Raw genomic sequence first — 55,851 nt, 5'->3', positions numbered from 1 at the left:
TTCCACGCGTACCCATCCCGAACACGACCGTTAAGCCTTCCAGCGCCGATGGTACTTGGACCGAAGGGTCCTGGGAGAGTAGGACGCCGCCAAGCACACAAAGCCATTGTTGAGCAATCGACAATGGCTTTTTTGTTGCCTGATGGTATTACGGGGATAAAAGAGTTTAAAGCAGCGGGGAATGGACTGTTATTCTAAATTATGTGGATAGCCAGTGGAGAACCCTGCGGAAAAAGAAAACTTATACACATGTGGATAGCTGATTTTGAGATGGGCAATGTTTAAGAATTCTCCCCAGTTTATGTGGATATAGTGTTAACTTTTGTGGATACGGAAGTATATAATGTGCATGAAATTACAAAGGAGCGCAAAAACATGAACCAGATAGACAAGTTATTGTGGATAGAGGATTTTTTAGTACAGGCAAGTGATACGGATTTCCGTTTAAAAGCTAAATTGTCCTTTATACTTGATGTCATGCAGCGGGCTGCTGACTCGGCTGTGCATAATTTGGGGTTAAGTATGGATAAAATGCTGGAAGCGGGAATGGGCTGGATGGTCATTACGATGGATCTGGACATCAATCGTTTGCCTTTGCCGAATGAGGTGCTTACTGTACATACCTGGAGTAAAGGGAATAAAGGGGCGCTTTGGCAGCGGGACTATAGAATTTTTGACCAGAACAAGCTGGAGATCGCATCAGCACGCTCGATGTGGGCTCTAGTGGATATTGATAAAAGAAAAATCCTCCGTCCGTCGGCGTTGCCGGTCGCTGTAGAGCCTTATCTTGAGGATTCAGTAGGGCCTATACCGCAAAAGGTAGCTATACCGGCAGATGTTATTTTGCAGGAAGCTTACCGGTATCAGGTCAGATACAGCGGTCTGGATAACAATGGGCATCTGAATAACGCACGGTATGTGGATATCTGCTGTGATGCCCTGACACTTGAGGAGTGGAACGAACTGAAGCTTACCGGCCTGCAGATCACTTATGCACAGGAAGCCAAGTATGGTACAGATATAAGCATTTTACGTTCAGAATGGATAGAAGACGGAATTTACATACGCGGCCAGGATGCAGATCGGGTACTTTTTGAAGCTCATTTAAAGCTTGAGAAGTCAGCTTTATAACAACTACAATTTAATTACAGTGTTCTATCAAGGCAATTCTCGGTTATCCAGAGAGGTGCCTTTTTTATATCTTGATTATTCTTGATATGTCACAAATCCCCAACCGGCGTTCGTTATATAGCTGTAAAAGGAAAACGGAGGTGAATTTTTTGGAACATGGCAATCCCGGGTGTCAATTAGATCCAAATATGATTGAAGAAGCGATTAGTAAAGTACTTGCGGGTGAACGGCAGTTTTTTGCAACGCTGATAACAGCGTATGAACGGCAAATTTACAGATATTGTTATCAAGTGTCAAGGCGGCTCAGCATCCGATTCTGGACATCTCCTACAATGCTTTCCCTGAGGTGCCCAAGATGATTACGGTCAGACCCTATACGTGTACTTTAGATAATGAGCTGAATCTGTTGAAGGATGTTAACGGGGAGCGTGTAAAAACCTATTACAAAGAGCTTGAGACTACAATTGTGATTCCGTGAAGGATGATCATACTTTGGAATGAATAAATCCAGGTCCGTGTCTGCTGGGCAGACGCGGGCTTGTTTGTATTTATAGATTATTCCGTTCATGAATTTCCTGACGATTATTGCGGTCTTTTGAATAATGGTATAATGAGTTGTTGAAAGGGAAAGGAGAGAAATATGAAGACACTGGTGCTTGCAGAAAAGCCCTCCGTAGCGCGTGAGATTGCACGCGTAATGGGCTGCGGAAATAAACAAAAAAGCTATATTGAAGGTCCTAAATATGTCGTGACCTGGGCGCTCGGGCATTTAGTCGGCCTGGCGGAGCCGGAGGATTATAATAGTAAGTTTGCAAATTGGGCCTTGGAGGATCTGCCCATCCTGCCCGAGAAGGCGAAGCTGAAGGTGCTGCGTGAGACCAGCCAGCAGTATAAGGCGGTACAGCAGCTGATGAAGCGGCAGGATATTGAGGAGCTGATCGTGGCTACCGATGCTGCGCGTGAGGGGGAGCTTTTGGCGCGGTGGATTATGAATATGGCCGGCTGGAAAAAGCCGTTTAAGCGGCTCTGGATCTCCTCGCAGACGGATAAAGCGATCAAGGAAGGCTTCGCCTCCCTGCGTCCCGGGCGGGATTTCGACCGGCTCTATGAGTCGGCGCGCTGCCGTGCCGAGGCAGACTGGATGATCGGGCTGAATGTGACCCGGGCGCTGACCTGCAAGTTCGGTGCGCCGCTGTCGGCAGGCCGTGTACAGACGCCTTCGCTCGGTATGATCATGGACCGGGAAAATGAGATTACAAGCTTCCGTTCCCAGGAGTATGAGCTGCTTACCGCTGATTTTGGAAGCTTTCAGGCGGGGTGGCGTGCCCAGGGCGGAGACGGGCGGATTTTTGATAAGGAGAAGACGGCTGCACTTAAAGATAAGCTGACCGGACGATCGGGCCGGATATCCAAGGTTCAGAAAAGTGAAAAAAGCGAGCCGCATCCGCTGGCCTATGATCTTACAGAGCTGCAGCGGGATGCCAACCGCAAGTTTGGATTCTCAGCCAAGCAGACCTCAAGTGTGCTTCAAAAGCTATACGAGCAGCATAAGCTGGTCACTTATCCTCGTACAGACAGCCGTTATTTGACTTCTGATATGACGGGCACTTTAAAGGAACGTCTGGATAGTGTTGCTGTAGGGCCATATACTGCTCTGGCTCGTCCTTTGCTGCGCAAGCCGCTGCCGATCACCAAACGGATTGTGGATGACAGCAAGGTGAGCGATCACCATGCCATTATTCCAACGGAGCAGACGGTGCTGCTGAACCAGCTTAGTGCGGAGGAGCGGAAGCTCTATGATCTGATTGTGCGCCGGTTTATCAGTCTTTTCTATCCTCCGGCGCGTTATGATGCTGTAGCGGTGACGGTTAGTGTTGAATGCGAGAGCTTCCATGTCAAAGGCACGACAGTAAAGGATGCCGGATGGCGCGAGGTTTATGGCGGAGATATGAGTAGTGATGACGAAGAAGAGAACGCGACGGATGAACCAGCGGCCGGCAGTGTGAAGCTGCCGGAGCTGCGCGAGGGGGAAACCGTTAAGGTCCAGCGCTGTATTGTGCGACCGGGCCGGACACAGCCGCCCAAGCGTTATAATGAAGCATCGCTGCTGACCCAGATGGAGAAGCACGGGCTTGGTACGCCGGCGACCCGCGCCGACATTATCGAGAAGCTGGTCAGCTCCGATACGATCGAACGCCAAGGCAATCTGCTGCATCCGACAGGCAAAGGCAAGCAGCTGATCGGGCTGGTGTCAGCGGAGCTGCGCACGCCTGAGCTGACAGCACGCTGGGAAGGGGAGCTGGAGCGGATTGCCCGCGGCCAGGGCAAGCCCGAGCCGTTCCTGCAGGGCATCCGCAGCATGGCTCAGGAGCTGGTCTCCGGCGTCAAGAGCAGCGGAGCGGAATACAAGCCGCATAATGTCTCGGCCAGCCATTGTCCGGAATGCGGGACGAGAATGCTGGAGAAGAAGACGAAGCGCGGCAAGTTGCTGGTCTGTCCGGCTGACGATTGCGGTTATACCCGGGCAGGCGAGAAGCGGCTGTCGAACCGCCGCTGCCCGCAATGCCACAAGAAAATGGAGCTTAAAGAGGGCAAAGCCGGCCTGTATGTGCAGTGTCTCGGCTGCGGGATAACGGAGACGATGGATAAAGACCACAAGCATATCAACAAACGTGAGCAGCAGAAGCTTGTACAGCAATACAGCAAGCAGGAAAGTGCCGGCTCGAATCTTGGCGATCTGCTGAAAGCGGCCATGGAGGCCAAGGCGAAGGGTAAGTAACATAATGTGTTAATGATCTCTGTTAGGAGAAGTAATCTGCGGAAGACTATGTAAGTCTGGCAGGTATCGCTGCTCGGAATGGAGCAAGACTGCGGAGCCTCTCCGCAGTCTTGTTTTGATTCGGAGGATCATACCGGCCATAGCTGCGGGATGATCCTGTTATTTTTACTTACGTGATAGCAGAAAAGTTTGCATAATGTTAATGTTACATCTATGTAGAAATATGTTGTACTGTAAGAACGGAGATTAACTTATAAGACTGGTAGCGGGAGAGAAGGCTAAAGCAGGCTTCCTGCACAGGAATGGAGCGGATAACAGAAATGGCACTGGTGGAAGGGCAACAGAAGCAGGTACAAGTGGCACAATCTCCGGGCGGGAGGGGAAGCAGCCGGATTTTCTTTTTGGTAATCGTCTTCATGTTCTGGTTTTCCTCTTATATTTATGTGCCTGTACTCTCACCGTATGTGGAGCACCTGGGGGCATCCTATGTTATGGTCGGTGCAGTGCTTGGCGTATACGGGCTGATGCAGATTCTGTTCCGGCTGCCGATCGGCATCGGGTCGGACTATCTGAACCGGCGGCGGCCGTTCATTTATCTGGGGCTGATCGCGAGCGGAGCAAGCTGCCTGATTTTTATGGCCGGTGCAGATCCGGTATGGGCTTTGGTGGCACGCGCGGTTTCGGGGATTGCGGCATCCGCATGGGTCGTATACTCGGTGATGTTCGCAGGATATTTTCCTAAAGAGGAAGCCGGAAAAGCGATGGGCATGCTGCAGTTCACTACGGTCATTGCCCAGCTGTCGAGCATGATGATCAGCGGTTATATGGTGGAGCATTGGGGCTGGAATATGCCCTTCATCATCGGCAGCATTGTAGCGGTGCTCGCTATGCTGCTCGTCCTGCGCTTGCCGGAGCAGCGGCAGGAGAAACGCGAAGGCGGAATCCGGCTGAAGGATCTTGCAGGCGTAATGAAGGAGCCGCTGCTGGTCAAAGTCTCTCTATTATCAGTGCTGGCGCATTGTGTACTGTTTATTACGATGTTCGGCTATACGCCGAATCAGGCGCTGGACATCGGGGCAAGCAAGGAGAGCCTGGGCTGGCTGACACTGGCCTTTATGGTGCCGCATGCTGCAGCTACGCTATACGGATCACGGCTGTTCGGCAGGCTGCTGGGTGACAGGGGGACGTTGATGCTGGGTTTTGCGGGAAGCGCTGTTTTCACGTTAATGATTCCGTCCATGCCGACGCTGGCCGCGCTCTGTGCGACCCAGGTGGGGAACGGGTTTATGCAAGGGCTGATTTTTCCGCTGCTGCTGGGTAAATCCGTCTCGGATGTGGCGCCGTTTAAACGGGCGACTGCAATGGGCTTTTATCAGGCTGTCTATGCGGTAGGGATGTCGGGCGGCCCGTTTGTAGCGGGCTGGATGAGTGCTGCTTACGGGCTGAGAGGCGGCTTTTGGCTGGGCGGCATTGCTGCTGCGCTGGCTGCGGTATTGTCGTGGGTATGGCTCCGGGAGTCCGGTGCTTCTGCCAAAAAGCTTAACAAAGCAGGTTAGCACCTTGGCAGCTTATGTGAGGTTATTGGTTTTTTGCAGCAAGGGGAATATAATAGAAGATAGGGCAGGATGCAAGGAGGAGGGGCCGGAACGATGGTCAAAGGGGTACTGGTGTGGTTTGTGCTGATTAATCTTATCGCCTACGTGGTGATGTCTGAGGACAAGAACAAAGCCCGGGCAAGACGGGACCGTGTGCCGGAGAAGACGCTGTTTCTGCTGGCGTTCATGGGCGGCGCGCTGGGCATCCTCATTGCCATGTACCGCAAACGGCATAAAACCAGGCATACATCCTTCCGGATCGGCATTCCGCTGCTGCTGCTGCTTAATATTTTGCTGTACGGGTATTTTTTAAGATAGCGGTTTGTACTTGGACTGCTGGTTAATCAAAATGAAAAAGAGGTGGCGTACATGTTATTCTCTAAAATTTTGCTCGCCTATGACGGTTCCAAAGCTTCCAATCAAGCGCTTGAGCGGGCGATCGAACTGGCTAAGGTAACTCCCGGATCTTCCATTTACGTCGTACACGCATTCGAATTCCCCCGGTTCTTCATTGGGGAAGCTCTCGCGCCTCTGCCGGCTTCAGTGAACAAGGATTATTATGATTTGGCGGTGCAGACTACCGATGAGGTCAGAGGACGTCTGGAAGCCGAAGGCCTGAATGCGACGGTTGAGCTGCTGCAGGGTTCCCCGGCTGAAGTGATTCTGAATTATGCCAAGGAGCAGGGAATGGACGTTATTGTAATTGGCAGCCGCGGACTCGGCGGAATACGCGAATTTGTCCTGGGCAGTGTCAGCCACAATGTGGTGCAGAGCGCACGGATTCCGGTGCTGGTTGTAAAATAATAGATGAATAAAGGGCGGGGCATTTCGGTGTCCATCCCTTTTTTTGTAGCCAAAAGCGAACAATTTCATGTGTCAATATATTAATGTTCGTGTTTAAGTTGACATGGAGTGTAGGGCATTGTTAAACTGAACCTATGAAGAGCTCGTATAAAACCGGGAATAGGGCCCGGAAGTTTCTACCCGGTAACCGTAAATTGCCGGACTACGAGGAAATAGGATGACTGGGACAGCCCTCAGCAGCACTGCTCCGTACCGGAGCGGCCGGCTTTTGCGGCTGAGCTGTTCGTAATGCCTCCGTGCCGGAGGCGTCTTCCCCTGCTTCCTCCAGTAGTCTGGGTCCACCCGCAGCAGCATGCGTCTGGAATCCGGGCTTTTTTTTTCGGAATTATGGAAAATGGGTCTGAAATAGGACAAACTTAGAGTGCATACGACACAAGAGCTTCTATATCGAGCGGAGGGGAAGGTTGAAAGATGTCAGTGCAGGTTGGAGTGATTATGGGCAGCAAGTCAGACTGGGAGACGATGGAGCATGCCTGTGCCGTGCTTGAGGAGCTTAACGTACCGTATGAGAAAAAGGTAGTCTCTGCGCACCGTACACCGGATCTCATGTTCCGTTATGCGGAAGAGGCGGCAGGCCGCGGACTGAAGGTCATAATTGCCGGAGCAGGCGGAGCAGCGCATCTGCCGGGGATGGTGGCTGCGAAGACGATCCTGCCTGTAATCGGCGTGCCGGTGCAGACCAAAGCGCTGAACGGGCTGGATTCGCTGCTGTCGATCGTGCAGATGCCGGGCGGCATCCCGGTGGCAACGGTAGCGATCGGCCGGGCCGGCGCAACCAATGCGGGACTGCTGGCGGCTCAGATCATCGGTGCGTTTGACCCTGAGGTACAGGGCCGGGTGCAGGCGCGGCGCGAAAGAATCGAGCGCGAAGTGCTGGAAAGCAGCGAGAGCTTATGAGGCAGGAGGAGCTGAAGGCTGCGGAGCAGATGCGCGGAGCACAGGTTCTAGACGGTGAGGACAAGAGCCTGGGGGCGCCCCGCACGCTGCTGCCGGGGCAGACGACGATCGGCGTGCTTGGCGGCGGCCAGCTCGGCCGGATGATGGCCCTCGACGGCATCGCCATGGGCTACCGCTTCGTGGCGCTGGACCCGGCGGCCGATGCGCCGTGCGGGCAGGTCACGCCGCAGATCACCGCGGCGTACAATGACCAGGGCGCGGCGCGGGAGCTGGCGCAGCGCGCGGACGTGATCACGTACGAGTTCGAGAATGTCGATGCCGGCGTAGCCGCCTTGCTGACAGAGGAATCGTACGTGCCGCAGGGCAGCGCGCTGCTGTATACGACGCAGCACCGGCTGCGCGAGAAGGCGGCGATCGAGGCGGCGGGCGTGCCCGTCGCCCCGTACCGCAAGGTCGGCAGCCTGGCGGAGCTTACCGCCGCGGCTGCCGAGCTGGGCCTGCCCTGTGTGCTGAAGACAGCCACAGGGGGATATGACGGCAAAGGACAAGCCGTCATCCGCCAGCAGGTGGAGCTGGAAGCCGCGTTCCGGCAGGTGGCACCTGGTGCTGCTGAAGGAGCTGAAGTACCGGAGCTGGTGCTGGAGAAATTCGTGAAATTCCAGTGTGAAATTTCCGTCATTGCCGCACGCAGCGCCTCCGGGGAAGTGAAGAGCTTTCCCCCGGCGGAGAACATACATGTAAACAATATCCTGCATCTGTCCATTGTGCCCGCCCGTGTCGCTGAGGAGATCCGGCAGCGCGCCTGTGAGCTTGCCGAGCGGCTGGTTACAGGACTGGATGCCGTCGGACTGCTGGCTGTGGAGATGTTCGTTACGGAGGACGGAGATTTATTCGTCAACGAGCTGGCGCCGCGGCCGCATAACTCAGGGCACTATACAATGGATGCCTGCGCGACTTCACAGTTTGAACAGCATATCCGCGCAATCTGTAATCTCCCTCTGGGAGACACCACACTGCTGACACCGGTGGTTATGGTGAATGTGCTGGGAGAGCATCTGGACGGGTTGATCGGACGGACGGGACAGGCTGATGAAGCAGCAGGCAAGCTGGGGGTTGCCCCCAAGCTTCACATATACGGCAAAACCGAGAGCAAAACCGGCCGCAAGATGGGCCATGTCAACCTGCTCTGCAAGGATACCGGCGACGGGCTGTCCTGGGTAGAGCAAACTAACCTTTGGAGGAACTGAAAGCTATGATCGAACGTTACAGCAGACCTGAGATGCGGGCCATTTGGACCGAAGAAAATAAATTCAACGCCTGGCTCGAAGTAGAACTGTGTGCTTGTGAAGCTTGGGCCGAGCTGGGAGTCATTCCGCAGGAAGATGCCGCCAAGCTGCGCAAGGATGCGAAATTCGATATTGACCGGATCAATGAAATTGAGCTCGAAACCCGTCATGACGTTATTGCCTTTACCCGTGCCGTATCCGAGAGCCTGGGCGCAGAACGCAAATGGGTGCACTACGGGCTGACTTCCACAGACGTTGTAGATACAGCGCTCGGTTACCTGCTTCGTCAGGCGAACGAAATTCTGGAAAAGGACATCATCAACTTCATCGAGATTCTTAAAGATAAAGCAATTGCTTATAAAGACACCCCGATGATGGGCCGCACGCACGGCGTACATGCCGAGCCTACAACCTTTGGCCTCAAGATGGCGCTGTGGTACGAGGAAATGAAACGTAACCTGGAGCGCTTCCGTCATGCGGCTAATGGCGTTCAGTTCGGCAAAATCTCCGGCGCAGTCGGCACCTATGCCAACATTGACCCGTTCGTGGAGGAATTCGTCTGCAAAAAGCTGGGTACCAGCCCTGCACCAATCTCGACCCAGACCCTGCAACGTGACCGCCACGCGGAATACATGGCTGCACTGGCACTGGTAGCCACATCGCTGGACAAGTTCGCTACTGAAATCCGTGCACTGCAAAAGAGCGAAATCCGCGAGGTGGAGGAGGCTTTTGCCAAAGGCCAAAAGGGTTCTTCTGCCATGCCGCACAAACGCAACCCGATCGGCTGCGAAAATATCTCCGGCCTGTCCCGCGTGATCCGCGGTCACATGGTTACAGCTTACGAGAACGTGCCGCTCTGGCATGAACGCGATATCTCGCACTCGTCGGTAGAACGGATCATCCTGCCGGATGCGACCATGCTGCTCAACTACATGCTGAACCGCTTCGGCAACATTGTGAAGAACCTGACCGTGTTCCCGGAAAATATGAAACGCAACATGAACCGCACCTTCGGTGTTCCGTTCTCCGGCCGTATCCTGACCAAGCTGATCGACAAGGGCTTCAGCCGCGAGCAGGCTTACGACACCGTGCAGCCGCGCGCAATGCAGGCCTGGGAAGAGCAGACCCAGTTCCGTGATATCGTCGAAGCTACTCCTGAGATCACTGCCGTGCTCAGCCCGGAAGAGATCGAGGATGCCTTCAACCCTTCCTGGCACCTGAAGCATGTGGACACGATTTTCCGTAAGCTGGAGCTGATTTAACAGATTTGGGAAGTTTTGATTTTTAAGAAAGATCATTCGGTTGAGGGAGGAAAGGTCATGACACACCCTGCCGTATCCACGGCTGTGGAGCTCGTAAATGCACCGCTGCTCTATAAAGGAAAGGTCCGCGAATTGTACGATTTGGGGGAACAGGTACTGATCGTTGTTACGGACCGGATCTCCGCGTTTGATTATGTGCTCGATCCGGCTGTGCCGGACAAAGGCAATGTGCTGAACCGGCTAAGCGCCTTCTGGTTCGGGCTGACGAAGAACCTGATCGAAAACCACGTCGTCCACATTGATGTCGATCAGCTTGGCGGCATTGTAAAGGACCGGGAAGCTCTTAAAAACCGCATCATGGTCGTGCGCAAAGCCGAGAGAATCGATATTGAATGTGTCGTTCGCGGCTGCATTACCGGCGGAGGCTGGCGGCAGTATCAGGAGACCGGCAAGGTCAACGGTATCGAGCTTCCGCAGGGCCTGCGCAAAAACGCTGTCCTGGCCCAGCCGATCTTCACGCCGGCAGCGAAGAATGATGTCGGTCACGATGAAGACATTCCGTTCGAGCAGATGCAGGAGACTATCGGCGCCGAGCTGGCGCTGGAGCTGAAGGAGAAAAGCCTGAAGCTGTTCGCTTTTGCCAGAGCGTATTGTGAGGAACGCGGGATCATTCTCGCAGACTGCAAGTTCGAGTTCGGGCTGCTGGACGGCAAGGTGATTCTGATCGATGAGATTTTTACACCGGATGCCTCCCGCTTCTGGGCTAAAGATAAATATGCGCTTGATATCGAGATTGACAGCATGGACAAGGAGCCGGTCCGGACTTATCTTTCCGCATCCTCCTGGGACAAGAACAGCACGCCTGATCCGCTGCCGCAGGAAGTGGTAGAGGAGACCAGCCGCCGCTACCGGGATATCTATCACCGGCTTACCGGCAAGGATTTGTAGGCGGAACCCGGCCCGATGTGTGGCAAGAGCACGTAATTACAGCACATTTAATACTTAAATCTGTCCCTCGGAGTTTTTCTTAATCAAATTAAGTGGAAATTCGCCACCTAATTCCCGATCAAACAGCGATAAAAGAAAACTAGGTGGATAAACGCCGCTTATTATTACTGTTTTCGCCCTTATTGGAGTATATGGCCCCAAATAAGTGGTGATTTTCCACCTAAAGGGTTGAGATGTTGAGGATGGGCGAAATTAGGTGGCGAAAATCCAACTAAATGTGTGAGCCGAGTACTCTAGTTACCGGTGCAAAGAATGTAGTTAAAGCTGCATTCACAGTTAGCGTTATAGTCAACCGCAAGCCCAGGTAAGTCTCTCTCTTTTGTGATCAAAGGATAATCAGCTCATTAAAATTTAGGAGGAACTACAAGCGTATGTTAAAAGCGACAGTCTATGTCACCATCAAGAAAAGCGTGCTCGATCCCCAAGGTGTTGCTGTGCAGGGAGCTCTTCATTCGGTAGGTTTTCAGGAAGTTGAAAGTTTGCGTATCGGCAAATATATGGAGCTGACTCTTGACACGGACAACCGCGCTGAAGCGGAAGGACGCCTCAAGGAAATGTGTGAGAAGCTGCTGGCCAACACGGTGATCGAGGATTACCGCTACGAATTGGAGGACTAAAAGTCATGAAATTTGCTGTACTTGTCTTTCCGGGCTCCAATTGTGACATTGACTGCTATAAGGCTGTAGAAGAAAGTCTCGGTGAACCGGTCGATTATGTGTGGCATACGGCAACCGACCTGTCGGCGTATGACTGCATTCTCGTGCCGGGGGGCTTCTCTTATGGTGACTATCTGCGCTGCGGCGCGATTTCCCGGTTCGCTCCGGTAATGGCTGAAGTAGCCAAAGCGGCGGAGCAGGGCAAATTCGTGCTCGGCATCTGCAACGGATTCCAGATTCTGACCGAAGCGGGCCTTCTGCCGGGGGCGCTGCGCCGCAACATGTCGATGAAGTTCCGCTGTCACGATACGGTGCTTAAGGTGGTTAATAACACAACCCCGTTTACTGTTGATTATGCGAAGGATGAAGAAATCGTCATTCCGATCGCACATGGCGAAGGCAATTATTACTGTGATGAAGAGACGCTTGCATCTTTGCAGGCGAACAATCAGATCGTGTTCACATACAGCGATAACCCGAACGGCTCGGTAGCCGATATTGCGGGGATCAGCAACGTGGCAGGCAATGTGGTAGGCATGATGCCTCACCCGGAACGTGCAGCTAATAGCCTGCTCGGCTCGGAAGACGGCAAACGGATGTTTACATCCATTCTCAAGACATGGAGGGATCGTTATGACGCAGCAAGTATCCGCTAAGGAGCCGACCGCAGAGCAGATTGCAGAGCAGAAAATCTACAGCCAGTTCGGTGTGTCGGACAGTGAATATGAGCTGATCACCTCTTTTATGGGCCGCAAGCCTAACTATACCGAAATCGGTGTATTCAGCGTAATGTGGTCTGAGCATTGCGCCTACAAGAACTCCAAGCCGCTGCTTGGACGTTTCCCGACAAGCGGACCGCGTGTCCTCATGGGACCGGGCGAAGGCGCGGGGATCGTAGACATCGGTGACAACCAGGCCGTTGTATTCAAAATCGAAAGCCACAACCACCCGTCGGCTGTTGAGCCATATCAGGGCGCGGCGACCGGGGTGGGCGGGATTATCCGCGATATTTTCTCCATGGGTGCAAGACCGGTTGCGCTGCTTAACTCCCTGCGTTTCGGGAAGCTTGAGAGCGACCGGGTAAAATACCTGTTCGAGCATGTCGTGTCCGGGATCGCAGGCTACGGTAACTGTATCGGGATTCCGACTGTCGGCGGCGAAATTATGTTCGACAACAGCTATGACGGCAACCCGTTGGTCAACGCGATGTGTGTCGGACTGATTGATCATGATAAAATCCAGCGCGGTGTCGCCAAAGGTGTAGGCAATCCCGTGTTCTATGTAGGCCCTCCTACAGGCCGTGACGGTATTCACGGGGCAACCTTTGCCTCCGTTGAGCTGAGCGAGGAATCCGAAGCCAAGAAAACAGCGGTACAGGTCGGCGATCCATTCATGGAAAAGCTGGTTATGGAATCATGCCTTGAGCTTATCGACAGCGGCATCGTACTCGGTATTCAGGACATGGGCGCAGCAGGCCTTACCTGTTCCAGTGCCGAGATGGCCAGCAAAGCGGGCAACGGCCTGGAGCTGTATCTGGATCAGGTGCCGCAGCGTGAAGAGGGCATGACGCCTTATGAAATGATGCTGTCCGAATCCCAGGAGCGGATGCTGTTCGTGGTTGAGCCTAAGGATGAGGCGCAGGCGCAGGAGATTTTTGACCGCTGGGGCGTGATCTGCCGTAAAGTGGGCAAGGTAACGGATGACGGCCGCCTGAAGCTGTTCCATCACGGTGAGGTTGTCGGCGACATGCCGGTAACAGCGCTTGTGGACGAGTGTCCAATCTATAAGAAGCCTTCGACAGTTCCGGCTTACTATGAAGAGAATGCAAATGTAGATACTTTGCGTTATAAAGAGGTTACCGATCTCGGCGGCGCTCTGCGTACGGTATTAGGTTCGCCAACAGTAGCGAGCAAAGCCTGGGTATATAACCAGTATGATTATATGGTTCGCACCAGCACTGCAGTCCGTCCGGGCTCCGATGCGGCAGTGGTTACCATTCAAGGTACACGCAAAGGTCTGGCCATGACTACAGACTGCAACGGGCGTTATGTCTATCTCGACCCTGAAGTGGGCGGACGCATCGCGGTAAGTGAAGCAGCCCGCAACATTGTCTGCTCCGGCGCGAAGCCGCTGGCCATTACGGACAACCTGAACTTTGGCAGTCCGGAGAAGCCGGAGATTTTCTGGCAGATGGAACGTGCGGTTGACGGTATGGCTGAAGCCTGCCGTGTGCTGGATACGCCGGTTATCGGCGGTAACGTCAGCTTGTACAACGAAAATGCTGCCGGCGCCATCTACCCGACCCCGGTTGTTGGTATGGTGGGTCTGGTTGAAGATACCGATCATATTACAACTCAAGCCTTCAAGCAGGAAGGTGATGCGATTCTGCTGCTCGGGGTAACCAAAGCTGAGCTTGGCGGCAGTGAGTTCCAATATGCTGTTCATGGTCTGACTGAAGGCCGTCCGCCGGCGCTTGATCTGGCTACAGAGCAAAAATTGCTGGATGCTGTACTGTCCGCGATCCGTGGCGGCCTGGTCCGCTCGGCGCATGACCTGTCTGAAGGCGGATTGGCTGCTGCACTGGCTGAGAGCTGTATCAGCGGCGGAATCGGTGCGAACGTTGAGCTGTCGGCTGGCGGACTGCGCCAGGATGTGGCACTGTTCAGCGAAACCCAGTCCCGTATTGTGCTGACCTCGGCACCTGACCGCGCAGAAGAGCTCAAAGCAGCGGTTGCCGCTTACGGCGTACCGGTTGAAATCATCGGAACGGTCGGCGGTGACAGATTGCGCGTGTCCCTCGACGGTGCATCTGCACTGGATGAGGCCGTATCCGAACTTAAATCCGTGTGGGAGGATGCTATTCCATGTCTTATGAAATAAAGACCGGGAACAAGCAGGAGACCCCCATCCTGTGGACCGGCGACTTTTACAATGAAGGAACGGGCTCGGGAGATATTTTTGATACGTTAAAAGAAGAATGCGGCGTCTTCGGGGTCTTTGGACACCCAGAGGCCGCCTCCATGTCCTATTACGGGCTGCATGCTCTGCAGCACCGGGGGGAAGAGAGCGCGGGCATCTGCGTAGCCGACGGCCGTGATTTCAACTACCACCGCGGCATGGGCCTTGTCAAAGAAGTCTTTGACAAGGACAAAATCGCCTCGCTGGTCGGCGACATGTCCATCGGACATGTGCGCTACTCGACCAGCGGGGACAGCCGGCTGACGAATGCGCAGCCGCTGGTCTTCAAGTACCGTGACGGGGACCTGGCGATTGCCACCAACGGCAACATCGTTAACGAGCCGCTGATCCGCAAGACGCTTGAGATGAGCGGGTCGATCTTCCAGACGACCAGCGACACCGAGGTGCTGGCGCATCTGATTGCGCGTTCGCCGAAGGATTTTGTCGAGGCCGCCAAGGATGCGCTGCGCCAGCTGGTCGGCGGCTTCGCCTTCCTGCTGATGACTAACGACAAGCTGATCGTCGCCTCTGACCCGCACGGGCTGCGCCCGCTGGTGATGGGCCGGGTCGGCGAAGCGTATGTCTTCGCTTCCGAGTCCTGTGCCCTTGAGGTCATCGGAGCCACTCTGGTCCGTGACATCGAGCCGGGCGAGCTGCTGGTGCTGGACAAGAACGGCTTCCTGGAAGACAGATTCACTGAACCGAAACGCAAAGCGCTGTGCGCGATGGAATATATTTATTTTGCCCGCCCGGACAGCGACCTTAACGGCTCCAACCTGCATTCCGCCCGCAAGCGGATGGGCAGCCGGATGGCGCTGGAGTCCTTCGTCGATGCCGACATCGTCACCGGCGTACCGGATTCCAGTATCTCGGCAGCCATCGGCTATGCCGAGCAGACCGGCATCCCGTATGAGCTTGGGCTGATCAAGAACAAGTACACCGGCCGGACGTTCATCCAGCCGAGCCAGGAGCTGCGCGAGCAGGGCGTGAAGATGAAGCTTAGCGCTGTGCGCCGCGTTGTCGAAGGCCAGCGCGTCGTCATGATCGACGACTCGATCGTGCGCGGCACGACCTCGCGCCGGATCGTCAATCTGCTGCGCGAGGCCGGAGCGCTTGAGGTGCATGTGCGGATTACTTCGCCGCCGTTCAAAAACCCGTGCTTCTACGGGATTGATACCCCGGACCGCCGCGAGCTGATCGCGTCGTACAAGACCATTCAGGAAATGTGCGAGGAGATTAACGCCGATTCCCTGGCGTTCCTGTCGCCGGAAGGACTGATCCAGTCCATCGGCGGCTACAGCAGCAATGAGTACAAGGGAGGCCTGTGCCTCTCCTGCTTCGATAATGATTACCCGACGCAGGTTGATTTCGGCGGGGAGGAGAAGGATGGGTGCTCTTGCTAGTGGTGTCCATCCCCCTATGTCCCCCTTACAAAGGGGGATTCCGGAGGGCTCGGCCCTCCGGCCACCCGAAAGCTCGGCGGTAGGAGTTTGCTCTAAACTTGCTAAGATGGCGTGGGTGCGGGTGCCCGCTTTGTCCTGCGGACACGCTCTACGGCGCTGCGCGCCCTGGCGGCCTGCGGCCCCGCCGGGCCATTGGCTCGTAACCCTGGCTGTTTGCTTCGCAAAAGCGAGGGTTTACACGCTCAGGTGAGCGCGGCTTCGCTCCGCGCCCCGAGGCTCACGCCCCCGGCTGTTTGCTAACGCAAAAGCGGGTTGGCTCTCGCCTTAGGGAGCGTGCGGCTTCGCACCGCGCCCGCAAGAGCCCAGGCTCGTGACCCTGACTGTTTGCTTCGCAAAAGCGAGGGTTCACTTGCCAAATAGACGCCCGCGCAGCGCAGGGCGTCGGCCTTCTGTCCCTGTGCAAGGCGCAAACTTCGGCTTGCGGCCGGGTTTACCCGGGTGGTCTGAGTCATGGAGGGGAAGTTTGGAACTGTAGGAGCGATAGCGTTCGCCTGAAAGCTTTCCGCAGGAAAGCTCGCATCGGAAGCATAAGCTATATTTGGATTTCTACCGCGGCCAGCGGTTCAAATGAGGAAATCCAAATATAACAGCGACCGGAAGTCCAAACATTCCCCGTAATGACGACTATGACCACACGCCTGAACCAGGCCGCCCCGAACCAGCGCTCTAAACTAATTAAAATGAGGTGTCCAAAAGTGTCGGAAGCTTATAAAAACGCCGGAGTGGATATTGCGGCTGGCAATGAAGCGGTAGAACGCATGAAGAAGCATGTGAAGCGCACATACCGTCCAGAGGTCATGACTGAGCTCGGCGGATTCGGCGCACTGTTCGGTCTCAACAAAGATAAATACGACGAGCCTGTACTTGTATCGGGTACGGATGGCGTAGGCACGAAGCTCAAGCTCGCCTTCGCGGCGGACCGCCACGACACAATTGGCATTGACGCTGTAGCGATGTGTGTCAACGACATCGTGGTGCAGGGCGCTGAGCCGCTGTTCTTTCTGGACTATCTGGCCTGCGACAAAGTAGTGCCTGAGAAGATTGAAGCCATTGTGGCCGGAATCGCCGAAGGCTGCCACCAGGCAGGCTGCGCGCTGATCGGCGGGGAAACGGCTGAAATGCCGGGTATGTACGCTGCCGGCGAATACGATATTGCCGGTTTCACAGTGGGCGTAGCGGATAAGGCCAAGCTGGTTACCGGTGCAGACATTGCTCCTGGAGATGCTGTAATCGGTCTTGCCTCCAGCGGTATTCACAGCAACGGCTTCTCGCTGGTGCGCAAGCTTTTGCTGGAGCAGGCCGGTTATGAGCTGAATGATGTCGTTCCTGAACTGGGCGCTCCGCTTGTGGACGTGCTGCTCGCACCGACCAAAATCTACGTAAAACCGCTGCTGGCCCTGCTGGAGCAGCTGACCGTTAAGGGCATGGCGCATATTACCGGCGGAGGCTTTATCGAGAATATTCCGCGGATGCTGCCGGATAATGTGAATGTAGAGATTAACTACGGCTCCTGGCCGATCCAGCCGGTCTTCGGCCTGATGCAGGAGAAGGGCAGTGTAACAAACCGTGATATGTTCACCACCTTTAACATGGGGATCGGTCTGGTGCTGGTAGTGCCTGCTGCAGACAGTGAGCGTGCGCTCGAGCTGCTGAAAGCAAGCGGAGAAGAGGCTTATCTGATCGGAACGGTGAACGAAGGGGAGCGCATCGTTACCTTTACGGGAGCTGAGGTCTGATGAGCAGCAGCCGGATCGCTGTATTTGCCTCCGGGCAGGGCAGCAATTTTGCCGCACTTATTGAAGCGCAGAGAGCCGGGCAGCTTGGTGAGGGAAGCATTGAGCTGCTGGTCTCTGACCGGCCGGAAGCGCCTGTAGCACAGCGGGCAGAGGCTGCGGGTATACCCGCCCTCCTGCTGCGGCCGAAGGAGTTCGCCAGCCGCGAGCTGTATGAGGCGGAGATTGTGGCCGAGCTGAAGCGCCGGGACATCGGATTGATTGTACTCGCCGGTTACATGCGGCTGATCAGTCCGGCGCTGCTGGAGGCTTTTGCGGGAAGGATTATCAACATCCATCCTTCGCTGCTGCCTGCTTTTGCCGGGAAGGATGCGATCGGACAGGCGCTGGATTACGGCGTGAAGCTGACCGGGGTAACGGTTCACTTCGTCGATGGCGGGATGGATACCGGGCCGGTCATTGCCCAGCGCAGCGTTACGGTGGAAACAGGGGACACGGCTGAGTCACTTGCACAGCGGATCCACCAGATTGAATATGAGCTGTATCCGGAGGTTGTCCGTGCTTTTGCAGCCGGAAAAGTTGAGCTGAACGGCAGACATGTTGTTGTCCGCGAGTAGCCTAACCGTCAGTTAGACGGCCGAGAGTTCTTACTTGTATTGCCCTGCTGACCCGCTGGCATCATTCAACATAAGCTCCGATTGTGGGGGCAGTCTTTTATATCGACAGTTTGTGCAGAATTTGCGGATTCTGATATTTCTCGGGAAATATTGCACAAAGGTAAGAGGGTGTCGATTTGCGGCTGTACCGCCGGTTTACTTGACGAATGCAGTCCGCTTAAAGTGACAGGGTTCACGGGGAGGCCTGGTTGTATTTTATACAATGGATTCCTTGCTGAACCACCCGAAAGCCGGTTCTATTGTATTCCGTACAATTGATTTTAAGAAAATGAGGCCAAAGCAGCAAAAAGCTGAGAATCTGCTGCACAAAATGCAACAGATTCAGTTTTCAGACGGATATACCTTTCATCTGTTGTACAAAGTACAATAGATTCTCTTTTACCTAGATTGCGGCAATTCCTAGCGAAGCTTCGCCGTAGCTATTAAGTTAACAACACTAATCTTGCATCATCCGGAGGAGGACTATTCAAGTGAGTATCAAAAGAGCGCTGGTCAGCGTATCGGACAAACAGGGCATCGTGGATTTTTGCCGCGAGTTGTCTGCATTGGGCGTAGAAATTATCTCCACAGGCGGCACTAGCACACTTTTGGCGAAAGAAGGCGTACCGGTTATCGGCATCTCCGATGTGACGGGCTTCCCGGAAATTATGGACGGACGGGTCAAAACCCTGCATCCGGCTGTACACAGCGGCCTGCTGGCCGTTCGTGACAACGAGGAGCATACGCGTCAGATGACGGAGCTGGGTCTCGGTTACATCGACCTGGTGGTGGTGAATCTGTATCCGTTCGCGGAGACGATTGCTAGGCCCGATGTTTCCTACGAGGAAGCGATCGAGAACATCGATATCGGCGGACCGACGATGCTGCGTTCTGCGGCGAAGAACCATGCTTTTGTCAGTGTGGTTGTGGATGCTGCTGATTACGAGAGTGTGCTTGAAGAGGTGCGCGCAGGCGGGGATACGACCCTTGAAACCCGCAAACGTCTTGCGGCAAAAGTGTTCCGCCATACGGCCGCTTACGATGCTCTGATCGCCGATTATCTGGCAGGTGTAACCGGTGAACCGCTGCCGGAGCGCTATACAGTTACTTACGAGAAAATCCAGGATCTCCGCTATGGGGAGAATCCGCACCAGAAAGCGGCATTCTACCGGAAGCCGCTGGCGGCGCAGGATACGCTGACTGCAGCCGAGCAGCTGCACGGCAAGGAATTGTCCTACAACAACATCAACGACGCCAACGCGGCGCTGCAGATCGTTAAGGAGTTCGAAGAGCCGGCTGTCGTAGCTGTTAAGCATATGAATCCTTGCGGCGTAGGCGTGGGAACCAGTGTGTTTGAAGCTTATCAAAAAGCGTACAACGCCGATCCGACCTCCATCTTCGGCGGAATCGTCGCTGCTAACCGGATTATTGATGCAGATACCGCGAATCTGCTGAAGGATATCTTCCTGGAAATCGTATTGGCTCCGGGCTTCACAGAGGAAGCGCTGGAAATCCTGACGAAGAAAAAGAACATCCGCCTGCTCAAGATCGGCAATCTTAGTGCCGCAGCGGCGCGCAAGAGCAGCTTTGTCGTGACTTCGATTGAGGGCGGCATGGTTGTGCAGGAGAGCGATGTGCACTCCGTAAATGCGGATGAGCTGCAGGTTGTTACCGACCGCAAGCCTACCGAGGAAGAGCTGAAGCAGCTGCTGTTCGGCTGGAAAGTGGTTAAGCATGTGAAGTCCAATGCGATCGTGCTGGCAGCGGATGATATGACCGTCGGCGTCGGCGCAGGTCAGATGAACCGGGTCGGCGCAGCGAAGATTGCGATCGAGCAGGCGGCAGACAAGGCTAAGGGTGCTATTCTCGCATCTGACGCATTCTTCCCGATGGGCGATACGCTCGAACTCGCGGCAAAGGCAGGCATCACCGCGGTTATCCAGCCGGGCGGCTCGATTAAGGACGAGGAATCAATCAAGGTTGCCAATGAATACGGAATCGCTATGGTCTTCACCGGCGTCCGCCATTTCAAACACTAGACTACCTGGGGAGGATTTCAGTTCAATGGATATTTTAGTGGTCGGCGGCGGGGGCCGGGAGCATGCGATTATCTGGAAGCTGTCCCAAAGCCCGTCAGCCGGTAAAATCTACTGTGCACCCGGCAACGCCGGGATTGCCCAGCTGGCGGAGTGTGTGCCGATCGGCGTGTTCGAGTTCGATAAGCTGACGGCATTCGCCAAGGAGAAGGAGGTAGGCCTTGTCGTTATCGGTCCCGATGATCCGCTGGCGGCAGGCATTGTTGATGCTTTTGAAGCACAGGACATTCCGGTATTCGGACCCCGTAAAAATGCGGCGGAAATCGAAGGCAGCAAAACCTTTATGAAGGACCTGCTGCATAAGTACAATATTCCGACAGCAGCCTATGAGAAGTTCAGCGAGTATGAAGCAGCACTTGCGTATTTGCGCGGACAGGGATTGCCGATTGTAATTAAGGCAGATGGTCTGGCTGCCGGCAAAGGCGTTACTGTTGCGTATTCACGCGAGGAAGCCGAGCAGGCGCTTCGTGACATTATGGTTGCCAAAGTATTTGGTGAAGCCGGCGCCCAGGTTGTTATTGAGGAATTCCTGGCCGGGCAGGAGATGTCGATTCTCGCTTTTGTCGACGGGGAGACCGTACGCCCTATGGCGGCTGCGCAGGATCACAAGCCCGTATTCGACGGAGACAAGGGGCCTAATACCGGCGGGATGGGCACCTATTCCCCTCTGCCGCATATTGACCAGTCTATTATCCATGAGGCGGTTAAGACCATTATCGAGCCTACAGCCAAAGCTATGGTGGCTGAAGGCCGTTCCTTCAGCGGCGTGCTGTTTGCGGGTCTGATGATCTCGCCGGACGGCAAGCCCAAGACGATCGAATTCAATGCCCGGTTCGGTGATCCGGAGACCCAGGTGGTGCTGCCGCGGCTGAAGAGTGATCTCTTGGAAATCTTCCTGGCTGTGGCTGAAGGAAGACTGGCTGATACCTCAATTGAGTGGAGCGACGAGGCGGCAGTATGTGTAGTGCTGGCGTCTCAGGGCTATCCGGGCAATTATCCAAAAGGCGTACCGATAACCGGGCTGGAAGAAGCAGGGGACGGACTGGTCTTCCATGCGGGAACTGCGCGGGGAGAGGACGGAAGCTGGCTTACAAACGGCGGACGTGTGCTGGGGGTAGTAGGAAAAGGTGCGGATATTGCCGAAGCGCGTGCAGCAGCCTATGCCAGTGCGGAGAAAATTCATTTTGAAGGCAAGCAAAACCGCAGTGACATAGCCATGAAGGCGCTGGTCTAAAGGTAAGAAACAGCTACTTTATTCCTAATTTTCTCGTAGAAAGTCCCAAAAAAGGACTGACAAGTGATAGAAGAAGTGCTATAATACAACTCGTACGGGGGAAAATGTTCGGATATATACAGATAAAGGGTCTTTCCTTTCATGGAAAGGCCTTTTTTAAATCGTTTTTTAAGTATAGGAGGAATTAGCTTTGAGTAAGGTTGGAAGAAATGACTTGTGTCCATGCGGTAGCGGTAAAAAATATAAAAAATGCTGTCTGGGAAAAGAAACCTCTGCAGTAGAGTCGATCCTGCGGCTCGTCACAACTGAGGAGGCGGATGCAGTTTCAGCACAAGCCGCTGCTTCTCCTGAAACGGGTGTCCGACCTGAAGGCAAGCTTACACTGACCAAGCTGAAGAAGATGGTGACGCGGGAACTGAGATGGGAGCATCCGGCTCATGAGCAGCTGGCCATGCAGCTGATTGAGAGCATGCGGAGCCAGTATGAGCGGGAGCTGATTTTTGAAGCGGTGGTGCTCTGGAACGGCTTCTCCGGCCAGACCAAGCCCGCAGTCAAGAAAGCAGGGTCATTCTGCGCGGCAATCGAATATATATTGTCTGAAGAATACGGGTTCAATCTATCCCAGGCTGAGCTGGCCGATAAATATGAGGTTACACCGGCAACGATTTCACGCAAAGTGAAGGAAATGCTGAATTATATCGAGGAATACGGCAGAGAAGGCGACTCAGACGAGCTGCTTGTGCTGAACGGTGCCGGAACTGCCAGAGAGAAGGCGCAGCTGCTGTTACATAAAGCTATGGAGTCCACTTCCGGAAAGCGCCGTATTCAGCTGGCAGAGGCTGCTTTGGAGATCTATCCGGACAGCTCTGACGCTTACCTGGTGCTTGCCGAGGAGTCGGAGAATGAGCAGGATGCTCGGGCTTTTCTAAAGGCGGGTATCGCTGCCGGTGAACGGGAGCTGGGAGAAGCGTTTTTTGCCGAACATAAAGGTCACTTCTGGGGGCTGACGGAGACCCGCCCGTATATCCGGATCTGCAAGAGCTATGCGGAGTCCTGCTGGTTCGGCGGCAAAGCGGAAGAAGCCGCAGAGATTCTGGAGCACATCCTGGAGCTTAATCCGGACGACAATACGGGTGCCCGGTATCTGCTGGCCGCTGTCTATCTGTACAGCAACCAGCTGAAAGAAGCGGAGCAGTTCTTGAAGAAATACGGCGAGGATGATGCGGCTGCTGCTTTTGCCTATGACCGGATCGTCCTGGAATATAAGAAGAACGGCATTACCTCCCAGCTCAAAATGCTGTACCGTGTAGCGCGCGGTGTGAACAAGCATGTGCCTGATTATCTGCTGGGCGTGAAGCGTCTGCCGCATAATCTTCCGGATTTCGTCGGCATGGGCGATTCCAATGAAGCAGTCGAATACGTCATTATGCATTCCCGTTTATGGGCAAGCCAGCCGGACTTGCTGAAATGGATGCTGAAGCAACAATAGAAAAGAATTGGATTGCTGTATCAATAGGGCTGCCGGAACGATTCCGGCGGCTTTTTTGTGTAACTGGACATTGCAGAAGAATGAAAAGCACCGGGTTTGATGGCGAAAATAACACGAAAATTTCATTATATAATCTCCTGCATAAAAATGTAGAAATCAAGGAAAAAAAGGGTTGACCAATGAGGAGGGATTGGCTATATTTGTAATATATTAGAAAAAGTTATCAGTTTTCAGCGGTGAAGTTGAGGATATTTCAGGCATTGCCGATGTTCCTTCAGGAGGTGGTTATTTGATCTATACAACCACGATTCGCAGCGAGCTGGAAGACTATATTGAACGGGAGGGCTTGAATCTCAGCCAGTTGGGCAGAAGAGCGGGCCTTAATGCGGGAACGGTCAGCTCCTTAATGAAGGGGAGCAGGGTACTCGCGGTTGATCAGCTGGACAGGATAACCAGGGTGCTGGGCTTGCCGGAAGGGTATTACTACGAGCATTATATTCAGGAGTGTATCGTTGAAACCGTACCAAACTGGCGCAGAATCAGACCTTTTCTGTTCCGGTGTGCGGAGCTGGACTGCCTGAATTGCATTCGCCAGTCAGTACAGCTGTTATTGGACAACCTGACATATTCACCACTTTTGTTTGAGGTTGCTGAAGAATTCTATACTACCGGTAAGTTTAAGGCCGCTGCTATTCTCTATGAGAGTGTTGCCGCAAGTGAACGGAGACAGCATTCGGAACGTCTGGCCTTCTGCCAGTACCGGCTGTATATGCTCCGGCTGGGAGATAATCAGGAGAACAATCTTCAGGCGGCGATTCAATTTGAGCCTTTTGTGGAAAGGCTCGATGAGCTTGATCAGCTGGATGCCCTAAGGGAGTTAGCTAATACATACAAGTCGTTACGACGCTGGGATAAGGTTGATGAAATTGCTGCAGAGCTTGGAATTAAGGCTAAGATACAGCTTGGGCTAACCTCTCAACCAGAGGCAAAGAGAGAGGCTTATCATAAGAAGCTTAAGCGGCCCCTATTTGCATATTTGGCGTTTTCAGACTTGCTGCGCGGCGGTGTCTGTGATGCAAGGGGAGCTTATGAAGAGGCGCTTGAATACGCCTATAGATATGCTGATTTGAGCTGGGTGAAGAACAGAGATGAAGAAGCCGGGAAGTGGATCCAGCTATTTGAGGGTTGGGCTAAAGCTAATATATTCGTATGTAAGCTTATGATGGGAAATGAGAGTGTCCTACATGAATATGCAGAATTCATTGAGAGTGATAAAGAAGAAATACTGATAGGAATTCTGAATATTACGAAGGCTGCAAATAGATTTGATTTTAATATCGATATTATTCTGGAGAAGTTTAAGTCCCGGCTCATGCCCTATCTTTCGCTGCAGTCGGAGTCTGCGGGCATCTATACAGCTCAGATTATAGATGAAGAATCCACAGAGTGCTGCTATCAATTAGGCTATTACTCTCTATGGAATGAGCTATATTCAGAGGGTTTCCGATATGTGCTGGCTGGTTTGGAGAAGGCGGAGTTTATCAATAACGAAGCCCGCATACTATCATTTGTGCGCTTGTTTGAACAATTCCGAGATTACGCATCATTTGATATACAGCAGCAATACCAAAATTTAATTAAAAAGGAGCTTGGTCTGAATGAAAAGAAAATTAGCAGGGTTGTTGGTAGTCAGTAGCTTGTTATTAGCCGTATTGGTTGTTCCTGGCGTATCTCAAGGAAGTCCTATAACTCCGTCCAATATTCATGGCTGTCTGTAATTAGATTGCCTGAGATCAGCCTTCCGGCTGGTCTTTTATTTTGTTATTAACTTTTGCAGCTCAGTCACTTAGACAAGCACTGGCTACTTCAGTGTTACATCATCCGTGCTCAGGCCGCCCGGGGTCAGCTTCAATGTCCGGGTGTCCTGATCATAGTCCATCTCAATCCCCAGCACTTTGCATAGGGGGCTTAAAGGGACCAATAGCACCCCGTCCCTCAACTGCGGTTGAGTCCAGGCAAGAGGAACCTTGCTTGAGTTCACAATCATTTCCATCAGTGGCTCAGCATGTTTCAATGGTTCTATGAATTGAGCCGGGGTGAGGGCGCTGTCTCCTTTGTTAATCCGCGGTGCGACCGGTGACCTTCTGGAGCTGAGGCCCTCCCGGATACTGAACCTCAAATCGATTCCTAGTGAGCTGCTCGCTTCCAGCAGCCTGTCATTAAATGAACCGTAAGGAAAAGCAATTGCCGAATCCGTGCTATTCAGCTCTTCCTTAAGCCTGCGTTCCGCCTGAGCCAGGTCCCCGATTACTCTTCTGTAGTATTCTTCATTCAGCTCGTTTCGGTTCTCATCATTTATGTACAGCAGGTTACTTGCCGCAGGACGGGTTCCCCCTTCTGCATCGACAACGCCGTAATAATGCAGATTGTAGGTATGATTATAGAAGCTCATTCCGGCGTTTTTCATCTCACGCATCTGCTCCCAGGTAAGCTTGGGTACCTTCTTTCCATCCGGATGATCAACGTCTGAAGCAATAATGAAGTTAGCTGCAGTATAGCCGTGCTTTTGCAGGATGGGAAATGCGAGCCTATAGAAGCTCTCATATCCATCATCAAAAGTCAGTAAAACAGCATTATCGGGGACGGGCGCATTCTCCAGCATAAATTGCCGGTATTGCTTCATCGTAATAACCTGAAAACCTTCTGCTTCAGCAGCTGCATATATTCATCAAACTGTCCTGCGGTTAACACACCCGGATCCAGCGATACGGGTTCCCCGATGAGATGATGGTACATCAGCACGGCCACCTGATCCTTGTAGTAAATACCATTGGGAAGCGGAGCCTATTCCTGCCAGCTGATACGGGCATCCAGAACCTGCTCGGCCACATCCTTAGCAACCAAAACCTCAAGATCCGGAGCTAGAGTATAGGCTTCTGTCGAGATCTTGTATCCGTCCACACCGGTGATTTCGAGCTTAGCCATAACATTATCCATTAGAGCATACCAAAAAATCAATAGCGGTATAACAACGCAAATATAGCATATTAGCAGTCTAAGTCTATTTATGTTCAAGGTTTCAGTCTCCCATGTCCGATTTTCACTTCTAAGTTTATAACGCTTCAGAAGGCAAAAATTGTGACATGTTTTATAAGCATCCTTTATTTAAATACTATTATTTTTCTGAAAAAAAATTTCATATAGAGAAACGCATACTATTTTACAATACTATAAAAAGGAGGGATAAAAGGTGATAGACTCGGAATGTATGAAACAAAGCATTGAACAAGCACGCTATAAACTGAACAAGCTCGAACAGCAATTTGATCTCTTACATCCCATGGTGCTCCATCAATCGATGGTACTTGATGAACTTATAAATGATTACAACCGGTATTGCTTCAGACGTGCAATGGGAGCCTTGCGCAGCAAGTCCCCGGCCGCCCAGGCTAACCATGCTGAGCAGACGCGTCAGCTGAGCTTCAGCTAAACGCTCCAGGCCCCGGACACCCAGATTTAGAATTTTTTTGCGTAGTTGCGGCAAAACGTTTGCACAGTGATTGGACGTACCCTTTGCCGCTTCTGCATCCTCTTTTTTCTACCCCTTAACGGCCTCTTGCCATAATCAATCCATTAATCCATCCGGCTTAAGGTTGTATTTTTTGATAACAAACCTCACATGTGATCCATAGATTTTGTCTTTACACCAATAATTCACTTAAAACGAATGCTTATTTATATAAAAACGTTTATTTAATCATGGGTTTTTATGAAAAAACCTGACATGGTCACAGTATTTTCACAGCTCGAGGTGAAACAGTAAAGGGATAAAGAGTTTTTTTGCAGAAATAAGCAGAAATAAGTCGAACACAGCTGGATCATTTTCAGAAGAGAGTACAGTCGGCTCATATTTATTAAAGGTGGGGAGCCTATGGCACTAAGAAAAATTAAGGAAGTGAAGAGCGGAAAGGGGCAGAAGGCGGAGCTTACCGCTGTAGAGGGGCAGAGAAAACCTGGAGAGTATACCAATGCAGCAGCAAAGCCGCTTCCTGCACTGCAGTCACTGATTGGTCCGGTCCGCAATATGGGCATCCGGGGCAAGCTGTTTTTGTCCGTCATTGTGTCGGTGGTTGCTATTATTATTGCCGTGGCCCTGGTTATCTATAGCAATGCTAAGCAGATTATCGTGGAGGATCTGAACAGCTCGCTGTCCTATGAGAAGGAAAAGATCAATGTAAAGGTCAATGATCTGCTTCAGCCAGCCTCGGAGAGTGTGGAGCTGCTGAATGCGAACAGTTATATCCGCAATTTTATCGGAAATGTGGAATCGGCGGATGCGGTGAAGACGACAGAAGGCTATACCGAGCTCATTGAGACGCTTAACCTGATCAAGGAGAGCAATAAAAATCTGCTGAACGTCTATATTGGACTGGATGCGGTGAACAAGGTTATTACTCAGGCTGAGTTCGAGCCTCCGGCTGACTTTAATATGAAGGAGCGGGACTGGTATACCTCCACTGCCCGGAATAACCGGGTCACTGTAACAGATCCGTACATTGACGCCGGCTCCGGCAAAATGGTGGTAAGCGTCACTGCGCCGATCCAGAATGAATCAGGTAAGCTGATCGGGGTAGCGGGTGTAGATATTTCAACCGAGCAGATAACCCAGGCGCTGAGCGAGTTCAATTACAATGGAAGCGGATTTGCAATCCTGATTGATAAGACAGGGACATTCATCTATCATCCGGATCCGGACAACATTCTGCTGAAAAAAATGGGTGAGCTCGGTCCCGACTGGAAGGCTGTCGGCGATGCTATGGTGCAGTGGGGGGCTAATGTAATCACCTCGGATATTGACGGAACGGATAGCTATGTTTCTTATGCTCCTGCTGTGCAGAACCAGTGGTCGGTTGCGCTGATTGTTCCCCGGGCTGACGCGGAAAAGGTTCTGCAGACCTTCAAGCTGATCTTTTTACTGTCCGTAATTGGCGCTGTAGCTGTGATGTCGGTTCTGCTCTATTTTGTCTCCAATAGTATTCTGAAGCAGATTCCGATCCTGACAGCAGCATTCCGGGCCGCGATGACCGGTGATATGTCGGTGCGGGCCAAGGTAACGGCCAAAGGGGAAATCGGCCTGCTCGCTGACGGCTTTAACGAGATGATCGCAACCCAGCAGAAGCTGATTCAGGATATTAAGATGAGCTCCGGCAGTATCTCCAGAGCACTCGACAATACGGAGCAGAATGTATTCGCGCTGGATGGCAGTATCTCGGAAATTTCGGGTATTACTGAGGAATTGTCCGCCGGGATGCAGCAGACGGCAGCCTCCATGCAGGAGATGAGTGCAAGTACTGATGAAATCGGGCATGCAGTGAGCGGGATCGCCCGCAAAGCACAGGAAGGTGCGGAGGCTGCCGGACGAATCAATGAACGTGCGGACAGGCTGAAGCAGGCTGCTATCGCTTCACGGCTGCAGGCTGATATGGTATACGGACAGAGTGAGGAGAAGCTGCGCAGTGCAATAGAGCAGTCCAAGTCGATTGCACAGATTCAAGTGCTGTCCGGAGCTATTCTTGAAATTGCTGCCCAGACCAATCTGCTGTCGCTTAATGCTTCTATTGAAGCAGCCAGAGCAGGCGATGCGGGACGCGGGTTTGCCGTTGTCGCCGAGGAGATCCGCAAGCTGGCAGATACCTCGCGTGAGACGGTTTCCGAGATTCAGGATGTTACAGCAGCCGTAGTAGAGGCTGTCGCCAAGCTAGTGGACGGGGCGGAAACCATGCTGCGCTTCATGGGCGGCCAAGTGCGCAAGGATTACGATTCCATGCAGGAAACCGGCCAGCGGTACAGTGAGGACGCTATGTATATTGAAGAGCTGGTAACGGATTTCAGTGCCACCTCCGAGCAGCTGCTCGCTTCTGTCCAAAGCATGCTGACAGCTATTGCAGAGACCAGCAGCGCTACGAATGAAGGGGCTGAGGGAGCAGGAAGCATTGCTGTACAGGCAGAGCAGATTATCAGCAAATCAGGCGGCATTGTCGCCGAGATGGAAGATATCAAGCACAGCTCGGCTCTGCTGCAGCAGGCTGTAGCCCGCTTTAAAGCTTAGTAGCTGTAATCATTGCAATCAGCCTCATTGCCTTGTGCGTGAGGCTGTTTTTTTGAGTTTGCGGCGGGGCTGGAGTATTGCCCCAAGCAGACAGTACTTGATAAAATGTCTTTGGGAGAGTATGTTACAAGAAGCGAAAATTTTAGATAGAGACAGTGAGGCGAGGAACTTGATGAGAGACGGCGAAGACCGGATCGTAGGAATGGAAGATATTGTGCGGGCCCACCATGTGCTGCGGGAGGTAATCGTCCGTACACCGCTTCAGCTGGATGCGGTGCTGTCGGCCAAATACGGCTGTAATGTATATTTGAAACGTGAGGATTTGCAGATTGTCCGCTCCTTCAAGATTCGGGGAGCCTACAATATGATCCGCAGCCTGTCTGCTGAGGACCGGGCCAAAGGCATTGTCTGTGCGAGTGCAGGCAACCATGCGCAGGGTGTGGCTTATTCCTGCAAAGCGCTCGGCATCAAAGGCAAAGTCTTTATGCCAAGCACGACTCCCAATCAGAAGATTAAGCAGGTCCGGCGCTTTGGCGGCGAATTTGTCGAGGTTATTCTCAAAGGGGACACCTTTGATGATGCCTATGACGAAGCGCTGCAGGCCTGCATTGATCATAGCATGACGCTGATACACCCGTTTGATGAGCCGCGGATTATTGCCGGCAACGGCACGATAGCCATGGAGGTTATGGAGAACCTGGACAAGCCGGCAGACTTTGTGTTCGTTACCATTGGCGGAGGCGGTCTGGCTGCAGGTGTAGCCACTTATGTAAAAACCGTAAGCCCCGCAACCAAGGTTATCGGGGTGGAGCCTTCAGGAGCTGCTTCCATGAGTGAAGCCATAGAGCGCGGTGAAGTGGTTACCCTCAATGAGATCAACAAATTTGTGGACGGCGCTGCCGTCAAGCGTGTCGGCGGCCTGACCTATGATATCTGTGCCCGTCATCTGGATGATGTGGTCAAGGTGCCTGAGGGCAAGGCCTGTACGACCATACTGGAGCTATACAATGAGAATGCGATTGTGGTTGAGCCGGCCGGCTCGCTGCCGATTGCGGCACTTGACATGTACGGGGATCAGATCCGCGGCAAGACGGTGGTATGCATCGTCAGCGGTGGTAACAACGACATCGACCGGATGCAGGAGATCAAGGAGCGGTCGCTGATTTATGAGGGGCTGAAGCATTACTTCATGATTAACTTCCCGCAGCGTGCCGGTGCACTGAAGGAATTTCTGGCCGAGGTGCTCGGTCCGGATGATGATATCACCCGCTTCGAATATACCAAGAAGAATGATAAGGAGAACGGTCCGGCCCTTGTCGGCATCGAGCTGTTCCAGCGGGAGGATTATGAGCCGCTGATTGAGCGGATGAAGCAGAAGGGCGTCGATTATACGGAGATCAACAAGGAGCCGAATCTGTTCAATATGCTGATCTAGCGTTTAGTTCAAAACAGCCAAAAAGGCCCGCCTGTGGAGTACTCTCCGCAGAGCGGGCCTTTTTGGCTTGGAATTTGCATGGGCACTATGCCTGCTGCGGCCCTTAAGCGCTCAAGGATTTATGCAATCACCCTATGAATCTTGCATTCTCACAGGTCTAAGACAGCGGAACCTCTGCCTTCCGGTAGTTCTCGACGGCGTCATCCAGCTTATAGCCGTTCTCCTTCAGCAGCTTCATAAAGCCCTCAAGCTTCTGCAGGAAGGGGCTGCTGCCGGTATTCCGGGTGAGGAAACTGCTGTAGGCCTTTTGGGCCTCCAGATCCATCTCCTGATTGTCATAGTGGAACAGCGGGGTGTTATTCTGGCCGTAGAAGGTGTCGGTTTCATACATGGCATACAGCTGTTTGACCGCACCTGTCCGGTTGGACTTGGGGTGGTTCCTAATGAATTGCTCCTGGCTCAGCGCCCGTCCGGCTACCTCAGACCAGCCGATGACCAGTCCGTTATCCTTGGAGGAGGGCAGATCGGATTCGGTCGCCATAATCGTAATATACTCCCTGATATCGCTTGTCACGTACAGTTTATATTTGCGGTAGGCTGCATAATCGATTACCGGAAAATAAGTGCCCTCTGCTGTCTCCAGTTTATATCCGCTCTCCCCGGCACTCTTGAGCAGAGCGCGGAGAGTGCTGTCATTCGTGCTCTCGGCCAGCTTAGCCATGCTGGCGCCGGATGTGTATATGGTGCCAAGCTTGCGCTGTACCGTGCTGTTGCTGAACCGGCTCTCCCATGCCTTCAGCCCGGCCTTGTGGACATTTTCCAGATTGAGAACCAGAATGGTAGCCTGATAAGGGGTAACCGCATAGATGCTGCTGTTCAAATATTTAATCGCCTGGGGCAGCTTGGCGGAGTCTGTCAGCAGCGGCAGGGCAGCCTGGTAGACTGCCTGGGCATGGCTGATGCCTGTGTCTGCTGTATTAGAAGCGGCAGCCGGTGCGCCTGAAGCATATGCGGAGAAGGCGGCTCCCTGGAGTACGATAATGAAAGCCAGTGCTGTCAGTAGAATGTTATGCTTCTTCATGGAAGATCCCCCTGTAATTGTCGGAGTGGAATAAGAAGTCTATGATCTGAGAAATATGAATTTCAGCCCAAGCCCTCCGGCTGCGCCTAAAGCCAGGCTAACCCAGGGCGAGACCGTAATGACAGGAAACAGATTATCAAGGAAGGCGCCGGCAAAGATGACGACAACGGCTATAGCAATGTAGATGCCAAGAGCCTTGATATTAAAGGTTCGGGGCCCTGGTGCGTCATTCTCGGACAGGGAAGACATCCAGCGCATCAGCAGCTCCATCAGCACAATAGAGCCCAGGCCTACGAGAATCAGCGTAAATACACTGAGCTTGCTGAACAGGTCCGCAGAGCTTCCGCTCCATTTCACAATAAGCCCGCCGACGGCCAGCACGGAGAACATCAGGGTTAATGCCGTCCAGGCAATCATCAGATAATAGTTCAGTTTGCTGCGTTCAGGCCGTGCGGGAACACTGCCCATAATGTCCTTGAAATAATCCTCCGGGTTCTCCCCGAAGATCTGTTTGGCGTCTCTGCCCTTACTCTGGCCCTGCAGCAGCAGACGGGCAGCTTCAAGCAGCAGCTCCTCTGCCCGGATCCGCTCTACCCGGCTGGCCCGCATGGCCAGAATCATATCCTCAAAGTAAGAACGGTTAAATGGTGTCATCTGCTCGCGTAAGGCATTATTTTCCTTAATCATAGCTTTAACTTTCATAGCCTTATTATAAACCTCCAGGTATCGGGTAAGCACAAAAGCCTTCAATCTAGAGTATACGTTTGCCCGGCTGCTGTGTGCAAGGACAACCCTCTGCCTGGTATGAATAATCTATTTTGGAAGAGTAAACACTAAACTTGTGATTAGCTTCACAAATCGGGCTACAAGGAAGGGGCAGGTAACGTTATGGGTTATGAGGACAAAAAACAGGCAGGGACATTTAGCGGTGACGGCGTCGCGCCTGCAGAGAACAGCGGAGTCGGCGATTGGGGAGGCTCTGACGGCTACAGTCTATGGGATGCGGCAGCCCAGGACACGGTAACAGGCTTCGAGGATTGGGAAGGACGTCAGGAGACCCACGATATGTTTCACAGCAGCTACGAGTGAGTATAGCAGCGTAATCTTCAGCCTCTTTGTGCTCAATAGAGCGGAAGAGGTTTTTTTAGTGCATGCCGGCGTCTCCCGCTTCACTGAATACATTCTTGTCTGGCGGCTGCATTAGTGTAATACTGTTGACAAAAGGACTAGGGAAAGTATAATAAAGATATTAATCATACTAAGTTAATCGGAATAATAATATATTGGGACGGCGTTTCTTTAAGAGGAGGATACAGCAATGGAGCGGAATATTGTAATCCGGTATGAACAGGAAGAGCTTACTGCGAGCATACATTATCCATCACGGGAAAAGGGAGCCACGGGACGCTGCAAGGACCGGGTACCGCTGGCCGTTATCTGCCACGGGTTCGTAGGCAACCGGATCGGTGTGGACCGGATCTTTGTTAAGGCTGCGCGCGAGCTGGCCCGGGACGGTTACATGGTCATCCGCTTTGACTATGCAGGCTGCGGCGAGAGCAGCGGGAATTACGGCAGCCAGGACATCGAGTCGCTGATTGCCCAGACCCGTGCAGTGCTGGATTACGGAATCGGTGCTGCAGATATTGACCCGCAGCGTGTTACACTGATCGGCCACAGCCTGGGCGGGGCAGTAGCCCTTCTGACGGCCGTCCGTGACCGCCGGGTTAAGAATCTGGTGTTATGGGCCGCGGTCGGCTATCCGTTCAATGATATTGTGAAGATCGTAGGCAGGGATGCCTATGACCGCTCTGTCAAGGAAGGCGCAGCTGATTATGCCGGCTATTCCTTTACTCCGGTGTATTTCAATTCCCTGGCGGCCTTCCAGCCGTTCCAGGAGGCGGGTAAATTCAGCGGGGATGTGCTGGTTATCCACGGAACCTCTGATGATGTCATTCCTGTGGATTATGCATTCCTGTACCAGAAGCTGTTCTGGACCCGCCCGGAGGGGCGCTGCGACAAGGAGATTATTTTCCAGGCTGACCATACCTTCTCGTCCGGACCGGCGCAGGAGCAGGTGCTGAAGCGGACTAAGGAATGGATGGACCAGCAGGAGCATTTGCAGCAGGAATGGCAGAACTGGATGATCTAGTATGCTGTTCGCATTCCGCGCCGATTAGCGGTAGAATAAAGGGGCAGACCATATACTGGGTTATGGAGGTAGGCTCCTATGAAATTACCGGCATTTTTCATTGCGCACGGCTCACCGCTACTTGCACTGGAGGATAACGAATACACCCGTTTTCTGGAGCGCCTTGGCCAGGATCTGGGGAAGCCCCGGGGCATCGTAGTTTTCTCTGCACATTGGGATAGTCCAGAACAACTGATTACAGTAGATGCACAGCATGAAGCGCAGCATGATTTCTATGGATTTCCGGAAGAGATGTATTCGCTCTCCTATCCGGCCCCAGGTGATCCTGCGTTAAGCAGCCGGATTTCCGAGCTTTTCAGTAAAGGGAATCTTCCGCACCAGCCGGTTCTGGGCCGGGGGCTCGACCATGGCGTGTGGGTCATCCTCAGCAAAATGTTCCCGCTGGCCGATATTCCGGTCGTGGCCTTATCCGTTGATTCTCTGCGTTCACCCAAGGAGCAATATAAGATCGGACAGATGCTTGCTCCGCTGCGCGAGGAAGGAATTCTGCTGCTGGGCAGCGGCGGACTTGTCCATAATCTGCGGATGCTGAAGGAGGATGACCAGCCTGAGCCGTGGGCACTGGAGTTTGACGCCTGGCTGGCTGAAGGACTGCAGAATTGGGATCTGCCCTCACTGTTCGCCTATGAGAAGAAGGCGCCGCATGTGCGGGCCGCCGTTCCGTCTTATGGCAAGGAGCATTTCGTCCCGCTGTTCTATATCATGGGAACTGCTGATACCGGCAGGCAGGCGCAGCTGATGATTCAGGCCTATCAGTACGGAACCTTAAGCCTGAATTGCTGGATGGTCGATTAACGTTAAATAAAATTAGCTTAGGATACAGCCGATATAGAGGCTGTATCCTTTTTTGTGTCTCCATCAAGACAAAGGGGACGGGCTGTGCTTAAATGGAAGAAGATATCCAAAATCCCCCTCCGTCCCTATCCCTATATTTATCTAGTATAAGTTTAAAAAAAGATAGCTCAAATCTAAGGAGGTAAGAAGGATATGAAAATAAACCGCAGCTCAACCCGGCTACTCACCGGGCTTATGCTTGCTTCAATGCTGCTCTCCGCCTGCGGAGGCGGGAAGGCAGCGCCGGAGGCTGCTCCGCCGGCAGTGGCGACGGCATCGCCGCAGCCGAGTGAACAGCCCGAGCCTTCGCCGACTACGGCTCCCCCGGTGCGGCAGCTGTCCGGATTAACCGGGCTGCCGGTGCAAGAAGGCAGCCTGACGCGGCCGCTCGCTGTGATGATCAACAACGCGCCGGCCGCCCGGCCGCAATCGGGCATCAGTGAAGCGGATGTCCTCTATGAAGTGCTGGCGGAGGGCGGGATTACACGGCTGATCGCGATTTTTCAGAGCCATATCGGCGTAGTCAAAATCGGCCCGGTCCGCAGCATCCGCCCGTATCTGATCGATCTCGGCGAGAGCTACGGCGCTGTGACGGTGCATGCGGGAGGCAGCCCCGCGGCATATGCCATTCTCCAGCGGCAGAAGAAGGCGGATATGGACGAGATCGGCAACGCCGGCGCTTATTTCTGGCGTGACAAGGAGCGCAAGGCACCACACAATCTGTACAGTAATACAGCCAAGCTGCTGGAAGGGGCGGAGAAGCTGGGCTACTCGGACAGCATAGAGGTTCCTTCCTATGTATTCACCGATCCGGACTATCTGCCGACGGAGGGGACGGCTGCAGCAGAGCTGAAGATCCATTATCTTCTTCAGAGCTATACAGTAGGATATAAATACGACACAGAACGCCGAACCTATGCGCGTCTGGTCAACGGTAAGGTGCATCTGGATCTGAACAATAATAATCGGGTGGAAGCGGCTAATATTATGGTGATTGGGGCAGACCATAAAGTATTGGACGATGTCGGCCGGCTGCAGATTGATGTCGAGCTGGGCGGAGAGGCGCTGCTGTTTCAGCGTGGAACCGTCATCTCAGGCAAGTGGGCGCGGAAGCCGGACGATATGATCCGTTTTGTGAAAACCGATGGAACCGAAGCCTTGATGTATCCGGGAATCAGCCACGTCCTGATCGTGCCGAACAGCCCGTCTTTTGCAAGTCATGTAGAATATACGGCATCAACAATCCCGGAATGAATGTGAACGATAAATGGCGGTTCAAAGAAATGTAATCTAAGTTCGAGGAAAATGTTAATATAGCGTAAAAAAGTTCGCTTTTTTTTCTTCTATCCCCAGTTCGGATATGATAAGATAACAAGGGTTGTCATTCATTTTCATGCTGCTTACATTTTGGATGGCATTCCGGACTCTCACGGCAATTTTATGTAAAGGGGTTTAAAGGAATGAAGTTGAAAAAGAAGGATATTTTCTTTGAGACATTGGAAAATATGGCGGATACAATCGTTCAGTCAGCTGATTACTTCGCTCAGAACATCAGCAGTCTCCGGGGAAATATCGATACTTTCGCTGCGGTGATGAAGAAATACGAATCCCAGTGCGATACTTACACGCACACTGTCATCAAGGAGCTGAACAAGACGTTCATCACTCCGCTCGAACGCGATGACATTATGGATTTGATCACCAGCATGGATGATGTCATGGACGGTCTTGAGGCCTCTGCTTCACGTTTCTATATGTACAACCTGCTGGATGCTGATGAATATATCGTGCAATTTGCCGAGATTCTCCGCCAGTCTGCCTATGAGATTCAAAAAGCGGTTCATTTACTTTCCCAGAAGAAGCTGCTGGCGATCCGCGAATATACAATCCGCCTGAACGACCTGGAGAACCAGGGTGATGAAGTGCTGCGGATCTGCACCAAACATCTTTTTGAAACAGTCAAGGACCCTATTGAGCTGATCAAGCGCAAAGAGCTCTACGAACGGCTGGAGACGACCACGGATAAATGCGAGGACGTAGCCAACATGCTGGAATCGATCATCATGCGCAACTCATAAGGGGCTCTAGGATATGGAAACATCATTATTCATGCTGGGTTTTGTTATCTTTCTTGCACTGGCCTTTGATTTCATCAACGGCTTCCATGATACAGCGAACGCAATCGCCACCTCCGTCTCGACCCGCGCGCTCAAACCGCGTACCGCTATCATCCTTGCAGCAGTCATGAACTTTGTCGGGGCGCTGATGTTCACAGGGGTAGCCAAAAAAATCGGCGGAAGCATTACCGATCCAACCCTGCTGGATAACGGGATCAATATAGTAGCTGCGACTCTGATAGCGGCCATTATCTGGAACCTGGTCACCTGGTGGTTCGGGATTCCATCCTCCTCCTCACATGCCCTGATCGGCGCTTTGGCCGGCGCGGTGTATGTCGGAGCAGGCTCCGACCACATTAAGTGGGAAGGCTTTATTGAGATTGTAGAGGGGCTTATTTTCTCCCCACTGATCGCTTTTGTGATCGGTTATATTGTAATGACGATTCTTAAATGGGTATTTGCCAAGCGCAGTCCGCATACCGTCAACAAAGGCTTCCGCTCGATGCAGGTCATAACGGCTGCACTGCAGTCCTTTACACACGGTACGAATGATGCCCAGAAAGCGATGGGGATTATTACCTTCGCGCTCGTGACTTCGGGACGCCTGGATACGATGGAGGTTCCGCTGTGGGTTAAGATTGCAGCTGCAACGTCCATGGCCCTTGGTACCTCGATCGGCGGCTGGAAGATCATCAAGACGATGGGTACGAAGATTTTCAAGATCGAGCCGATCAACGGCTTCGCAGCGGACATGTCTGCCGCATCCGTTATTTTTACCGCTACCTTACTGCACCTGCCGGTCAGCTCGACGCATGCCATTACCTCGGCGATTCTCGGCGTAGGTTCGGCCAAACGTTTCTCTGCCGTTAAATGGGGAGTTGCCGGACGGATCATCGTTACCTGGTTTATTACCATTCCGATCAGTGCAGTGCTGGCCGGATTGATCTGCAAGCTTTTCTTCTAAAAAGAACGGTACTTAAGATGTCATGGAGGCCACGAACGGCTGCTGACATCTTTTTTTGTTGTACAGATTTTTGTAAATGGGAAGTGAGGAAGAAGACACCGCGGGGTGTCTTTTTTGCTTTACAAGAGAAAAGGTCACAAAAAGTCACACCGTTTCGATAAAAAACATTAATTGGGGCAAAAAGAAAATGAAATATCTCACTTTCAGAAAAGAAAATGACATGAAATTTTACAGTAAATCGTAGGATAATGTAGGATTCGGTAGTCTTCACAGTAAGGTGTGTTTTAAGTGTTACCATAGCTGACAAATAGCAGCTTGCAGAATCTTGTAACTTTAGAAGCTTGTAAAGGAGGACTGTCGTTGATTGATTTTCATCAGGTAGAGAAGCATTACGGGCATTTCCATGTGCTGAAGAATATTGACCTGCATGTTAGTGAGGGGGAAGTAGTCGTTGTAGTCGGCCCTTCGGGGTCCGGTAAAAGCACGATGCTGCGCTGCATCAACCGGCTGGAGACGATAACCAGCGGCGGACTGACTGTTGACGGAATAACGGTAAATGAGCGCAAGACGGATATCAACAAGCTGCGCAAGGAGATCGGAATGGTGTTCCAGCATTTCAATCTGTATCCGCACAAAAAGGTCATCGACAACATTACCCTGGCACCCATAAAGGTACTTGGCCAATCCAAGGCTGAAGCGGAGAAAACCGCCATGTATTATCTGGAGAAGGTCGGGATTGCTGATAAGGCACAATCATATCCGTCCCAGCTGTCCGGCGGACAGCAGCAGCGCGTCGCTATTGCCCGGGGGCTGGCGATGAAGCCGAAGATTATGCTGTTCGATGAACCGACCTCGGCGCTTGATCCGGAAATGGTCGGAGAAGTGCTGGATGTTATGCGTGCGCTGGCCCGCGAGGGAATGACGATGGTGGTCGTGACACATGAAATGGGCTTTGCCAAAGAGGTTGCTGACCGGGTGATCTTTATGGATCAGGGGCAAATTGTGGAGGAGGCGGCACCCGCAGAATTCTTCGCCAGTCCCAAGGAAGAACGGACACGTACGTTTCTCAGCCGTGTGTTAAGCCATTAACCAAATATACAGATTACGGGAGGAAGAGAAATGATCAAGATCAAGAGCATCAAATGGGTAAGCCTGCTGCTGGTTGCTGCACTATTCGTCATTGCCGGCTGCGGCAATAACAACAACGCCGGAAATTCCGCTGCGTCGGGCGGCAATGCTGCCGGGGAATCCACAGATTCTGCAGCAATCGCCAAAATCAAGGAACGCGGCAAGCTGCTGGTCGGTGTGAAGTACGATACCCGGCTGTTCGGGCTTAAAGACCCTGCTTCCGGCAATGTGGAAGGCTTCGATATCGATATTTCCAAGGCGATTGCGAGGCACATCCTGGGTGACGAAAATGCGATTGAGCTGAAGGAAGTAACATCCAAGACGCGCATTCCGATGCTGAACAACGGCGAGATTGACATGGTTGTTGCTACAATGACCATCACAGAAGAGCGCAAGAAGGAAGTAGACTTCTCCGACGTATACTTCCAGGCCGGCCAGTCCCTCCTGGTTAAAAAGGGCAGCCCGATCACCGGACTTGAAAGTGTAACGAAGGATACGAAGATTCTCGGCTCCAAGGGCGCCACTTCGATCAAGAATATCAAAGAAAAGGTTCCGGGCGTAACCGTGCTGGAATTCGATAACTACCAGGATGCATTCGCAGCCCTGAAAGCCGGCCAGGGGGATGCGCTGACTACGGATGATGCGATCCTCTACGGAATGGCAGCTCAGGATGACGGCTACGAGGTTGTAGGCGAGCCGTTCACCGATGAGCCGTACGGCATAGCCGTACAAAAAGGAAACACCGATGTTGTTCAGGCCATTAATGATACACTGGCTGAACTGAAGGCTAACGGCGAATACGATGCCATTTATACGAAGTGGATCGGTAAAGCTCCGGCGAAATAAGTCTGACAGCGTCCTGCCTATAGGAATCTGCGAAACGGTACCCGGCCTGAACAAGGACGGCTCTGCCGTTTCTTCTTGTAAACAGGGAGAGGCATCAGGTACGGAACGGATAAGCACTAACTATTATTTTGCAGGCAAGGGTAGGTGAGAGTGATGGATTTTTCGATATTAACGGATTATTTCAGCCTGTATCTGGAGGGCTTCTGGGGAACTGTGCTGTCCAGTGTGCTGGCGCTGATCGGCAGCTTTGTGCTCGGTGCCATTATCGCCGTCTTCCGCATCACGACGGTCAAGGGGCTGCGCTGGTTCGGAACGGGTTATGTTGAATTTGTACGCAATATTCCGCTTCTGCTCGTAGTGTACGTGTTCTATTACGGGCCATCGGCAATCGGCTTTACGCTCGACGGGTTCACGGCAGGGACAATCGGACTCGCGGTATATACCTCGGCATTCATTGCCGAAGCCATCCGTGCCGGTATTATGGCTGTCCCCAAGGGCCAGATGGAGGCGGCGCGTTCGTCCGGCCTGAGCTATATCCAGACAATGACGAATGTGATTTTGCCGCAGGCCATCAAGCTTGTAATACCGCCGCTGGGCAACCAGTTCATTAACCTGATTAAAAACTCATCCGTATTAACGATTGTCGCCGGATTCGACCTGATGTACTTCGCGGACAGCATTTCCACGGAGACGTACCGCACGTTCGATACTTATATTTTTGTAGCGGTATTCTATCTGGTGCTCACTGTGCCGCTAAGCTATGGCGTACGGGTATGGGAGCGCAGATTGCAGCGTAAGTACTAGAACGAAAGCACCTGAGGAGGGATAGTATGGATTTTGCCGGTGCATTTTCGCCCGCTAATTTAGGCTTTTTGATGGACGGCCTGTATATCACGCTGATTGTGGCGTTTGTGTCGATTATTCTGAGCTTTGTCATCGGCGTAGTTGTCGGTGTAATCCGCTACGCGGAGGTTCCGGTGCTCTCACCGGTCATGTTCTTTCTGGTGGAGCTGATCCGTAACCTGCCGCTGCTGCTGATCATATTCTTCGTGCGCTTCGCGCTGCCGGAGGTCGGAATCAAGATGGGGCTGATCTCTGCCGCGATTGCCGCCCTGACGGTGTTCGAAGCTGCGATGATTGCCGAGATTGTGCGCGGGGGATTGAACGCAGTTGATAAAGGCCAGATTGAAGCCGCTCGCTCGTCCGGTCTCAGCAGCTTCCAGACCCTGTGGCATATCGTGCTTCCGCAGGGGCTGCGGCATATGGTGCCGCCGCTGGTCAGCCAGTTCATCTCGCTGCTCAAGGATACGTCGCTGGCGACGATCGTCGCGCTGCCGGAGCTGATGCATAATGCGAAGATTGTTATGGGCCAGAAGGAGAGCTATACCATTCCGATTCTGATCATGGTGGCCCTGATGTATTTCGTTGTCAATTATCTGCTGTCGCTGATTTCCAAGCGGCTGGAGCATAAAACAGCATAATTTCCGGAAAAAGCATGTCAGGTATATAAAAGAAATCAAGGTTATGGTAGTATAGTTGACAACATCATAAGCAGGAGTAGTGTTGATGGGACAATCTATACTCAAAAACAGAGCTGTACAGATATTCATGGCAGCTTTTGGTACAGCGATAGCCGGAGAATTCAAAATTAATCCGTTTGACGGCGATGTTTTCCGGATTGCATTAGGCAGCAGCGCGTTTCTGCTGTTTTTGCTTTTAATGAGGCATCTGCCTTATATTACGACAGGGATTGTAACGGGAATAGTGGTCCTGTTGTTCCGCACCGGGATGGATGCTATTGGAGGCAGCGGAGCTTCGGCTATTGAGAGCCTGACTATCCATTTCTCGGCCATGGTTTATTATATTGTATTTGCTTTGCTGATGAATCTGATCAAAAGCCGGATCGATACGTTCCATCCGCTCGTATTGGGCGGGGCAGCAGCCGTAATTGATCTTCTGTCGAACGAAATGGAGCTGCTCACCCGGCTGATTGTGCTGGACTCGGCCTCCTTCCGGCTGAATGAATGGACGTTTCTGATGGCGATTGCCGTCATCCGCACCTATTTTACAACCGGGGTATACAGCAGTATCTCCGTCAGCCAGCTGCGGGTTAAGCAGCGCGAGCAGAACCGGCGGATGGAGCAGATGCTTAGCTTCAGCTCAGGGCTGTATGGTGAGGTCTTTTATCTCGAAAAATCAATTGGTACCCTGGAGCGTGTCACGTTAAGCAGCTACGATCTGTACCGCAGCCTTAAAGCCGAGGAAGCGATGCAGCCTTACAGCCGCCAGGTGCTCGATATTACGCAGCAGATCCATGAAGTGAAGAAGGATTCACAGCGCATTCTGGCAGGGCTGGTGAAGCTGGTGGACCGTGAGGTGACCGGTGATCTCCCGCTGTCTGTCATCATGAGGTTTACTATGAAGAGCAATGCCAAATACGCAGAAATGCTGGGCAAACAGATTCAGTTCTCGCTGAATATGACCTCTGACTATACTACCGCCAGCTATACTCCCCTGTTGACTCTGCTTGGTAATCTTACAGCTAATGCGGTTGAAGTGATAAAAGGGAAAGGCAGCATCAATCTGGATGTGCATGAAGAAGGGGATTATACCGTCTTTACCGTGACTGACAGCGGCGGCGGTATTAAGGAGCGTGACCGTGAGCTGCTGTTTGAGCCGGGCTTTACGACCAAGTTCGATCAGGAAGGCGTGGCGGCTACGGGAATCGGGCTGTCACATGTGCAGGATATTGTCGATTTATTCGCCGGGCAGATCACCGTTGAGCCAGTCTCGGAGCTCGGAGGGGCCAGGTTCCAGATTAAATTGCCGGCAAGCGGGCTGCGGAAGGAGGAGTAGGGGATGCCATTATCTTTTTGTATTGTGGATGACGATGCAACGGCCAGAAGAATGCTGCAGCATATTATCGAAGACAGCGGGCTTGGAGAAGTGGTTGGCACAGCCGAAGGCGGCCAGGACGGCGTACGCCTGATTCTGGAGGAGCGTCCCGACATCGTGCTGATGGATCTGCTTATGCCGGATCAGGACGGCATTGAGACAATCGATTCCCTGCAGGCCCAGGGCTGCCGCTCCAAGTTCGTGATGATCTCGCAGATCGAGAACGGTGATTTGGTCGGCCGTGCCTACCGCAGCGGCATAGAGTTCTTCATCCGTAAGCCGATCAACAAAATCGAGGTCGAATCGGTGCTGCATAAGGTGAATGAGCGCTATGCGATCAACCGCTATCTGGATGAGATCAAGTCAAGCCTTGGCAAGCTGGAGGGACTGCAGTTCGGAATGGCGCAGACGGCGGTAAACAAACGGACCGTGAAGGAGATTGTCCAGCCGATTCTGATGAATATGGGCATGATCTCCGAGGGCGGCAGCCGTGATATCATCCTGATGATGGAGCTGGTGGCGGCCAGAGAGGATAACCGCACACTTCCCCCGCTCAAAGAGCTGTACGAGATGGCCGCAGCCACTTATAAATCCTCACCCGCAGAGGCTGCCAAGGAAGTGAAGGCGATTGAGCAGCGGCTGCGCCGCGCCCTGTCCGCGGGGCTGGCCAACCTGGCTTCAATCGGCCTGACTGATTACGGCAATCCGAAGTTCGAGCACTATGCGCCGCTCTATTTCGACTTCGAGGAGGTCCGGCTGAAGATGAAGGAGATCGAGCTGGGCCGGGATTCCGGCAAGGTGAAGGTCAACATCAAGAAGTTCCTGCAGGTGCTGCACCTGGAGCTGCTGGAGGGCTTGGGGCGTTGAGAGACGGATGATATGTGTGCTATTTAATTGGAAAAACGTCACTTCATTTCGCCGAAATGGCCTCCAGCGCGGTAAACAGCCGGAATTAGATAGCGTTTTTCCACCTAACTGACGTAATGGCCGGGGAATACTGAAATGAAGTGGCGAAAATCCAACTAGCTGCTGAGGATGCCTTGCATAAGCATACGACAAGGGGATGGAACCGCTCGCCTTACAATTAACTCTTCTCCGAAGCATATGTGTGTCACGGCCATCCTTCAATGCAACAGGCTATTCCAATCCCCCCTCGGAACCGCTGAACAGCGGGCTGAGGGTTGTTTTTTATGCGAAGAAGTCTGGTCCAATCTGTAATTTGGGCGGAGGCTGCCTCATGCTGTACAATAGTAGCATTAGAGCGCTGCAGCACTTGGAAGCAGGAGTAAACGGAGGTCTCATTCATGATACGTACACTGGCGGTAACCCATCAGGGGGAGGTGCTGACCGGCTTGCCGCTTGAAGGCATTGTGATGGCTGATTATGCCTGGATTTGGGCGGATTTCGACGCACCGACAACGGAAGAGACAAGGCTGCTGGACAGCTATTTTCACTTTCATCCCCTGGCCATTGAGGACTGCATGCACACCCTGCAGCGGCCGAAGCTGGATTATTATGAGGACGTGCAGTTTTTTGTGCTGCATGCACTCAATGAGCAGACTCTGGAGGCGGAGGAGGTAGACCTGTTCCTGAGTCCAAGCTTTCTCGTCTCCTACCACCACCAGCATAAGCCGGAAATGGACGAGGCCTGGGAGCTGGTGCAGGCGGAAATCCACAGCCGCAAAGGCTGGTCGGGCGGCCCGGTGGCAGCGGCCTATACGGTGATGGACAAACTGGTCGACCGTTATTTTCCGAGCCTGTACAATCTGGAGGACGAGCTGGCAGATCTGGAGGGCATGGGTGAAAAAGAATCCGTGGAGGAGCTGATGAGCCAGGTCTTCCGGGTGCGCGGACGGCTGCTGAAGCTGCGGCGGACCATTGTGCCGATGCGCGACCTGATGTACCGGATCGTCAACTCCCAGCATGTGCAGAGCAACGGGGAGGAGCGGATCTACTTCGGCGATATCCATGACCATCTGCTGAAGCTGACCGACATGATCGAGGTGGACCGTGAAATGACCGCCGATCTGCGGGACAGCTATATCTCGCTCAACTCCAACCGGATGAATTCGATTATGAAGACGCTGACCGTTATCACCACTGTTTTCATGCCGCTGACGCTGATCGCCGGCATCTACGGGATGAACTTCCGGGTCATGCCGGAGCTTGACTGGACCTACGGGTATCCGGTCATTCTGCTGGTTATGCTGGCGCTTGGGGGAAGCATGTTCCTCTGGTTCCGGCGGAGCGGGTGGTTTAAGTAGCGGCTATCCCCCAAAGCGGGGTTTTTACATGAAAGCTGACTCAGGTACTTTGCGGGGACCCCGGTCTGTACACATGGTAAAAAAAGCTAAACGCCACCGCTAGGAGCGGCGGCGTTTAGCAGAGGATGGAGAGGACTTCCGGCGGTTTTTGGATTTGGACGGAGCTTTGCGGCGCTGCTTGGTCTGGCGTCTTTTTTTGCGTTTGGGCTGATACATGGCGGCATCCTCTTCGGCTGCCAATGAGCCTGAGCCTTTCTTTTTACCAAAAGTGCCCATTACCAGCTTCACCATGGGTGCCATCTGCTGTAAGCCTTCGACCACCTTCTGGACCTTACCCATAGAGCTCACAATGCCGTCGATTCCGCCCATCCGGTCAATAATCCCCTTGATCTGCTCCATGTTGGCCAGGTTGCCGAGATTTCCGAGATTGCCCAGCAGTCCGCCGGCTTTGGGAGCTGCTTCAGCGGCGGCAACAGGCACGGCAAGTGCCGTATTCGCAGCCTCTGTCCCGAGTGCGGGCAGCATTCCGCCTTCAATCGGGGGAGGCTGCTGGACGTAGGAACCGATGCCGGGATAGCCTGACGGAGCATATGAACCGGCTAATGAGCGCCCGTCCCGGCGGGAATGATTATAGTAATGATGAGGCATAACATCACATTCCTTCGTTATTGGTTTGCTATACTGTATGTCATGGGCGAACATAGGGTATAGTCAAACGCCCGGATAACCGGGATAAGAGCGGAAAAGGGCGGATGCCCAGAGGGATGGGGCGGAAGTGAAGAAACCGTGTCCATGCTTGATTTTCAGAGGTTATGTAGTACTATAGTTAAGGCGGTAAATCCTATCAGATGCAGATAAAGTATAATCCAAATTGAATATAAGATGTGCGTCTGGGGTGGACGAATGTCCATCATTTTCGTTCTTTACAGCGTGAAATCGTTAATGCTTGAAAAAACTGCCCCAGTGCAATATAGTAGAGGCAAGATAGTCTTGTTGAATTTACAGCTTTAATGCTTTAAAGCCAGTTTTGGATAATGCTTAATCCGTGAAGATGATGCTGACCAAACTTTTTAGGGGATGATTTACGATGCAGCTTAAGAAGCTAAACGATAAAAGTATTGACCAATTATTCGAAGCCATTTTGACACTTAAAAATATGGAAGAATGTTATGTCTTCTTCGACGATCTGTGCACCGTGAATGAGATTCAGTCCCTGTCACAGCGTCTTGAGGTTGCGCGTATGCTGGGCAAGGGTTCTACATACAATCAGATCGAAGCCGAGACCGGAGCGAGCACAGCCACCATCTCCCGGGTGAAGCGCTGCCTCAATTACGGCAACGACGGCTACAAAATGACGCTGGAACGTCTGGGGCGCTAACATTATGAAGCCGGGCGTTCTAATCATCAGTCACGGCTCCCGGGATACAGCCTGGGTTAAGATTGTCGATGAAGCAGTGAACCAGTTATCGCTTGGAGAGGCGCTGCCGGTGGCGGTGTCTTTTCTCGAGCTGGTGGAAGGCCGCCTGATTCAGGACGGAATAAATGAGCTTGAACATGCAGGGGTCACAGACATTGTTGTGGTCCCCTTGTTTGTTTCATCGGGCAGTACGCATATAGATGAAATAGCATATGCACTGGGCGCAAAGCCTGCGCCGGAGCGCGAGACCGATCTTGAACCGTTCGCCGTGCAGGCGAACATCCACTTCGGCTATCCGGTCGACGACGACCCGGACATTGCCGTTATGCTCTGGGACAAGCTTCGCGGGCTGTCGGCCAACCCGGAGCGGGAGATGATCCTGCTCGTCGGCCACGGCAGCAAGCATGACGGCTTCCGCCAGCGCTGGGAAGCGGGCATCTCCTCCCTGGCCGAGCGGGTGCGCGCTGTCAGCGGTGTAGCAGCGGCAGATTACGGCCTGCTGAGCGTCGGGACGGTGCGGGAGCGGGCGGAATACTGGATAGGGCAGGGCTACGATGTGCTGGTGGCTCCGCTCTTTTTGAGTGAGGGGTATTTTACCAAGGTAGTTCTTCCCGGGCAGCTTCAAGGACTTGCGTATGCCTATAACGGCCGGACGCTGCTGCCGCATCCGCTGCTGCCGCACTGGATTGAACAGCAGGTGCGTGTGATGCTGGAGCAGGTGCGCGGGCAGTAAAGTAACACTTTTTTTGGAATGAAACCGGGTGCTGCCGCATAGATATATTTAGATGGCCTGCTGATGAAGGATGATTGGTATAGCAAAAAAGTTTGGCTGCTTCGCCTCGAACATTGCTTGTAGGGTGCGGAATTGGGTATAATCAGTAAGGTTATCTATTTCTAATACACAGGTGGCGTTCCGGTAATGAAAACTGCGAGATTGATTTATAATCCCACTTCTGGACGGGAAGAAATGAAAAGACGACTCGCCGACATTTTGGAGCGGCTGGATATTGGCGGCATTGAAGCCTCCTGCCATGCCACAACCGGGGAAGGCGATGCTACGGCGGCAGCGGCTGAGGCCGTTGAACGCGGCACCTATGATCTGATCATAGCGGCTGGCGGCGACGGCACCTTAAACGAGGTCATCAACGGGATGGCAGAGAAGCCTAACCGGCCTCCGCTCGGTGTAATGCCGCTGGGTACGACCAATGATTTTGCCCGGGCGATGGGCATTCCGAAGAACTGGGAGGATTCCTGCGATCTGATTCTGCGCCAGGAGTCGCGCCTGATTGACCTCGGCAAAGCCAATGACCGTTATTTCATTAATATAGCCGGCGGCGGACGCCTGACCGAGCTGACATACGAGGTTCCAAGCAGACTGAAGACGATGATGGGCCAGCTTGCTTACTACCTGAAGGGTATTGAGAAAATGGCCAGCCTGTCGCCGCAGGAGCTCTACATCCGCGCGAACGGCCAGGAGCTGATCCATGACGAGTTCATGCTGTTCCTGATCGCCAACACCAACTCCGTCGGCGGCTTCGAGAAGCTCGCTCCGGATGCCCGGATCGACGACGGTCTGTTCGACGTTATTGCAGTCAAGAAGTGTAACCTTGCCGAGTTCGTCCGGCTGGTCACTCTGGCCATCCGCGGGGAGCATCTGCAGGACAAAAAAGTCGTGTACTTCCGTACCGACGCAATGGAGGTTACCTCCCCGGGCTACGTCCAGCTGAACCTGGATGGTGAGCTTGGCGGCACCCTGCCGGGCAGGTTCGAGATTCTGCCGCAGCATCTGCGGATCTTTGCCCAGAATCACTAGGGCAATAGATTGTTAAAGAGCGAGAGAAGATAAAGCTCCACTTGATTCGTGCGGTGGCCCGCAGGGTCAGCTGGAGCTTTTGTAATGTGAATAACACGGTTTGAACTGGTAGATGATACGTCTTAGACCGATAGATAAATATAGGGTTAATTATTAGCATCATTAATAGTGAAGATCATGAAAGAAGTGAGTATATAACAATGAGTAAACACCGCAGCGGACGCCGGGGTGGCAGCCGGGAAGCTTCGGCGCCTGCCGCCGATCTGCCAGTGAGCAAGAATGACGAGGTTATGCTCGATATCATCGGCATGACCCATGAAGGCGAAGGGGTAGGCCGGGTAGAAGGCTTTACCCTCTTTGTGCAGGGCGCCCTGCCCGGTGAGAAGGTGCAGGCCAAGGTCCTTAAGACCAAGAAGCAATATGGCTATGCCAAGCTGCTGAAGCTCGTACAGCCTAGCAGCGACCGCATCGCGCCGCCCTGCGACATCTACGACCAGTGCGGCGGCTGCCAGCTGCAGCACATGGACTACACCGCCCAGCTGGCGTGGAAACGCCAGCTGGTGGTGGACAACCTGCAGCGGATCGGGAAGCTGCAGGTAGCGGGGGCGCCGGGTAGAGGCACGAATGCCGGGAGCGGAGGCGCGGAAGCTGAGAGCAGAAATGTGATAGCCGGGAACGGCGGTCCGGAAGGAGCGGCGGAGCTTGCTGAGGGAGTAGGTGCGAATGCGAGTGGAAGTGCAGAGGCGAGTGCAAGTGCAAGTGCAAATGCAAGTGCAAGTGCCGGGGAGGCGCAGGCTGACGGCATCATCGTCCGCCCAACGCTGGGCATGGACGAGCCTTGGCGCTACCGCAACAAGGCCCAGGTGCCGATCGGCGTCACCGAAGGCGGCCTGGTCGGCGGCTTCTATGCCCGCGGCAGCCACCGGATCGTCGATATGGAGACGTGCCTGATCCAGCACGAGCATAACGACAGCGTCGTAGCTGCGGTGAAGGGCATCGGCAGAGAGCTCGGCATCTCCGCCTATAATGAAGAAACCGGCCGCGGCCTGCTCCGCCACGTCGTCGTGAAGAAAGCCTTCCGCACCGGCGAGATGATGCTCGTCCTTGTAACCAATGGACGCGACATCCCGCACCTGGACGCTTGGCTAGGCAGCATCCGCGAGCAGCTGCCGGATGTAGTCAGCATCTGCCAGAACGTGAATACCCAGCGCACGAACGTGATCTTCGGTAACGAAACCCGTGTCCTATGGGGCAGAGACGTGATCTACGATTACATCGGCGATGTACAGTTCGCGATCTCAGCGCGTTCCTTCTATCAGGTGAATCCGGCACAGACCGAGGTGCTGTACGGCAAAACCGTAGAATACGCCGGACTGACCGGCAAAGAAACCGTCATCGATGCCTACTGCGGCATCGGAACGATCTCCCTGTTCCTGGCACAGCATGCGGCTAAGGTATACGGCGTAGAGATTGTGCCTGAAGCGATTGAAGATGCGCGTGGAAACGCGAAACTTAATAATATGAACAATGTAGTGTTCGAGGTAGGGGCGTCCGAGGACGTCATTCCGAACTGGAAAGAACAGGGCGTCACACCGGACGTAATCGTCGTCGATCCGCCGCGCAAGGGCTGCGATCCGCGACTGCTGGATACGATCCTGCAAATGCAGCCGGAACGCGTAGTGTATGTGTCGTGTAATCCGTCGACACTTGCTCGGGATCTGCGGGTGCTGGAGGACGGCGGGTACAAGACGGTGGAGGTTACACCGGTGGATATGTTCCCGCATACGGTGCATGTGGAGGCTGTTTGTTCCTTGGTTTATAAGGGTTTTTGAGTGCCTGATTCGGCATTGGGGGCAGACTGGGGGCGGAAAAGAGAATCGAATTTGTCTGCCGCAGCCTGGTCTGCGCTTTGCAGGGCGTGGCCATACACATTCATTGTGGTTGAAATATTACCGTGACCTAACCGTTCCGAAATGATCTTGGCATGGACGCCTTGGTTAATGAGCAGCGTGGCAGACGTGTGGCGCAGATCATGGAATCGGATGTAACGGAATCCATTCTTTTTGAGAAACTGACGGAACCAAAGATACGGACGTTCCTGGTGATAGGCTTTACCGTTTAGGTGGCAAAAGAGGAATTTTCGGTCTCCGCCTTCCCAAATGATTTCGTTCCGATCGCGTTCCTTGGCCTGATGCTTTGCGTAATCCTTCAGTTCCTCCAGCACGGAAGCAGGTAGAGAGACTTTGCGTTTGGACCCTTTCGTTTTTGGATCCTTAACGTGAGCATTTCCTTTCGGAGATAAGGCTACACTTTGTTCTACGCTTATGACTCCTGTTTTGAGATCAACATGCTTCCATTCCAATCCAAGCAACTCTCCACGTCGTAAGCCTGTAGTAATCGCCAGAGTGATCATCACGCGCCAGCGGATAGGTTCTTTCTGAAGAGCCTGAAGAAGTTGTTTTACCTCCTGCTCATTGTAGGGGGTATTTTGTTTACTTGTGACTTTTGGCTTTTGCACAGATGCAGCCGGATTATCTTTGATTACTTTCCACTCAACAGCTCGTTTAAAGATGTTTTTAAGAACCCGATGATTAATCTGGATTGTGCCTGACGAAAGCGATTTACCATCTTTTCGGCTTCCTGGTTCAGCAAGCTTCTTCAAAAAGGTCACAATATGCAGGGGCTTTATCTGATCAAGGCGCTGGTGGCCAAAGACAGGGATAATGTGCTTTCTCAAATTAACCTCATACGTGTATAGTGTCTTCTCCTCCAGATGTTCTTTAGCATACTTGTCTCTCCATTCTCCCACAAAGGCATTGAAATTCATTTTCTCCGGCGCGATATATTCCCCTGCTTCGACCTCGATTTTGAACTTAACTAACTCTTCATTTAGGTATGCCTCAAGCTTCTTAACAGACTTAAGTAGTGCCTTGTCGGATACCCGCACAGTTTTATAGCGCCGATCACGAGACCCGTCCAGTTTGTCTCCCAACTCAACAACGAGCCGCCAAGAAGCCTCACCGCGTTTTTCATAGTATGGCATACATCTACCATCCTTTCGGAACGTATGTTCTATTTTAGTGCGTATATTAACAGCCTTTCAGCTGGAGATAGCGAAGGTTATAGGTTAACTTCAACTACGCTTAGTGGATCAAAATAGATAATAAAATTATCGATCGTCGCCAGGATTCCAAATTTCTCTTTGTACCGATCCACAGAAGACTGCAGAAAACCCTCAGTGACATTTAAAAATTCGGCAATCTCGAAGCGTCCTCGCGCTCCGGATCCGTGGGCTTGTACAATAATAGATAGCGGAATGATTCTTTGATAGGCCCATTGCCGGGCTCTTAACTCCTGCTTTCGGTTTCGGATGTCCGATTGATCAAGGATATCTCCCGTTGTCGTCTCGTAGTGGCCGATTTCCTCTGCAAGAATGCAATGCTTCTCCACATCGGACAGGGACTTGTCCAGCCAAATGATCTGATCCTTATACAGCCCTTTGAGCTTGCCGCGCAGGGTTACTTCGTATACATCAATACCCCTTACTTCTGTATCTCTAAGCAGACTTTCATAAGTCAAGGCAGCATCACTCCCCGGCGCGAGGCCCTCTCTTCATTTTGACAAATTGTTTGAATCGTTCGATCTCTTCCAGTTCTTCCTCTGTCCACTCCTCTCCATCATGGTGAGCGGCGATGGTTTCTGGTTCCTTAGAATGGTTATCTCCAAAGGCTTTTTCCACTGAGATACTCGGTCCGTCATAGACAGGGGGCTCTTGACGAGCGTACGCAGATGCTAAAGTTCTGGAATCAATTTTCAATATCTTAGAAAGGCGATCGATTATCTCTCCTTTTTCATAATCCCATGGTGCCGGGGGGAGATTGTCTAAACTTTCAATCATACCTTGTGGGAATTCCATTTCCTTTTCTAAATCTTCCACACTCATATTCAGTTCGGTCAGCCGTCTTTCAATAAGAGAAACTATTGACTTTCCTTGCAAATAATCTACGGTCACTCCAAAGTATGCGGCAATAGCATCAAGTGATTGAATCTGGGGATTACGGGTGGTTCCATCAAGAATTTTAATTAGTGTTGTGTACGGCACACCTGTTAACTTTGCCAACTTATAACGAGAAAGACCCTTCTCTTTCATCAATTCGATAATTTTGTTTGCAATTTCCACTTTTTAGTTTCCTCCATCTTTTTTTATCTAATTTATTACCTTATAAGGTTATATTATTACGAAATACGGTACTAGGTCAAGAATTAAAGAGAAAACATGAGGTAAATGCTGGTTTACTACCTTATTCGGTAGTTTTTAGTCATGGATTTTTACTACCGTATGCGGTAGTATTTGTTCAGGAGGTGATAACAAATGGGGGAAACACTTAAGAAAAATGTGGATGAATTGCTCAAATTAAAAGGGTGGACTCGTTACCGATTGAGTAAAGAAAGCGGAGTATCAATGACCGTTATCTATAACCTAGCTCAGAAGGAATCGGGACCATCAGCGGACACACTTATAAAGATTTCTAATGCTCTTGGGTGTACAGTAGATGCCCTGGTTAGGCCCTGCAGCAGAAAGTGAGGTGTAAATATGACTGCGCTAGAAAAGGCAATCGCCGACATCGTAGCCGTGCATGTTGCAGAAGCGGAGAAGCGGATCCGAGAGAGCTTGGCGCTCACCGATAACCGGACGCTAACCATCCCTGAAGCTTGCGAGTACCTGGCTATGAGTGACTACACGCTCCGTAATCTCTGTAAAACGAAGCGGATTCCCCATCGCACGGTTGGTGCGGAGGGAAGCAAGAATCCCCGGTACCTGTTCAGCTCCGCCAGCCTTGATCAGTGGAAGCGAGAAGAAGAGGAACGGAATTACATCAAGAGAGGAGCAAACGAATGAAGTTGGCAATGCAGTTTGAAGGCAAACACTCCGTACTTACGTTACTGCCTGAAGATGTGAACATTCCATTCAAGGGAGATTTCATTATCAGCGCAAAGGATGTGGCCGCTGTCCTGGAGTATCAGGGCGAGAAAGCAACGGCGAACGTGCTCAAGTTCTGCAAGGAAGAACACATCTATCTTGTATCAGATTCTAACCTTCTGAATCGGAATGTTAGAAAGATTCACAACACTGGCGAAAAATTCATTTCCAATCTTTCATTAAACCGTGTGCTTGGTCAATCTGATCAGCCGAAAGCAATACCATTTCAGGATTGGATATATGAAGACATGCTTCCGTCGGTGCAGAAGACTGGGCAGTACACACTCCCGGGTAGTGAATCGCAACTGCTTCACTTTAAGAAAGAGGCTTACATGGTGGAAGTCACGGCCAATGTGCTACGGCTACCGGAGAGCGGCCGCCTGAAACTGTTAGGCGACTTCAACCATCAGCACGGTCTATCCGTTCCTCTGCCAGGTTATGCCGTGGATGAACCTATTACCGAATCGGCTACCGAGCTTTTGAAGAAGCACGCAGTAGGCATCCAGACAAAAGCATTTAATGTCCTGCTTCTAAACTGCGGCATTCTGGAAGAGAAGGAGCGGCCGTCCAGCAAAGGTGGTATAAAAACCTTTAAATCCTTAACGGATGCAGGACTGGCTTACGGCAAAAACATCATCAGTCCGAATAGTCCTCGGGAAACAGCGCCGCATTATTACCCCGACAAATTTCCTTTCTTGCTTGAAGCTGTCGGGTTGCGAAAGGAGCTCACTAATGCAAATTAACGTTCAGGCCGAGTTGGCCGCAGCACAGGTACATCTGGAGCGCGCCATCAAAGGTATGCTGCAGCAGCGCGAGATCAAGCACGTCCCTGGCTTAGGCCGGGCAAAGCACACCGTGCAGGAGACGCTGACCCAGATTCAACGTGAGGAGGCTGGCCATGTTAGCCACTTCAAAATCGTCTGATCCGGTGTTTGATGCCCTAGCTCACAAGCTGAGCCTGATGCTGTATCGCTGGAGAATTAAAAACGGCAGGCTGATCGTTGCTTATCCGGATGCTGCTATCTGGTGGCTGGACAGGGAAATTGCTGAAATGGAGGCAGGGAAATAGTGTTGCTGTTGCTGCCTTGAGAGGAGGTGAAGATGTGAAGATGAACATGTGTAATGAAGTAGCTGCCTTAATTTCTAAGGCTACGAATGCTTTAGAAACTGAAGATGATGCTGCAGAATTTATTACCTCCATTTGTTCAGGATTAGGTGGATACCTGTTCGTTACGATGGATCCGAAATGTCACGAAGCTCTCGTGGATCAAATGTGTGTGGAGATTAAACAGTCGGCTGTTAACGCTAGTAAGAATCCAGGCATGGTCTTGCTTCAAATGATGAAAGCGACGGCTGGAAGTGAAGAAGAAAAAAGCGACTTCGCGGATCCTACCCCGCAAAATCGCCCGATCAATTAATAATAGTTGAGGCCAGTATACCACTGGCCAGAAGGAGAATCAATATGAAAGCTACTGGAATTGTTCGGAAGGTCGATGAACTGGGCCGTGTTGTTATCCCTATGGAGCTGCGCCGTACCATGCAGATCGGTGAAGGAGAACCAATTGAAATCTTTGTCGATGGTGACAAGATTGTTCTCCGGAAGTATGCTCCGGGCTGCACCCTGTGCGGCAGCGTTACTGATCTGAAACAACTCTCTGGCAAACTGATCTGCACCAGCTGCATCACTGCAGCGATCCGACTGCAGGGGAATGCCTAATGCTGGCCATCCATAAGGTTCACCGGAAACTCGCTGAAGTGGTCGAGATGAACATGGACCAGAACGGAAACCTGTTCATTGGGAAAGTTGAATTGCAGCTGATCCTGAAATTGCTCCGCGAAAATTACAATCTGGTTTACACACTGGATGGTCTGAAAGAGCTTGCCCTTCATGCTTACGAAATGGGTGACATGGATTGGCAGATGGATTTGTGTGCCCAAATTGAAGAGCTGGAGGCTCAAATGATTTAGAAGGGGGCTGCTATTATGCCCAAAGTTATAAAGCTGGCTCAAATCTGCCGGTGCGAAGTCTGCGGCCTGCCTAAGGCCACGAAGCAGATCCGGCAGTGGAACGAACGTAGCGTCTGCACTCATTGCATTTCATCCATATTATCCGAGGAGGAATCATTTTGAAGGGATATAAAGTTTTTAACAAGGACTGGACCTGCCGTGGTTTCCAGTATGCTGTTGGCCAGACATTCACGCATGAAGGAGAAATCGGCCTTTGCGAGGAAGGGCTGCACTTCTGCGGTAAATTGCTGGACTGCTTTGAATACTACCCGTTCAACCCTGAAAACAAGGTCGCTGAAGTGGAAGCGCTGGGCGACATCGAGAACGGCGATGATAAATCCGTTACCAACAAACTTGCCATCATCCGGGAACTGACCTGGGGTGAAGTGTTGGACATGGTGAACACCGGGAAAGGAAATACAGGCCGGGCGAACAGTGGCAACCGGAACAGTGGCGACGGGAACAGTGGCGACGGGAACAGTGGCAACCGGAACAGTGGCGACGGGAACAGTGGCAACCGGAACAGTGGCGACGGGAACAGTGGCTACGGGAACAGTGGCGACGGGAACAGTGGCGACGGGAACAGTGGCAACCGGAACAGTGGCGACGGGAACAGTGGCAACCGGAACAGTGGCGACGGGAAC

General features: G+C 52.5%; 57 protein-coding genes, 1 rRNA gene, 2 pseudogenes and 1 riboswitch. Of the genes and pseudogenes, 51 read left to right on the top strand and 9 right to left on the bottom strand.

All coding sequences use genetic code 11. The annotated features are described in order from the left end of the window. From rrf to M2108_RS26925, 21 genes are all read left to right on the top strand, one after another. Positions 1 to 95: ribosomal RNA gene (gene rrf / locus M2108_RS27025) — 5S ribosomal RNA — on the top strand; the annotation flags it as partial. A gap of 280 nt (positions 96 to 375) precedes the next feature. Continuing rightward, positions 376 to 1,131, top strand: coding sequence for an acyl-[acyl-carrier-protein] thioesterase (locus M2108_RS27020; protein WP_277472480.1), 756 nt, complete (start codon positions 376 to 378; stop codon positions 1,129 to 1,131). 280 nt (positions 1,132 to 1,411) lie between these two features. Next, on the top strand, positions 1,412 to 1,609 hold the full coding sequence (locus tag M2108_RS27015) for a hypothetical protein (RefSeq protein WP_277472478.1): 198 nt from the start codon (positions 1,412 to 1,414) through the stop codon (positions 1,607 to 1,609). Positions 1,610 to 1,771: 162 nt separating this feature from the next. Further along, positions 1,772 to 3,910, top strand: coding sequence for a DNA topoisomerase III (locus tag M2108_RS27010; RefSeq protein ID WP_277472476.1), 2,139 nt, complete (start codon positions 1,772 to 1,774; stop codon positions 3,908 to 3,910). Positions 3,911 to 4,212: 302 nt separating this feature from the next. Beyond that, entirely contained in the window at positions 4,213 to 5,466 is a 1,254-nt protein-coding gene (locus M2108_RS27005; RefSeq protein ID WP_277472474.1) for an MFS transporter, read from the top strand. A gap of 93 nt (positions 5,467 to 5,559) precedes the next feature. Then, the gene (locus tag M2108_RS27000) at positions 5,560 to 5,823 is read left to right on the top strand and encodes a DUF1294 domain-containing protein (protein WP_277472473.1); all 264 of its coding nucleotides are present in this window, start codon (positions 5,560 to 5,562) and stop codon (positions 5,821 to 5,823) included. A gap of 51 nt (positions 5,824 to 5,874) precedes the next feature. Beyond that, positions 5,875 to 6,309, top strand: a complete 435-nt coding sequence (locus tag M2108_RS26995) for a universal stress protein (RefSeq protein WP_068726033.1) — start codon at positions 5,875 to 5,877, stop codon at positions 6,307 to 6,309. Between the two features lie 123 nt (positions 6,310 to 6,432). Continuing rightward, a riboswitch (purine riboswitch) is annotated at positions 6,433 to 6,534 on the top strand. 246 nt (positions 6,535 to 6,780) lie between these two features. Then, the gene (purE, locus tag M2108_RS26990) at positions 6,781 to 7,266 is read left to right on the top strand and encodes a 5-(carboxyamino)imidazole ribonucleotide mutase (protein ID WP_277472470.1); all 486 of its coding nucleotides are present in this window, start codon (positions 6,781 to 6,783) and stop codon (positions 7,264 to 7,266) included. A gap of 29 nt (positions 7,267 to 7,295) precedes the next feature. Continuing rightward, complete coding sequence (purK, locus tag M2108_RS26985) at positions 7,296 to 8,513, top strand: 5-(carboxyamino)imidazole ribonucleotide synthase (RefSeq protein ID WP_277472484.1); 1,218 nt, start codon at positions 7,296 to 7,298, stop codon at positions 8,511 to 8,513. Between the two features lie 5 nt (positions 8,514 to 8,518). Then, positions 8,519 to 9,814, top strand: a complete 1,296-nt coding sequence (gene purB, locus M2108_RS26980) for an adenylosuccinate lyase (protein WP_277472468.1) — start codon at positions 8,519 to 8,521, stop codon at positions 9,812 to 9,814. Positions 9,815 to 9,871: 57 nt separating this feature from the next. Further along, positions 9,872 to 10,762 carry a phosphoribosylaminoimidazolesuccinocarboxamide synthase gene (locus M2108_RS26975; RefSeq protein WP_277472466.1) on the top strand — a complete coding sequence of 297 codons (891 nt, stop codon included), beginning with the start codon at positions 9,872 to 9,874 and terminating at the stop codon, positions 10,760 to 10,762. Positions 10,763 to 11,193: 431 nt separating this feature from the next. After that, the gene (gene purS, locus M2108_RS26970; protein ID WP_019913657.1) at positions 11,194 to 11,439 is read left to right on the top strand and encodes a phosphoribosylformylglycinamidine synthase subunit PurS; all 246 of its coding nucleotides are present in this window, start codon (positions 11,194 to 11,196) and stop codon (positions 11,437 to 11,439) included. A 5-nt stretch (positions 11,440 to 11,444) separates the two neighbouring features. Continuing rightward, positions 11,445 to 12,134 carry a phosphoribosylformylglycinamidine synthase subunit PurQ gene (gene purQ, locus M2108_RS26965; RefSeq protein WP_277472456.1) on the top strand — a complete coding sequence of 230 codons (690 nt, stop codon included), beginning with the start codon at positions 11,445 to 11,447 and terminating at the stop codon, positions 12,132 to 12,134. Beyond that, positions 12,112 to 14,358 (top strand): phosphoribosylformylglycinamidine synthase subunit PurL, encoded by a 2,247-nt coding sequence (purL, locus tag M2108_RS26960; RefSeq protein WP_277472455.1) that lies wholly within the window; start codon positions 12,112 to 12,114, stop codon positions 14,356 to 14,358. The genes purQ and purL overlap by 23 nt, the downstream gene beginning before the upstream one ends. Next, positions 14,343 to 15,839: an amidophosphoribosyltransferase gene (gene purF, locus M2108_RS26955; protein ID WP_277472454.1), complete on the top strand. Its 1,497-nt coding sequence runs from the start codon at positions 14,343 to 14,345 to the stop codon at positions 15,837 to 15,839. The genes purL and purF overlap by 16 nt, the downstream gene beginning before the upstream one ends. A gap of 755 nt (positions 15,840 to 16,594) precedes the next feature. After that, a complete protein-coding gene (gene purM / locus M2108_RS26950; RefSeq protein WP_277472453.1) occupies positions 16,595 to 17,635 on the top strand; it encodes a phosphoribosylformylglycinamidine cyclo-ligase in 1,041 nt (346 codons plus the stop codon). Then, positions 17,635 to 18,249: a phosphoribosylglycinamide formyltransferase gene (purN, locus tag M2108_RS26945; RefSeq protein ID WP_277472452.1), complete on the top strand. Its 615-nt coding sequence runs from the start codon at positions 17,635 to 17,637 to the stop codon at positions 18,247 to 18,249. The genes purM and purN overlap by 1 nt, the downstream gene beginning before the upstream one ends. Positions 18,250 to 18,779: 530 nt before the next feature. Then, positions 18,780 to 20,327 carry a bifunctional phosphoribosylaminoimidazolecarboxamide formyltransferase/IMP cyclohydrolase gene (gene purH, locus M2108_RS26940; protein WP_277472449.1) on the top strand — a complete coding sequence of 516 codons (1,548 nt, stop codon included), beginning with the start codon at positions 18,780 to 18,782 and terminating at the stop codon, positions 20,325 to 20,327. Positions 20,328 to 20,352: 25 nt separating this feature from the next. Further along, on the top strand, positions 20,353 to 21,618 hold the full coding sequence (gene purD, locus M2108_RS26935) for a phosphoribosylamine--glycine ligase (RefSeq protein WP_277472448.1): 1,266 nt from the start codon (positions 20,353 to 20,355) through the stop codon (positions 21,616 to 21,618). Between the two features lie 190 nt (positions 21,619 to 21,808). After that, positions 21,809 to 23,107 carry a tetratricopeptide repeat protein gene (locus M2108_RS26930; protein WP_277472447.1) on the top strand — a complete coding sequence of 433 codons (1,299 nt, stop codon included), beginning with the start codon at positions 21,809 to 21,811 and terminating at the stop codon, positions 23,105 to 23,107. 289 nt (positions 23,108 to 23,396) lie between these two features. Beyond that, positions 23,397 to 24,803 carry a helix-turn-helix domain-containing protein gene (locus tag M2108_RS26925; protein WP_277472444.1) on the top strand — a complete coding sequence of 469 codons (1,407 nt, stop codon included), beginning with the start codon at positions 23,397 to 23,399 and terminating at the stop codon, positions 24,801 to 24,803. A gap of 165 nt (positions 24,804 to 24,968) precedes the next feature. Here M2108_RS26925 and M2108_RS26920 read toward each other — a convergent pair whose 3' ends face one another. Both M2108_RS26920 and M2108_RS26915 read right to left on the bottom strand, forming a co-directional pair. Continuing rightward, positions 24,969 to 25,790, bottom strand: a complete 822-nt coding sequence (locus M2108_RS26920) for a polysaccharide deacetylase family protein (RefSeq protein ID WP_277472443.1) — start codon at positions 25,788 to 25,790, stop codon at positions 24,969 to 24,971. Between the two features lie 161 nt (positions 25,791 to 25,951). Beyond that, positions 25,952 to 26,092, bottom strand: a complete 141-nt coding sequence (locus tag M2108_RS26915) for a hypothetical protein (RefSeq protein WP_277472442.1) — start codon at positions 26,090 to 26,092, stop codon at positions 25,952 to 25,954. Positions 26,093 to 26,357: 265 nt separating this feature from the next. On the opposite strand from M2108_RS26915, the gene M2108_RS26910 reads away from it, so the two are divergent. From M2108_RS26910 to ilvA, 3 genes are all read left to right on the top strand, one after another. Next, complete coding sequence (locus tag M2108_RS26910; protein WP_039869646.1) at positions 26,358 to 26,597, top strand: aspartyl-phosphate phosphatase Spo0E family protein; 240 nt, start codon at positions 26,358 to 26,360, stop codon at positions 26,595 to 26,597. Between the two features lie 441 nt (positions 26,598 to 27,038). Next, positions 27,039 to 29,216, top strand: coding sequence for a methyl-accepting chemotaxis protein (locus tag M2108_RS26905; protein ID WP_277472440.1), 2,178 nt, complete (start codon positions 27,039 to 27,041; stop codon positions 29,214 to 29,216). Between the two features lie 172 nt (positions 29,217 to 29,388). Further along, positions 29,389 to 30,651, top strand: coding sequence for a threonine ammonia-lyase IlvA (gene ilvA, locus M2108_RS26900; RefSeq protein WP_277472439.1), 1,263 nt, complete (start codon positions 29,389 to 29,391; stop codon positions 30,649 to 30,651). Between the two features lie 157 nt (positions 30,652 to 30,808). Here ilvA and M2108_RS26895 read toward each other — a convergent pair whose 3' ends face one another. Both M2108_RS26895 and M2108_RS26890 read right to left on the bottom strand, forming a co-directional pair. Then, positions 30,809 to 31,732: a hypothetical protein gene (locus tag M2108_RS26895; protein ID WP_277472438.1), complete on the bottom strand. Its 924-nt coding sequence runs from the start codon at positions 31,730 to 31,732 to the stop codon at positions 30,809 to 30,811. Positions 31,733 to 31,771: 39 nt separating this feature from the next. Beyond that, positions 31,772 to 32,434 (bottom strand): DUF1129 family protein, encoded by a 663-nt coding sequence (locus tag M2108_RS26890; RefSeq protein ID WP_277472437.1) that lies wholly within the window; start codon positions 32,432 to 32,434, stop codon positions 31,772 to 31,774. Positions 32,435 to 32,620: 186 nt separating this feature from the next. Between M2108_RS26890 and M2108_RS26885 the strand changes: the two genes are divergently transcribed. The 13 genes from M2108_RS26885 to corA all read left to right on the top strand — a co-directional run bounded on the left by M2108_RS26885 (position 32,621) and on the right by corA (position 44,989). After that, positions 32,621 to 32,821, top strand: a complete 201-nt coding sequence (locus M2108_RS26885) for a hypothetical protein (protein WP_277472436.1) — start codon at positions 32,621 to 32,623, stop codon at positions 32,819 to 32,821. Positions 32,822 to 33,050: 229 nt separating this feature from the next. Beyond that, entirely contained in the window at positions 33,051 to 33,881 is an 831-nt protein-coding gene (locus M2108_RS26880; protein ID WP_277472435.1) for an alpha/beta hydrolase family protein, read from the top strand. Between the two features lie 78 nt (positions 33,882 to 33,959). Beyond that, positions 33,960 to 34,736, top strand: a complete 777-nt coding sequence (locus tag M2108_RS26875) for a DODA-type extradiol aromatic ring-opening family dioxygenase (protein WP_277472434.1) — start codon at positions 33,960 to 33,962, stop codon at positions 34,734 to 34,736. A 192-nt stretch (positions 34,737 to 34,928) separates the two neighbouring features. Then, positions 34,929 to 36,029 (top strand): DUF3048 domain-containing protein, encoded by a 1,101-nt coding sequence (locus M2108_RS26870; protein ID WP_277472433.1) that lies wholly within the window; start codon positions 34,929 to 34,931, stop codon positions 36,027 to 36,029. A 206-nt stretch (positions 36,030 to 36,235) separates the two neighbouring features. After that, positions 36,236 to 36,853, top strand: a complete 618-nt coding sequence (locus tag M2108_RS26865) for a DUF47 domain-containing protein (protein WP_277472432.1) — start codon at positions 36,236 to 36,238, stop codon at positions 36,851 to 36,853. A gap of 13 nt (positions 36,854 to 36,866) precedes the next feature. After that, positions 36,867 to 37,856, top strand: coding sequence for an inorganic phosphate transporter (locus M2108_RS26860; RefSeq protein WP_277472431.1), 990 nt, complete (start codon positions 36,867 to 36,869; stop codon positions 37,854 to 37,856). A gap of 360 nt (positions 37,857 to 38,216) precedes the next feature. Further along, entirely contained in the window at positions 38,217 to 38,945 is a 729-nt protein-coding gene (locus tag M2108_RS26855) for an amino acid ABC transporter ATP-binding protein (protein ID WP_277472430.1), read from the top strand. 30 nt (positions 38,946 to 38,975) lie between these two features. Beyond that, positions 38,976 to 39,830: a glutamate ABC transporter substrate-binding protein gene (locus M2108_RS26850; protein ID WP_277472429.1), complete on the top strand. Its 855-nt coding sequence runs from the start codon at positions 38,976 to 38,978 to the stop codon at positions 39,828 to 39,830. A gap of 150 nt (positions 39,831 to 39,980) precedes the next feature. Next, entirely contained in the window at positions 39,981 to 40,634 is a 654-nt protein-coding gene (locus M2108_RS26845; protein WP_277472483.1) for an amino acid ABC transporter permease, read from the top strand. A gap of 26 nt (positions 40,635 to 40,660) precedes the next feature. Then, on the top strand, positions 40,661 to 41,311 hold the full coding sequence (locus tag M2108_RS26840; RefSeq protein ID WP_277472428.1) for an amino acid ABC transporter permease: 651 nt from the start codon (positions 40,661 to 40,663) through the stop codon (positions 41,309 to 41,311). 85 nt (positions 41,312 to 41,396) lie between these two features. Beyond that, entirely contained in the window at positions 41,397 to 42,686 is a 1,290-nt protein-coding gene (locus tag M2108_RS26835; protein WP_277472427.1) for a sensor histidine kinase, read from the top strand. 3 nt (positions 42,687 to 42,689) lie between these two features. Beyond that, entirely contained in the window at positions 42,690 to 43,592 is a 903-nt protein-coding gene (locus M2108_RS26830; RefSeq protein ID WP_090716823.1) for a response regulator, read from the top strand. Between the two features lie 437 nt (positions 43,593 to 44,029). Next, positions 44,030 to 44,989 (top strand): magnesium/cobalt transporter CorA, encoded by a 960-nt coding sequence (corA, locus tag M2108_RS26825; protein ID WP_277472426.1) that lies wholly within the window; start codon positions 44,030 to 44,032, stop codon positions 44,987 to 44,989. Between the two features lie 99 nt (positions 44,990 to 45,088). Here corA and M2108_RS26820 read toward each other — a convergent pair whose 3' ends face one another. Beyond that, on the bottom strand, positions 45,089 to 45,637 hold the full coding sequence (locus M2108_RS26820; RefSeq protein ID WP_277472425.1) for a tyrosine protein kinase: 549 nt from the start codon (positions 45,635 to 45,637) through the stop codon (positions 45,089 to 45,091). Between the two features lie 439 nt (positions 45,638 to 46,076). Between M2108_RS26820 and M2108_RS26815 the strand changes: the two genes are divergently transcribed. The 4 genes from M2108_RS26815 (at position 46,077) to rlmD (ending at position 50,051) form a co-directional block, all read left to right on the top strand. Beyond that, positions 46,077 to 46,367: a YerC/YecD family TrpR-related protein gene (locus tag M2108_RS26815; protein WP_039869680.1), complete on the top strand. Its 291-nt coding sequence runs from the start codon at positions 46,077 to 46,079 to the stop codon at positions 46,365 to 46,367. A gap of 1 nt (position 46,368) precedes the next feature. Further along, the gene (locus M2108_RS26810) at positions 46,369 to 47,139 is read left to right on the top strand and encodes a sirohydrochlorin chelatase (RefSeq protein WP_277472481.1); all 771 of its coding nucleotides are present in this window, start codon (positions 46,369 to 46,371) and stop codon (positions 47,137 to 47,139) included. A 186-nt stretch (positions 47,140 to 47,325) separates the two neighbouring features. Continuing rightward, positions 47,326 to 48,219 (top strand): diacylglycerol kinase, encoded by an 894-nt coding sequence (locus M2108_RS26805; RefSeq protein ID WP_277472424.1) that lies wholly within the window; start codon positions 47,326 to 47,328, stop codon positions 48,217 to 48,219. A 200-nt stretch (positions 48,220 to 48,419) separates the two neighbouring features. Beyond that, the gene (gene rlmD / locus M2108_RS26800) at positions 48,420 to 50,051 is read left to right on the top strand and encodes a 23S rRNA (uracil(1939)-C(5))-methyltransferase RlmD (RefSeq protein ID WP_277472423.1); all 1,632 of its coding nucleotides are present in this window, start codon (positions 48,420 to 48,422) and stop codon (positions 50,049 to 50,051) included. Here the strand turns inward: rlmD and M2108_RS26795 are convergent. From M2108_RS26795 to M2108_RS26780, 4 genes and pseudogenes are all read right to left on the bottom strand, one after another. After that, positions 50,036 to 51,262 (bottom strand): tyrosine-type recombinase/integrase, encoded by a 1,227-nt coding sequence (locus M2108_RS26795; protein WP_277472422.1) that lies wholly within the window; start codon positions 51,260 to 51,262, stop codon positions 50,036 to 50,038. The two genes, rlmD and M2108_RS26795, sit on opposite strands and share 16 nt — an antisense overlap. Before the next feature lie 77 nt (positions 51,263 to 51,339). Continuing rightward, positions 51,340 to 51,798, bottom strand: coding sequence for an ImmA/IrrE family metallo-endopeptidase (locus M2108_RS26790; RefSeq protein WP_277472421.1), 459 nt, complete (start codon positions 51,796 to 51,798; stop codon positions 51,340 to 51,342). A 7-nt stretch (positions 51,799 to 51,805) separates the two neighbouring features. Next, positions 51,806 to 51,922: pseudogene (locus M2108_RS26785) on the bottom strand (helix-turn-helix domain-containing protein); the annotation flags it as partial. A gap of 303 nt (positions 51,923 to 52,225) precedes the next feature. Further along, positions 52,226 to 52,399: pseudogene (locus M2108_RS26780) on the bottom strand (helix-turn-helix domain-containing protein); the annotation flags it as partial. A 192-nt stretch (positions 52,400 to 52,591) separates the two neighbouring features. Here M2108_RS26780 and M2108_RS26775 point away from each other — a divergent pair. From M2108_RS26775 to M2108_RS26730, 10 genes are all read left to right on the top strand, one after another. Continuing rightward, complete coding sequence (locus tag M2108_RS26775; RefSeq protein ID WP_277472420.1) at positions 52,592 to 52,804, top strand: helix-turn-helix transcriptional regulator; 213 nt, start codon at positions 52,592 to 52,594, stop codon at positions 52,802 to 52,804. 9 nt (positions 52,805 to 52,813) lie between these two features. Next, entirely contained in the window at positions 52,814 to 53,119 is a 306-nt protein-coding gene (locus M2108_RS26770) for a helix-turn-helix domain-containing protein (RefSeq protein ID WP_277472419.1), read from the top strand. After that, entirely contained in the window at positions 53,116 to 53,943 is an 828-nt protein-coding gene (locus M2108_RS26765) for a BRO-N domain-containing protein (RefSeq protein WP_277472417.1), read from the top strand. Before M2108_RS26770 ends, M2108_RS26765 begins: the two co-directional genes overlap by 4 nt. After that, positions 53,933 to 54,124, top strand: coding sequence for a hypothetical protein (locus tag M2108_RS26760; RefSeq protein WP_277472416.1), 192 nt, complete (start codon positions 53,933 to 53,935; stop codon positions 54,122 to 54,124). Before M2108_RS26765 ends, M2108_RS26760 begins: the two co-directional genes overlap by 11 nt. Beyond that, positions 54,099 to 54,269 carry a hypothetical protein gene (locus tag M2108_RS26755; RefSeq protein ID WP_277472415.1) on the top strand — a complete coding sequence of 57 codons (171 nt, stop codon included), beginning with the start codon at positions 54,099 to 54,101 and terminating at the stop codon, positions 54,267 to 54,269. Before M2108_RS26760 ends, M2108_RS26755 begins: the two co-directional genes overlap by 26 nt. A 34-nt stretch (positions 54,270 to 54,303) precedes the next feature. Continuing rightward, entirely contained in the window at positions 54,304 to 54,618 is a 315-nt protein-coding gene (locus M2108_RS26750; protein WP_277472414.1) for a hypothetical protein, read from the top strand. A 44-nt stretch (positions 54,619 to 54,662) separates the two neighbouring features. Then, the gene (locus M2108_RS26745; RefSeq protein ID WP_277472413.1) at positions 54,663 to 54,917 is read left to right on the top strand and encodes an AbrB/MazE/SpoVT family DNA-binding domain-containing protein; all 255 of its coding nucleotides are present in this window, start codon (positions 54,663 to 54,665) and stop codon (positions 54,915 to 54,917) included. Continuing rightward, complete coding sequence (locus tag M2108_RS26740; RefSeq protein ID WP_277472412.1) at positions 54,917 to 55,168, top strand: DUF7667 family protein; 252 nt, start codon at positions 54,917 to 54,919, stop codon at positions 55,166 to 55,168. The genes M2108_RS26745 and M2108_RS26740 overlap by 1 nt, the downstream gene beginning before the upstream one ends. 15 nt (positions 55,169 to 55,183) lie before the next feature. Beyond that, positions 55,184 to 55,330, top strand: coding sequence for a hypothetical protein (locus M2108_RS26735; protein WP_277472411.1), 147 nt, complete (start codon positions 55,184 to 55,186; stop codon positions 55,328 to 55,330). After that, positions 55,327 to 55,851: DUF7666 domain-containing protein (locus M2108_RS26730; protein WP_481856952.1), on the top strand; the 525-nt coding region annotated here is incomplete at its 3' end. The genes M2108_RS26735 and M2108_RS26730, both read left to right, overlap by 4 nt.

The sequence above is a fragment of the Paenibacillus sp. PastM-3 genome, from assembly GCF_029893965.1.
In the GTDB taxonomy this organism is placed as follows: domain Bacteria; phylum Bacillota; class Bacilli; order Paenibacillales; family Paenibacillaceae; genus Paenibacillus_AQ.
Note: the sequence above shows the minus strand (reverse complement) of the source record. Positions and strands in the feature narration are given on the sequence as shown.

What these genes read in the sequence shown, in the direction of transcription:
- M2108_RS26795 (WP_277472422.1), bottom strand. Translation starts at nt 51,262, where the DNA reads ATGCCATACTATGAAAAACGCGGTGAGGCTTCTTGGCGGCTCGTTGTT.
- M2108_RS26915 (WP_277472442.1), bottom strand. Translation starts at nt 26,092, where the DNA reads ATGGCTAAGCTCGAAATCACCGGTGTGGACGGATACAAGATCTCGACA.
- M2108_RS26870 (WP_277472433.1), top strand. Translation starts at nt 34,929, where the DNA reads ATGAAAATAAACCGCAGCTCAACCCGGCTACTCACCGGGCTTATGCTT.
- M2108_RS27000 (WP_277472473.1), top strand. Translation starts at nt 5,560, where the DNA reads ATGGTCAAAGGGGTACTGGTGTGGTTTGTGCTGATTAATCTTATCGCC.
- M2108_RS27005 (WP_277472474.1), top strand. Translation starts at nt 4,213, where the DNA reads ATGGAGCGGATAACAGAAATGGCACTGGTGGAAGGGCAACAGAAGCAG.
- purS (WP_019913657.1), top strand. Translation starts at nt 11,194, where the DNA reads ATGTTAAAAGCGACAGTCTATGTCACCATCAAGAAAAGCGTGCTCGAT.
- purN (WP_277472452.1), top strand. Translation starts at nt 17,635, where the DNA reads ATGAGCAGCAGCCGGATCGCTGTATTTGCCTCCGGGCAGGGCAGCAAT.
- purD (WP_277472448.1), top strand. Translation starts at nt 20,353, where the DNA reads ATGGATATTTTAGTGGTCGGCGGCGGGGGCCGGGAGCATGCGATTATC.
- M2108_RS26840 (WP_277472428.1), top strand. Translation starts at nt 40,661, where the DNA reads ATGGATTTTGCCGGTGCATTTTCGCCCGCTAATTTAGGCTTTTTGATG.
- corA (WP_277472426.1), top strand. Translation starts at nt 44,030, where the DNA reads ATGATACGTACACTGGCGGTAACCCATCAGGGGGAGGTGCTGACCGGC.
- M2108_RS26740 (WP_277472412.1), top strand. Translation starts at nt 54,917, where the DNA reads ATGCTGGCCATCCATAAGGTTCACCGGAAACTCGCTGAAGTGGTCGAG.
- M2108_RS26820 (WP_277472425.1), bottom strand. Translation starts at nt 45,637, where the DNA reads ATGCCTCATCATTACTATAATCATTCCCGCCGGGACGGGCGCTCATTA.
- M2108_RS26815 (WP_039869680.1), top strand. Translation starts at nt 46,077, where the DNA reads ATGCAGCTTAAGAAGCTAAACGATAAAAGTATTGACCAATTATTCGAA.
- purQ (WP_277472456.1), top strand. Translation starts at nt 11,445, where the DNA reads ATGAAATTTGCTGTACTTGTCTTTCCGGGCTCCAATTGTGACATTGAC.
- purB (WP_277472468.1), top strand. Translation starts at nt 8,519, where the DNA reads ATGATCGAACGTTACAGCAGACCTGAGATGCGGGCCATTTGGACCGAA.
- rlmD (WP_277472423.1), top strand. Translation starts at nt 48,420, where the DNA reads ATGAGTAAACACCGCAGCGGACGCCGGGGTGGCAGCCGGGAAGCTTCG.
- M2108_RS26850 (WP_277472429.1), top strand. Translation starts at nt 38,976, where the DNA reads ATGATCAAGATCAAGAGCATCAAATGGGTAAGCCTGCTGCTGGTTGCT.
- M2108_RS26775 (WP_277472420.1), top strand. Translation starts at nt 52,592, where the DNA reads ATGGGGGAAACACTTAAGAAAAATGTGGATGAATTGCTCAAATTAAAA.
- M2108_RS26880 (WP_277472435.1), top strand. Translation starts at nt 33,051, where the DNA reads ATGGAGCGGAATATTGTAATCCGGTATGAACAGGAAGAGCTTACTGCG.
- M2108_RS26835 (WP_277472427.1), top strand. Translation starts at nt 41,397, where the DNA reads ATGGGACAATCTATACTCAAAAACAGAGCTGTACAGATATTCATGGCA.
- M2108_RS26995 (WP_068726033.1), top strand. Translation starts at nt 5,875, where the DNA reads ATGTTATTCTCTAAAATTTTGCTCGCCTATGACGGTTCCAAAGCTTCC.
- M2108_RS26975 (WP_277472466.1), top strand. Translation starts at nt 9,872, where the DNA reads ATGACACACCCTGCCGTATCCACGGCTGTGGAGCTCGTAAATGCACCG.
- ilvA (WP_277472439.1), top strand. Translation starts at nt 29,389, where the DNA reads ATGAGAGACGGCGAAGACCGGATCGTAGGAATGGAAGATATTGTGCGG.
- M2108_RS26890 (WP_277472437.1), bottom strand. Translation starts at nt 32,434, where the DNA reads ATGAAAGTTAAAGCTATGATTAAGGAAAATAATGCCTTACGCGAGCAG.
- M2108_RS26875 (WP_277472434.1), top strand. Translation starts at nt 33,960, where the DNA reads ATGAAATTACCGGCATTTTTCATTGCGCACGGCTCACCGCTACTTGCA.
- M2108_RS26735 (WP_277472411.1), top strand. Translation starts at nt 55,184, where the DNA reads ATGCCCAAAGTTATAAAGCTGGCTCAAATCTGCCGGTGCGAAGTCTGC.
- M2108_RS26860 (WP_277472431.1), top strand. Translation starts at nt 36,867, where the DNA reads ATGGAAACATCATTATTCATGCTGGGTTTTGTTATCTTTCTTGCACTG.
- M2108_RS26865 (WP_277472432.1), top strand. Translation starts at nt 36,236, where the DNA reads ATGAAGTTGAAAAAGAAGGATATTTTCTTTGAGACATTGGAAAATATG.
- M2108_RS26765 (WP_277472417.1), top strand. Translation starts at nt 53,116, where the DNA reads ATGAAGTTGGCAATGCAGTTTGAAGGCAAACACTCCGTACTTACGTTA.
- M2108_RS26770 (WP_277472419.1), top strand. Translation starts at nt 52,814, where the DNA reads ATGACTGCGCTAGAAAAGGCAATCGCCGACATCGTAGCCGTGCATGTT.
- M2108_RS26805 (WP_277472424.1), top strand. Translation starts at nt 47,326, where the DNA reads ATGAAAACTGCGAGATTGATTTATAATCCCACTTCTGGACGGGAAGAA.
- purE (WP_277472470.1), top strand. Translation starts at nt 6,781, where the DNA reads ATGTCAGTGCAGGTTGGAGTGATTATGGGCAGCAAGTCAGACTGGGAG.
- M2108_RS26895 (WP_277472438.1), bottom strand. Translation starts at nt 31,732, where the DNA reads ATGAAGAAGCATAACATTCTACTGACAGCACTGGCTTTCATTATCGTA.
- M2108_RS26755 (WP_277472415.1), top strand. Translation starts at nt 54,099, where the DNA reads ATGTTAGCCACTTCAAAATCGTCTGATCCGGTGTTTGATGCCCTAGCT.
- M2108_RS27010 (WP_277472476.1), top strand. Translation starts at nt 1,772, where the DNA reads ATGAAGACACTGGTGCTTGCAGAAAAGCCCTCCGTAGCGCGTGAGATT.
- purK (WP_277472484.1), top strand. Translation starts at nt 7,296, where the DNA reads ATGCGCGGAGCACAGGTTCTAGACGGTGAGGACAAGAGCCTGGGGGCG.
- M2108_RS26905 (WP_277472440.1), top strand. Translation starts at nt 27,039, where the DNA reads ATGGCACTAAGAAAAATTAAGGAAGTGAAGAGCGGAAAGGGGCAGAAG.
- M2108_RS26745 (WP_277472413.1), top strand. Translation starts at nt 54,663, where the DNA reads ATGAAAGCTACTGGAATTGTTCGGAAGGTCGATGAACTGGGCCGTGTT.
- M2108_RS26760 (WP_277472416.1), top strand. Translation starts at nt 53,933, where the DNA reads ATGCAAATTAACGTTCAGGCCGAGTTGGCCGCAGCACAGGTACATCTG.
- M2108_RS26920 (WP_277472443.1), bottom strand. Translation starts at nt 25,790, where the DNA reads ATGAAGCAATACCGGCAATTTATGCTGGAGAATGCGCCCGTCCCCGAT.
- M2108_RS26830 (WP_090716823.1), top strand. Translation starts at nt 42,690, where the DNA reads ATGCCATTATCTTTTTGTATTGTGGATGACGATGCAACGGCCAGAAGA.
- purL (WP_277472455.1), top strand. Translation starts at nt 12,112, where the DNA reads ATGACGCAGCAAGTATCCGCTAAGGAGCCGACCGCAGAGCAGATTGCA.
- purF (WP_277472454.1), top strand. Translation starts at nt 14,343, where the DNA reads ATGTCTTATGAAATAAAGACCGGGAACAAGCAGGAGACCCCCATCCTG.
- M2108_RS26885 (WP_277472436.1), top strand. Translation starts at nt 32,621, where the DNA reads ATGGGTTATGAGGACAAAAAACAGGCAGGGACATTTAGCGGTGACGGC.
- M2108_RS27020 (WP_277472480.1), top strand. Translation starts at nt 376, where the DNA reads ATGAACCAGATAGACAAGTTATTGTGGATAGAGGATTTTTTAGTACAG.